We start from the raw sequence: 53,757 nt of genomic DNA, 5'->3' as shown, positions 1-53,757 counted from the left end.
CCCCCCCCCCCCCCCCCCCCTGTCCCCCCCCCCCCCCCCCCCGAGGCGGCTGCGGCGAGGCCGGGACGACCGATCGGCCATCCCGGCCTCGCCGAGCTCGGTATACCGGACCGCCCACCGTTATGCCGTCGGCCAGGACACGTCGTAGCGCTCCGCGGCACGGGCGACCCGCCACCCCTGATCCACGATCAGACGCGCCAGACGAAGACGTGCACGAGGAGTCAAAGCGGCGTTAGCGTGGGACACGAAGGTCCCCTGGTCGCCGGAGCGGTTCCTAGACAGCTCCACTCCACAACCGGAGGCCTTCGTCATCACGTCTGTCTACGTCGTGTCGTCACACGACCTCAACCAATCTCCCTGGCAGTACAGCTAGGCCTTGTCCAGCGCCGCCAGGAAGTCGTCCACCAGGTCGGCGGTGTCCTCGATGCCGGTCGAGACGCGGACCAGCCCGTCCCCGATGCCGGTGGCGGCGAGCTGCTCGGCGTCCACTATCCCCGCCCACATCGACCGCGGATGCACCACCAGGGTGCTGACGCTGCCCAGGCTGGCCGCCCGCTTGGCCAGCCGCAGCCCGGACAGCAGCGCCCCGGCCCCCGCCCGGCCCGCCGCCAGGTCGACGCTGAGCACCCCGCCGAATCCGGCCATCTGCCGGCGGGCCAGCTCGTGCTGGGGATGCGACGGTAGCCCCGGGTAGCGAACCCGGGCCACCGCCGGATGCCCCTCCAGGGCCCGGGCCAGCGCGAGGGCGTTGGTGTTGTGCCGCTCCACCCGCAGCGGCAGCGTACGGATACCGCGCAGCAGCAGCCAGGCGTCCACCGGGCCGAGGGTGCTGCCCGTGACGATCGCCGTCCGCCAGATCCGCTCGATCAGCTCGGCGGGGCCGACCACCACCCCCGCCGACACGTCGGAGTGGCCGCCGAGGAACTTGGTGCCGCTGTGCCAGACCAGGTCCGCCCCGGCGCTCGTCGGACGCTGGTTCACCGGTGTGGCGAAGGTGTTGTCGACCACCACCAGCGCGCCCGCCGCATGGGCCGACGCCACCACCGCGGTCAGGTCGGTCAGCTCCAGCAGCGGATTGCTCGGCGTCTCCACCAGCACCAGGCGGGTACGCGGGCGCAACGCCCGCCCGAACGCCTCGGCGTCGGTCTGGTCGACCTGGGTGCAGGAGACCCCGAAGCGCGCCAGCAGACCGGTGGCGAGCGAGGTGGTGCCGCCGTACGTGCTCCGCTGCACCACCACGTGGTCCCCGGCGGAGAGCAGGGCCAGCGCGACGGTGCTGATCGCCCCCATCCCCGAGGCGGTGACCAGGCCCGCCTGCGCCCCCTCCAGTTCGGCGACCACGGCGGCCACCTGGGCGTGGTTGGGGTTGCCGTACCGCGTGTAGAAGGTGCTGCCCCGGGGCTCGGTGGCGATCTCGGTGAACCGCTCGTCGGACTCGGCGCTGAAGGTCGCGCTCTGCACGATCGGCGGTGCTACCGCCGCACCAGGGATCAGGGCGTCGTCGCCGTGCACGGCGGTGGTGCCGAAGCCGGTCACCGGCACTCCTCTCGAATCAGCCGACCGGGACGGTCGAGGGTGGTCAGGCGTCCCGGGCCACCCGGTCGACCAGCGCGTCGTAGCTGCCCAGCGCCATGAACTCGGGCAGCGTCAGGTCGCTGCCGTGGCGCTGGCGCAGTACGGTGACCAGCCGCAGGGCGCGCAGCGAATCCCCGCCGGCGGCCAGGAAACCGGCCGACGGGTCGCGCGGTGCGGCCCCGAGCACCTCCTGCCAGGCCGCCGCCACCCGGGGCGCCCACCGGGCCCGCGGGTCGTCGGCCGCCGGCCCGCCGACGGCCACGGGCGGCAGCGGCGCGCTCGGGTCGGCCGCCAGCAGCCGGCGGAAGCCGTCGGCGTAGGCGTCCACCCGGTCCGCGGTGACGTGCCGGTGGTCGTACTGCACGGTGAGGGCGAGATCGCCGGTGCCGGCGTCGAGTTCGGCGTCGACGGCCAGGCTGAACGCGACGTCCACGGTGATGCCCCGGCTGTCCACGACGCGGCTACCCCCGTCGGCCGGCCCGTTCGGGAAGTGGGTCCAGTTGAAGAAGTGGTCGAACCGGAGGCCGCTCCCACCGGCGCGGGCGATTTCCGCGAGCGGGAAGCGGTGGTGCCCCATCAGCGCCCGCTCGGCCCGCCACACCTCGGCGGCCAGCTCGGTCAGGCACCGGGTGCCCAGCCGCAGGGTCACCGGCAGGGTGTTGAGGAACAGCCCGAGGGTGGCGTCGCTGCCGTCCCCCTCCGGGCGGCCGCCGACCACCAGTCCGCTCACCACGTCGTCCCGGCCGGACAGCTCGCCGATCAGCCTCAGGTGGACGGCGAGCAGCCAGGACTTGACCGGTACGCCGGCGGCCCGGGCCGCCTCGGTGACCGTGTCGGTCGTGCCGGCCCTGAGCGACACCCGCTGGGTGGTGGTGGTCCGCGGTGCCGGCCCGCCGAGCAGCAGCGGCGCCACCCTGCCGGTCCCCTCCAGCCAGAACCGCCGGGTCACCGGGTCGGCCAGGGCACGCCGCTCGGCCGTCACGTACTCGCGGAACGGCAGGCCGGGCCGGGCCGGGCGGGCCGCGCCGGCCCGTTCCCGGTCGTACCCGGCGAGCAGGTCGGTGAGGAACAGGTGCAGGCTCCAGCCGTCGAGGATGCCGTGGTACTCGGCGACGAGCAGGGTGAACGCGTCGGCGTCCTCCCGGACCGCGTGCAGCCGCAGCAGCGGCGGACGGGCCCAGTCGAAGGGACGCACCCGCTCCTGGGCGACGAGGTCGTCGATCCGCCCCCGACGGGTCTGCGGGTCGACGCCAGCCAGGTCGGTCACCGGCAGGTCGACCGGCACGTCGGCGTGCACGAGCTGCAACGGCTCGGAGTACGCGCCCAGCGCGAACCCGGTCCGCAGGACCGGGTGGGCGGCGACCAGACCGGCCAGCGCGCGGCGCAGCGCCGCCGCGTCCAGCGGCGCGGCGATCCGGTGCGCGGTGACGTTGTGGTACATCGCCGGGTCGCCGGTCAGCTCACCGTGGTAGACCATGCCCTGCTGGAGGGCGGTCATCGGGTACGCGTCGGCGAGCCCGGCCGGCAGCAGGTCGCGATCGGCGGCGGTGACCAGCGCGAACCGCCCGTCCTGCCCGGCCACCGCGACCGGGAGGGCGCCGTCGAGGGTGATCTCCCCGTGCGCGACGAGCTCCCGGATCGACTGGTACGTGAAGATGTCGGCCAGCCGGAAGGACAGCCCCCGCCGGTTCGCCGCGACCTGCATCTGGATGCTGCGGATGGAGTCGCCGCCGAGGGCGAAGAAGCTGTCGGTCACCCCGACGGACTCCACCCCGAGGATCTCCTGCCACGCCTCGACCAGGATCTCCTCGGCCCAGTTGGCGGGCGCCACCGCCGCGCCGCCGCGGGGCCGGTCGAGCCGGGGCGCGGGCAGCGCCGCCCGGTCCAGCTTGCCGTTGCCGGTCAGCGGCAGCTCGTCGAGGAGGACGACCGCGGCCGGGACCAGGTGCGCGGGGAGCCGGCCGGCCAGCCAGCCGGCCAGGCGTTCGTCGAGCGGACCGGCGGCCGGTCCGGCCGGCACGACCACCGCCGGGCGCGGATCGGCGGCGTACTCGGGACGTACCGCGTGCAGGGTGTGCCGGTCGGTGCCGGCGAGCAGGTCGTCCTGCCGGGTGACCACGTCGAAGCCGCGCTCGCCGAAGAACGCGACCAGCTCGGCCAGCCGGCCCTCGGTGTCGGTGCCGGCCGCGTCGTGCACCTCCATGGCGACCTGCGCGACCAGCGGCCAGTGCCGATCCGCCAGGCCGGCGAGCACGTCCGCCTCGGCGCGCTGCACGTCGATCTTCAGCAGGTCGATCCGCTTCGGGGCGAGCTCGTCGATGACCGCCGACAGCGGCCGGACCGGCACGGTGAGCTCCCGGCCGGCGAAGCGTTCCGCGAGCAGCTCGTCGACCCGGTCGAGCAGTACGTCCCGCTCGCCCGCCCCGGCGTCCCGCTCGTTGGCGAGGTACCGCTTGATCACCGACATCTCGGCGTCCGGGTCGGCGTACGCGGCGTGGCCGGACATCATCGAATAGCCCGGGTAGTAGGTGAAGGAGACCTCACCGGCGGCCCGGGACAGCCCGAACCCGTGCACCGTGGCGGGTACGCCGAACTCGGTGACATTGCGCCGCAGCAGGTCGGTCACCGACGGCACCGGTTCGAACGCGTGGATCGTCGCGTCCGGACAGACGCTGTGTACGAAGAGCGAGAACATGCCGATGTTCGCGCCCACGTCCAGCACGGTCGCCCCGGGCCGCAGCACGATGCCGTCGCGCAGGTAGACCCGCTGCACGAAGATCTCGTCGTACAGGTAGCGGGTCTCGTGCGGGTTGACCCCGGCGATCCGCTCGACGTCCACGGCGGCGACGGGGCCGCCCGGCCGGACGTAGGCGACGAGCCTGTCGCCCTGCCCGTCGTCGTCGCGGGCGACCACGGCGGCGTCGGCGACCTCCGGATGCGTGCGCAGGACCGCGGCGACCTCGCCGGGCTCCACCCGGAAGCCGTGGATCTTCACCTGGTCGTCGAGGCGGCCGAGGTAGCGCAGCCGCCGGTCGGCGTCGAAGCGGACCCGGTCGCCGGTGCGGTACACCCGTTCGGTGCGGCCGGCCGGCAGGGCCACGGAGACGAACCGCCGTGCGCTGGTCTCCGGGTCGCCCAGGTACCCGTCGGCGAGCTGCGGCCCGCTGACGCACAGCTCACCGGCCACGCCCGGCGGCACCGGCCGCAGTTGCTCGTCGAGCACCCAGACCGCGACGCCGGGCAGCGGCCGGCCGATGCTCGGGGCGTCCCCGGCGCGGATCTCCGCCGCGCTGGTGTCCACCGTGCACTCCGTCGGGCCGTACAGGTTGACCGTGCGGACGCCGGGCAGCGCCGCCACCGTCTCCCACAGGTTCGGCCCGACGGCCTCCCCGCCGAGCAGCAGCAGGCCGGGCAGCCGGGTGTCGCCCGCCCCGGCGAGCAGGATGCGCAGCTGAGAGGGGGTCAGGTCGAGCACGTCGACGCCGTGGTCGGCCAGCGCGGCCGCGAGGGCCGCCCCGTCCCGGCGGACCCCCTCGGGCACCAGGTAGAGGCTGCGGCCGTGCGCGAGCTGCACGAGCTGCTTCACCGAGGCGTCGAAGGTGAGCGGGGCGTTCACCGCCACCCGAAGCCCGGGGCGGCTGCCCGCGTACACGGCCCGTTCCAGGGCACCGGCCAGGTGCGCGGCGGCGCCGTGCGACACGCGCACCGGGCGGGGTGTGCCGGTGGAGCCGGACGTGAAGATCACGTACGCCGGGTCGGCCGGGGCCGGCACCGGGGCGGGCGGCCGGTCACCGGCCGCGACGAGGTCGTCGACCGTCACGGTCGCGGGCGCCCCGGCGCCGACGACGACCTGCGCACCGACCGCGCGGAGCTGGGCGGTGAGCCGCTGCGCCGGGGCGTCCGGGTCCAGCGGTACGAACACCGCCCCGGCCCGTAGCACGCCGAGGAACGCCACCACGGTGTCCCGGGACCGGGCGGCCAGCACCCCCACCGCGGCGCCGGACACCCCCCGCGCGGCCAGCGCCCCGGCCACCCGCGCGGCCCGCTCCCGCAGCTCGGCGACGGTGTACGCGCCGTCCGCGGCGACCACCGCCGGGGCGTTCGGGTCGGCGTCGGCGAGGCCCGCTTCGAGCAGGTCGACGAGGGTGCGCACCGGCGCCTCGGAGCCGATGTCCCCGGCCGCGTCGGCGAGCCAGCGGGCCTCCCCGTCGCCGAGCGCCTGGAGGGGGAGGCCCTCGGTGAGCGCGGCGGGCAGGGTCCGCAGGATCACCAGCAGCGCGTCGAGCAGCCACTGCCCGCCGACCACCCGCAGGGTGACCCGGTCGCCGTCGGTCAGCGCGGTCAGCTGCGGGCCGCCCGGTGACGGCGGGACGGCCACCTCCACCGTGGTGCCGCCGAGGCCGGCCACGGCGGCCGGGTCCGGCGCGGGCGACGCCGCGAACCCGGCGACCGCCGCGGACTGTTCGTCCACCGGGTCGACCAGGTGGAACGTGTCGTCCGCGGCGACCTCGGCGGCGCGGACGACGGCCAGCAGCTCGGCGGGGGCGGCGGGCAGCGGCAGGGCCAGCCGCAGCGGGCCGTGGCCGCCCAGCGGACCCACCACCTCGGCGGTGCCCGCGGCCTGGCGGCCGTCGCTCCACCGGGCCAGCACCAGGTCCGCCTCGTCGACCCCGTCCGGTTTCTCGGCCCGGCGGGACACCGCGAGCGCCCAGGCGGCGAGGAGCACCGTGCCCGGCTCGACCCCCGCGGCCCCGGCGATGCCGGCCAGCTCACCGGCGGGGACGGTCGCGGTGACCACCGCGCTCGGGTCGTCCCCGTGCGGGGTGACCAGCCGCGCGGACGGGGCGGTGGGCGAGGGGACCGGATTCTGCTCCCGCTCCTCGAGCTGCCACTCGGCGACGTCGAGGAACTGCAGCGCCTCCGCATCCTCCGGCAGCGGCTGGCCGGCGTAGGCCCGGGCCAGGTCGGCGAGGAGCAGCCGCAGGCTGGCCGGGTCGGCGATCAGCGGGGTGGCGGTCAGCTCCAGGGTGTCGTCGGTGAGGGTGACCGACAGCTCGCCCTGCCCGCCGACCACCACGATCCGGCTGTCGTCCACGTCCTGCAACGGCACCCGCAGGCCGGGGTGGTGCACCAGGGTCAGCCGCAGCGCCTCGTGCCGGGCCACCACCGTGTCGACGGCGGCCTGCAACCGCGCCCGGTCCAGCGGCCGACTCAGCCGTACCCGGGCCCGGACCAGGTCCTGCTTTCCGGACCAGGCCAGGCGCTGGATCGGCGACAGACGGTATCCGTTCACAGAGCACTCCGGTTGACGTAGAGATCGGACATGGCGACCAGGATCTGCCGGTCGCCGCTGAAGGGTTCCCGGCCGTGGGTGGCCAGGAAGTTGTCCACCACCAGCACGTCGCCGCGCTGCCAGGGCACCGAGACGGCGTGCTGCCGGTACAGCTCGCGGATGCCGGTGACCACCTCGTCGGGGATCGGTTCGCCGTCGCCGTAGTACGCGTTGCGGGGCAGCCCCTCCGGGCCGTACTCGCGCAGCAGCGCGCCGGACACCTCGGCCGGCATGTTCGAAACGTGGAACAGGTGGGCGTGGTTGAACCAGACCGTCTCACCGGTACGCGGGTGCGTGGCGACCGCCTGCCGCCGGGCGCGGGTGCGCAGCCCGTCGGAGCCCAGCCAGGTGAACTCGGTCGCGGAGGCGGCGCAGTACGCCTCCACCTCCGCCCGGTCGGTGGTCTGGAACGCCTCCTGCCAGGGCAGGTCCAGGTGCGCCCCGTAGTTGCGCACGTAGCAGACGCCGGCGCGGAGGAACCGTTCCCGCACCTCGGCGGGGATCAGCGGGGTGATGACCCGCTCGCTGGCCAGCGGGGTGGCCCCGCCGCTGCCGGTGGCCGGCTGCGCACACCAGAAGTAGAGGTGGGTGGGCCAGTTGTGCGAGTACGACATCTCGTGGTGCAGCGGGATCCACTGCTCGGCGTTGAACTCGGTGGACGTGAACACCCGGTCGGCGACCTCGTGGCGGGGGGCGGCCCGCTCCAGGTAGCCGAGCAGGTCGGGGCTGACCGCCCGGGCGGCCCGGCTGAAGTCGTCGGCGGTGCCCACCTCGAAGCCGCGGAAGAACACCGCGCCGTGGCGGTCCAGGTCCCGCAGCAGTTCCCCGCGCCGGCCGGCGAGCCAGCCGGCCAGGTCCAGGTCGGGGACGCCTGCCTCGACCAGCAGCACGAACTCCTCGTCCACCAGCACCCGCCGGGACACCGGGGAGGTGACCGTGGCGGTGCCGCGCCGACGCGGCGCCGGCCCGCTCACGACAGCTCTCCCGTCGGCACCGTGCCGGACCGGAGCGCCTCGGTCAGCTCGGGCGCGGCGACCGGGTCGGACATCGCGGTGAGGATCCGCCGCGGCGGGGTGAACGGGTCGCGGGCGTGCGCGGCCAGCATGTTCTCCACCAGCAGCACGTCGCCGCGCTGCCAGTCGAAGGAGCGGGTCTCGGCGGCGTACGCCGCGCGCAGCTCGGCCAGCACCTCGTCGGGGATGGGTGTGCCGTCCCCGTACGCGGTCTGGTAGGGCAGGTCCTCCTCGGCGAGGGCGGCCCGCAGGCCCGCGCTGACGTCGTCGGGCAGGGAGGTGACGTGGAAGAACAGCGCGTGGTTGAACCAGGTCCGCTCCCCGGTGACCGGGTGCCGGCGTACCGCCGGGCGGACCTGCCGGGTCCGCAGCTGCTGGTCGTCGACCCAGTCCACGTCGATCAGCGCCCGGGCGCAGTACGCCTCGACCTCCTCGCGCCGGTCGGTCTGGAACGCGGTCTGCCAGGAGAGGCTGATGCCGGGCAGGTAGTTGCGCCGGTAGAGCACCCCGCGCCGCTCGAACTCCTTGAGGGTTTCGGGGCGGAGCCGGGCGAGCACCCGGCGGCTGTCGGCGAGCGGCGTCCGACCGCCGGCGGCCGGCGCCACCTCGCAGTGGAAGACGATGCGTAGCGGCCACCGCACCGTGTACGACTGCTCGTTGTGCAGCACGATCGGCTGGTCGGCGGGGTGCTCGGTGGAGGTGTACACGCCTTCGGTGACCTTGCTGCGGGGCGAGGAGCGCTCGCCGTAGGAGAGCACGTCGTCGGCGAGCGCGGCCATCACGGTGCGGAAGTCGGCGGCGCCGGCCACGGCGAAACCGCGGAACAGCACGGCCCCGGCGCGGCGGGCCAGCTCGTCCACCTCGTCCCGGTGACCGGCCAGCCAGCCGGCCAGGTCGACGTCGGGCACGTTGGCCCGCACCAGCGCCGGCAGCGGGCCGCCGGGCCAGTCGGGGTGGACGTCCACCAGGTTCCGGTCGCGGCCGCGGCGGGGGACGGGCCGCGCGGCGCTCCGGGTCTGCTCTGTCATCTCTCACTCCCAGCGGTGTCGGCGCAGTCGGCCAGACTGCGCCGGGGGTCGGCGGCGGCGGTACGCAGCAGCGCGGTGAGGCGCCGGTGCCACGCGACCACCCCGTCGTGGTCGAACAGGTCGGTGCGGTACGTCCAGAGCGCCGCCAGCCCGTCCCGCCGCTCGTCGAGCCAGAGGGTCAGGTCGAGCCGGGCGGAGTCCGGGGTCAGCTCGACGCCGGTGAACTCGACGCCGGCCGCGTCCCGGTGCCGGGCCGGCGGGGCGTTCTGCACGCCGAAGGCGACCTGGACGAGGGGGTTGCGGTGCGGTCGGCGGGTGGGCCGGAGTCGATCCACCAGCAGGTCGAAGGGAACGTCCTGGTGGGCGGCGGCGAACAGGGTGGCCCGGCGGGACTCGTCGAGCAGCTCGGCGAAGCGACGGTCGGGTGCGGGGCGCAGCCGCAGCGGCAGGGTGTTGACGTAGCAGCCGACGCTCTGCTCGGCGGCGAGGCTGGTCCGCCCGGCGAAGGCGACGCCGATCAGCAGGTCGTCGCGGCCGGTGGCGGTGCCGAGCAGGGTGGCGAAGGCGGCCAGCCCGACCATGTGCAGGCTGACCCGCTCGGCCCGGGCCAGCTCGCGCACGGCCTCGGCCGTGGCGGGGTCCACGGTGGTGTGCAGCGCGGCGCCGGACGGTGCGGGCGCAATCGCACCGGTCCGCGCACCGGACGGCGGGCCGCCGCCGGCCCGAGTGCCGGCCGTCGTGGGGCCGCCCGGCCGTGTTCCGGTCGGCGGCTTTCCGCCGGCCCCGGCGGTGACCGGCGGCTTCGCACCGGGGGCGGCAGCGGCCGGGTCGAGCCGGCCGGGCAGCGGCGGGACGGCGGGCAGGTCGAGCAGGTCGGGAGCCCCGCGCAGCTGGTCCAGCAGGTCGGCCACCGCCTGCCGGCCCGTCGGCCCGGCCAGCCAGTCCCGCTGCGTCAGGGCGAGCGCCGCCGGGCCGACCGCGGGTCCGTCGGGTGCCGCCGCGTCGCCTTCGGTGTCGTACGCCCGGGCCAGGTCCCGCACGATCACGCCGAACGACCAGTCGTCGCAGACGATGTGGTGGACGACCAGCAGCAGCGCCTGCGCCCGCCCGGTGGTGTCCGGCAGCAGTTGGGCGCGCAGCAGCGGGCCGGCGGCCAGGTCCATCGGCGCCCGGGTGGCCTCGGCGGTGAGTCGGGCGAGCCGCTCGTCGAGTGGCGTGCCGGGCTCGGGTGGCGCGACGGCCGGCGCCGGGCCGGCCGCCGGACGCACGTGCTGCGCCGGGCCGTCCGGCCCGGACGGGAAGACGGTGCGCAGGGCCGGATGCCGCTCGACCACCCGGTGCAGGGCCCGGGCCAGCCGGTCCGGGTCCAGTGGCGCGGCGAACCGTACCGCGAAGGCGAGCAGGTAGCTGGTGTCGGCCGGGTCGAGCCGGTGCAGGAACCACAGCCGGGTCTGCGCGGCCGACAGCGGGGCGGGCCCGGCCGGTGTCGGGTCGGCCGGCGCCGCGACCGGCGCCGCGTCGGCGGCCAGCGCGTCGAGGTGGGCGGCGAGCGCGGCGACCGTCGGGTGGGCGAAGAGGTCGCCCGGTCGGACGGGCCGGCCGGTCGCGGCGGCCAGCCGGGTGGCGCAGCGGACCGCGAGCAGGGAGTCGCCGCCGAGGGCGAGGAAGTCGCTGTCGGCGCCGGCGACCGGCACGCCGAGCAGCTCGCCCCAGATCGCCGCCACGGTCGCGGTCGTGCCGGGCAGCGGCCCGGTCCCGGGGACGGCGTCGCCCAGGGCGGGCGCGGGCAGGGCGGACCGGTCCACCTTGCCGTTGGGCAGGGTGGGCAGCCGGTCCAGCCAGACCACGGTCGCGGGGACCAGCGGCGCGGGCAGCTCCGCCGCCAGCCGGGCCCGTACGTCGTCGCGGCGCTCGCCGACCAGGTAGCCGACCAGCAGCCGGTCCCCGCTGGGCCCGTCCCGCACGGCGGCGGTCGCCTCCCGGACGCCGGGCAGGGCGGCGAGGCGGGCGGACACCTCGCCCAGCTCGATCCGGTAGCCCCGCAGCTTCACCTGGTCGTCGAGCCGGCCGAGGTACGCCAACTGGCCGTCCGGCCGCAGCCGGACCCGGTCGCCGGTGCGGTACATCCGCTCGCCGGGCCGGAACGGGTCGGGCCGGAACCGGGCCCGGGTCTCCGCCGGCCGGTCGAGGTAGCCGCGGGCCAGGCCGGCCCCGGCCAGGTGGAGTTCGCCGGCCTCCCCGGGCGGCACCGGCCGCCCGTCGGGGCCGAGGACGTAGACCCGGGTCTGCGGTAACGGGCGACCGATCGGCGGGTCGCCGCTGTCCGGCGGCACCTCGGCCCAGGTGGAGTAGGTGGTGTCCTCGGACGGGCCGTAGAGGTTGCAGAGCCGGCGGACGTGCGGGCGGGACCAGACCCGCGCGGCCAGTGCGGCGGTGAGCGGCTCGCCGGCCAGGCAGACCGTACGCACGCTCGCCGGCAGGGCGTCCGCGGTGAGCAGCTCGCCCATCGCGGAGGGCACGGTGTTGACCAGGGTCACGGGCAGCCGGTCCGCCCCGGGGGCGGCGAGCGCCAGCACGTCGTCGACGAGCAGCACCCGGCCGCCCCAGCAGAGCGGGCCGAAGATTTCGAAGATTGACAGGTCGAAGCAGACGGAGGTGGCGGCGAGCATGCCGCCCAGTTCGGTGTCGTCGAAGGTCTGCCGGGTCCAGTGCATGAGCATCGACGCCGACCGGTGCTCGATGGCCACGCCCTTGGGTCGTCCCGTGGAGCCGGAGGTGTAGATGACGTACGCCAGGTCCGCCGGGGTCGCCGCCACCGCCGGGTCGCTGCCGTCCCCGCCCCGGTCGAGCCGGTCGACCGGCACGGCCGTGCCGGGGAACCGGTCGGCGAGGTCGGCGCGGGTCAGCACCAGTCGCACACCGGAGTCGGCGGTCATGAAAGCCACCCGCGCCGGCGGGTACGCCGGGTCCAGCGGGACGTAGCAGGCGCCGGCCTTGAGCACGGCGAGCAGGGCGACCACCAGCTCCGGGGTGCGCGGCAGGCAGACGCCGACGCGTTCCTCCCGGGTCACCCCGCGGGCGAGCAGGATCCGGGCCAGCCGGTTCGCCGCCTCGTCGAGCTCGCGGTAGGACAGCGCGCGGTCCGCGTGCCGTACCGCCTCCGCCTCCGGGGTTCGGGCGGCCTGCGCGGCCACCAGCCGGTGCAGGCAGTCCACGGTGGTGGCGCCGCCGGTCCCGCGCCGGCCGCTGGCCCGGCGGGTCGGACCGGCGGACCGGGTGGGGGCGCTCATCGGCGGGCACCTTCGCGGCGCAGCAGCGCGAGCTGCCGGTCGGCCTCCTCCTGCAGGCGGTTCTTGTCGGCGAGGATGATCCGGCCGGGGTCGTTGTCGGGCAGCTCGTCCTCCACGTTGCGGATCGGGGCGTAGGCGATGCCGGCGGCCGCGAGGGCGAGCGCGCAGAGCCCGGCCACGATCGCCGCGAGGGCCATGCCCCGGCCCGGCCCGGTGCCGACCACCGCGGCCAGCGGCCCGCCGGCGGACACCATCGGGGCGAAGACGTGCTCGGCGAGCGGGCCCGCGCTGAGGAACCCGGCCGGCACCATCAGCCAGGACAGCATCTGGCCCATCGACAGCACCCGGCCCTGGAGCTCCAGCCCCACCTTGGCCTGCACGATGGCCAGCCAGTGAGTGTTCACCAGGGCCGTGGCCAGGCCCATGCCGAACAGGCCGAGGGTGGGGAACAGCGGGCTCGGGTGCAGACCGACGGTGAGCAGTGACGCGCCGAGCAGTACGACGCTGCCCAGGATGCCGGTGGTACGCCGGGCCGTGCCGCCCCACACGCCCATCAGGACCGCGCCGACCAGCATCCCGACCCCGCTGGCGGCGAGCACCCGGCCGAGCACCGCCGGGTCCCCGAACGACAGGGTCAACGGGGTGACCAGGACCTCGACCAGGGCGAAGAAGTAGTTCAGCGACGCGACCAGGATGACCAGGGCGACCAGGCCGTGCCGGCGGACGATGAACCGCCAGCCGCCCAGGACCTCCTGCCGGAACGGCTCCTCGCGCTTGACGAACAGGGTGTCGGGGAAGCGGACCGACAGCGTCACGGCGACCGCGAGGGCGAAGGTGAGCAGGTCGATCACGACGATCCCGCGCAGCCCGACCGCGACCACCAGCGCGCCGCCGACCAGCGGCGCCAGCACGGTGCTCGTCGCCGTGCCGAGGGAGACGACGCCGTTGGCCCGCCCGTAGTACCGCTTCGGCACCAGTTGCGTGACGGCCGCCAGATAGGCGGGTTGCTGAAAGGCGGTCGCCACCGCGGTGACGGTGATGGCGGTGAACACGTGCCACAGCCGGAGCTGTCCCCACCACAGCAGGAGCGCGAGGCTCACCGTGCCGGTGGCGGCCAGGCAGTCCGCCAGGATCATGATCAGCCTTCGGTCCCACCGGTCCGCCAGCGCGCCGGCGACCGGGGAGAGGACCACGGCGGGCAGCAGGGCCAGGACGGTGGCCGTGGCGAACAGCGAGACCGACCCGGTCCGCTGGTAGACCCACAGGCTCATGCCGAAGCCGGTCAGTCCACTGCCGATGAGCGAGACGAGCTGGCCGATCGCGACCAGGTAGAACACCGTGAGGCTGGGCATCGCCCGGCGGGCGGTCGGGACGGCCGTACGCGTCTGCGGCTCCGGGCCGGCGGGTGCGGGCGGGGCCACCCCGGCCCCCGGGGGCACGTCGTCCCCCGGCGGGGACTCCGCGATCGGCGCGGCCGCCGGGTCGCAGCTCGCCAGGATGATGCGGGCCACCTCGTCCGGCTGGTGCTTGGCGAAGTAGTGGCCGGCGCCCTCGATGACCTCCAGTGACACCCGGTCGGAGAAGAACTCCCACTCCAGGTACCGCTCCTGGTACAGCTCCGTGGCCCGGTCGCCGCTGCCGACGACGCAGACGATCGGGGCGGACAGCTTGTCGGGCAGGCCGCCCGCGTAGGCGTCGGTGTAGTAGTCCTCGCCCATCGCGGCGTCGGCCAGGACCACGCGCATCACGAAGTCCTTCTCGCGCTCGTCGAAGACCTCGGTGAAGAAGCCCATCGCGCGCAGCGCCTCCAGCGTCCGCCGCTTCGACGTCCAGCGCTCCGTCGGGAACCATCGCCGCAGCCAGCTGAACAGCCGGCCGGGCAGTCGCGGGCCGGGGAAGTGGGCGCCGATGACCACCCCGGTCACCTCGACCCCGGCCGCCTCCAGCCGGCGGCCCAGCTCCACCGCCTCGGCGCCACCCATGCAGTGCCCGTACACCGCCACCGGGCCGGTGATCCCCTCGACGACCTCGGCCACGCAGCCGTCCACCAGCTCGTCCAGGCTCAGCAGGGGTTCGTCCGGGCGGTTCAGGTCGTGCCCGGGGCGCTCCAGGGCGTACAGGGCCACGCCCGGTGGGAGGGCATCGGCGAGCGGCTGGAAGGTGATCGCGCTGCCGGCGGCGAACGGTACGCAGACCAGCGTCAGCCGCGTCGGCGTCGCCGGTCGGGCGGGGGTCAGCTCGTGCAGCAGCCGTCCGGCGGAGCCCCCGGTCGCGTCCAGGTGCTCGGTCAACGACCGGATCGTCGGGTGGCGGAACAGGTCCAGGACGCTGATCGCCGGGTCGGTCCCCGACAGCGCCTTGATCGCCTTGAAGGAGTCGCCGCCGAGATCGAAGAAGTCGTCGTCGATGCCGACGCTGTCGTAGCCGAGCACCGCCGCCCACTGCTGCGCCAGGGCCCGGCGCAGCGGGGTGTCCGGGACTGCGGCGCCCGCCGCGGCCCGGCCGCGGCGGGGTGCCGGCAGCGCCGCGCGGTCCACCTTGCGGTTGGCGTTGAGCGGCATGCGGTCGAGCACCACGAAGGCCGACGGGATCATGTAGTCCGGCAGGTAGGTCCGGGCGAAAGTCCGCCACGGCCCCGGTTCGGCGTCGAAGTCGGCCGTCACGTCCGGGGTCGCTGCCCGGTCCCCGTCGGCGTCGCCGCCCGGTTCGGCCCCGGTGGCCAGCGTCAGGTAGGCCACGATCGCCTTCTCCGCCTCGTCCTCGCGGACCACCACGGCCGCGTCGCGTACCGACGGGTGGCGGCGCAGCACCGCCTCGATCTCGCCCAGTTCGATGCGGAATCCGCGCACCTTCACCTGCGAGTCGCTGCGGCCGACGAACTCGATCCGGCCGTCGGGCAGCCGCCGGCCGAGGTCGCCGGTGCGGTACAGCCGGTCGCCGCCGAACGGATCCGGCACGAACCGCTGCGCGGTCAGCGCGGGGTCGCCGTGGTAGTCACGGGCCAGGCCCGCGCCGCCGAGGTGGAGCTCGCCCACGACGCCGACCGGGGCGGGGGAGAGCTGCGGGTCGAGCACGTGGACGCGCATGTTGCCGATCGGGCGGCCGATGGTGAGGTGGGTGAAGCCGGGGTCGATGCGTTCCATCGTGGACCAGACGGCGGCCTCGGTCGGGCCGTACAGGTTCCACAACGCATCCACCCGCTCGGCCAGTTGCCGGGCCAGCGGCGCGGACACCGCCTCGCCGCCGCATACCGCCGTCAGGCCGGGCAGCCCCGTCCAGCCGGACTCGATCAGCAGCCGCCAGGTCGCCGGAGTGCCCTGGGCCAGGGTGACCCGCTCCGCCGCGAGCAGGTCGGCCAGCCGGGTCGCGTCGTAGGCGACGTCGCGCCCCACCAGCAGCATCCGGGCGCCGACCACCAGGGGCAGGAACAGCTCCGGTACGGACATGTCGAAGGCGAAGCTGGCCATCGCGAGCATGGTGCCGTCGCCGGTGAGGCCCGGCCGCTCGCGCATCGCGGCCAGGGTGTTGACCACCGCCCTGTGCGTCACCCGGACCCCCTTGGGGCGGCCCGTCGACCCGGACGTGTAGATCACGTACGCGAGGTGGTCCGGCCCGGCCAGCGGCGCGGGGTCGGTGTCCGGCTCCGCATCCGGCGTCGCCCCGCCGTACACCACCTCGCCGGCGAACCCGGTGAACCGGTCGGCGAGGTGCGACTCGGTCACCAGGACCCGGGCGCCGCTGTGCGCCAGCACGTACCGTTGTCGCTCGACCGGGTAGTCGGGGTCCACCGGAACGTACGCGCCGCCCGCCTTGAGCACGCCGATCAGGGTGACCGGCAGTTCCGCCGAGCGGTCGAGGCAGACCGCGACCGTGCTGTCCGGGCCGACACCGGCCCGGCGGAGGCGGTGGGCGAGCCGGTTGGCCCGGGCGTTCAGCTCGGCGTAGCTGAGCGTGGTCGCCCCGAACGTCACGGCGGGTCGATCCGGGTCGGCCGCCACCTGGTGTCCGATCAGCTCGACCAGGGTCGGCCCGGGACGGACCTGCGGGCCCCAGCCGGGTTCGGCGCCGGTGTCGTTCCACCCGGCGACGTCGGCCAGCTCGGCGGGAGTGAGGACGGCGACGTCCGCCAGCCGGACGTCGGGGTCGGCCACGGCGGCGGCGAGGAGCGTCTCCAGATGGCCCATCATCCGCTCGGCGGTCGCCGCGTCGAACAGGTCGGTGTTGTACTCCAGCCGGAACCGCAGCCCCTCGTCCACCTCGTACGCGTACAGCGCCAGGTCCTGCTGGGCGATGCCCGGCTCGACGGCGAACTGGACCATCCGCACGCCGGTCGCCCGCAGTTCCCGCCCGGGCACGTTCAGCATGTTGAACATCACCTGGAACAGCGGGTTGCGGCTGAGGTCGCGGGGGGCGTCGACCAGGTCCACCAGCCGTTCGAACGGCACCTCCTGGTGGTCGTACGCCCCCAGCGCGGTGCGCCGGACCTGCCCGAGCAGCTCCTCGAAGGTCCAGTCGCCGGCCAGCACGGTGCGCAGCGGCAGCATGTTGACGAAGAAGCCGACCATCGGCTCCAGCTCGGCGCGGACCCGCCCGGCGACCGGCGTGCCGACGCAGATGTCGTGCTGGCCGGTGTAGCGCCAGAGCAGGGCCTTCAGCGCGGCCAGCACCGTCATGGCGAGGGTGGCGCCGCGTTCCTGGCTGAACCGGCGCAGCTCGTCGGCGGTCCGCGGGGACAGCACCCGGGTGCGCACCGCGCCACGGAAGGTCTGCACGGGCGGCCGTGGCCGGTCGCTGGGCACCTCCAGGACGCTCGCCACCCCGGCCAGCTGCCGCCGCCAGTACCGCAGGTCGTCGCTGTCGGGGTCGGCCATCCGGCTGCGCTGCCAGCGCGCGTAGTCGCCGTACCGGACGGGCAGGTCGGGCAGCGGCGCGGGCCGTCCGGCGAGCGCGGCGTCGTAGAGCGTGGCCAGCTCGCTCGCGATGATGCCGAGGGACCAGCCGTCGGAGACGTTGTGATGCATGGTCAGCGACAGCACGTGCCGGTCGTCGGCGATGCGCAGCAGCACGGCCCGGAACAGCGGGCCGGTGGCCAGGTCGAACCCGCGCCGGACGTCGGCGGCCAGGGCCGCGTGCACCCATTGCGGCACCGCCTCGGCGACCGCCGACTCCACGATGCAGCGTGGACCCGTGCCGTCCCCGTCGGCCGGCGCGGACACCATCGGCAGGTCGACCGGGCCCGCCGGCAGCACCTGCTGGACCGGGTCGCCGCCGGGGCCGAGGGGGAAGACGGTACGCAGCGACTCGTGCCGGCGGACCAGCCCGGCGAGGGCCCCGCGCAGCGCGTCGACGTCGAGGGCGCCGTCCAGCAGCAGGGCCGTGCTGACGGTGTAGGCGTTCTGCTCGTACGCCTGGTCGAGGAACCACAGCCGGTGCTGGCCGGAGGAGAGCGGTGCCGGCCCGGCGCCCGGCTCGGCGCGGGGGATGGCCGGTTCGGGCGGCGCGGTGGCGGGCTGCTCGACGACGGCGACGGGTGCGGGGGTGGGTGCGGCGGCGCCCGCCGGCAGCGCCGCCGCGATCTGGGCGACGGTGGGCTGCGCGAAGACCGTCTCGAGTGCCAGCGCCACGCCGAGCCGGGCCCGCAACCGCACCACGAACTGGGTGGCGAGCAGCGAGTGCCCGCCGAGCTCGAAGAAGTTGTCGAGGGCGCCGATCGGCCGGATGCCGAGCAGCTCGCTCCAGAGCTGCGCCACGCACTCCTGAGCGGGCGTGGCCGGGGCGACGTAGGCGGTGCTGACAGCCGGCCGGTTGCCGGGGTCGGCGGGCACGGGCGCGTCCGGGGTGGCCGGGATGTCGGCCGGTGTGGTGGACGCGGGGCCCGCCGTGTCCGGCCGCCCGAGCGCGTCGACCCAGTACCGGTGCCGCTCGAACGGGTAGCCCGGCAGGGCCAGCCGGCGGCGCGGGCCGCCGTGCCACCGGGTCCAGTCGACCGGTACGCCGGACAGCCAGAGCCGGCCGACCGCGTCGGTCATCGTGGCGAGGTCGTCGGCGTCGGCGCGCGGGTGCCGCATCGCCGCCACCACCTGACCGGGCGGCAGGCCGGCCAGCCGCGCCAGGCCGCCGAGGGTGTGCCCGGGCCCCAGCTCGGCGAGGGCCACGTCCTGCTCGGCGAGCAGGGTGGCCGACTCGGCGAACCGGACCGGTTCCCGCAGGTGCCGCACCCAGTACTCCGGGTCGGTGACCTGTCCCGGGGCCACCGGGCCGCCGGTCAGGTTGCTCAGGTAGGGGCGCTCGGGCTCGGCGTAGGTGACCCGGCGGGCGTGTTCGGCGAACTCGTCGAGCACCGGATCGAGCAGGGCGGAGTGGTAGCCGCGACTGACCCGCAACGGCCGGCAGTCGACGCCGTCCCCGGTCAGCCGCCGGCGGAGCTCCTCGATCGCCTCCGGAGCGCCGGACAGCACGCACAGCTGCGGGGCGTTGACCGCCGCCAGCGACAGTCCCTCGGCCGCCAGCCCGGCCGCCGCCGTCTCGGACAGGCTCACCGCGAGCATCGCCCCGGCCGGGGTGCGCTCGACCAGCTCACCGCGCACGCGTACCAGGCGCAGCGCGTCTGCCAGGGAGAAGACCCCGGCGAGGCAGGCGGCGACGTACTCACCGAGGCTGTGCCCCACCATCAGGTCCGGGGTCACCCCCCGGCCGAGCAGCGACCGGGCGAGCGCGTACTCGGTGACGAACAGTGCGGGCTGGATCAGCGCGGGCCGGGCGAGCAGCCGTTCGGCCCGCTCGACTCCGTCGGGCGCCGGGCACAGCAGCGTGCGCAGGTCGAGCCCCAGGTCGTCGCGGAGCAGTTCGGCGCACTCGTCCACCACGGCCCGGTAGGCCGGCTCCGCGCGGTACAGGCCGGCGCCCATCGCCACGTGCTGGGCGCCGTGCCCGGGGAAGGCGAACACCAGCGGCCGCCGGCCGCCGGGTTGGGTGCCGGTGAACTGCCGCTGCGGCGAGTCGAGCGCGACCAGCGCATCCGCGCGGCCGGTCGCGACCAGGAACCGCCGGTGGGTCATCGGCGGGCGCCGGCCCAGGTTGGCCGCGACGTCCCCGAGGTCCAGGTCGGGGTGCGCGTCGAGGTGGTCGCGGAGCCCGCGGGTCTGGCGCTCCAGCGCCGCGGCGCCGCGGGCCGACACGACCAGCAGTTGCGGCCCGGTGGCCGGTTGCGTCGGCGGCGCGGCCGTGGTCCCCGGCGGCTCCTCCAGTACGACGTGGGCATTCGTGCCGCCCATGCCGAACGAGCTCACCCCCGCCCGGCGCGGGCCGTCGGCGGGCCACGGGCGGGCGGTGTCGTTGAGGTAGAAGGGACCGTCCGCGAAGTCGATGGCCGGGTTGGGCCGGCCGATGTTGATCGTCGGCGGCAGCGTACGGCTCCACAGCGCCATGACCGTCTTGATCAGCCCGGCGACCCCGGCCGCGGCATCGGTGTGCCCGATGTTGGCCTTGACCGAGCCGAGGGCGCAGAAGCCCCGGTCGTCCGTGCCGCTCCGGAACGCCTCGGTCAGCGCGGTCACCTCGATCGGGTCGCCGAGGGTCGTGCCCGTGCCGTGGGCCTCCAGGTAGCTCACCGATCGGGGGTCCACGCCGGCCGCGGCCAGCGCGCTGCTGACCACCTCGACCTGGCCGTCGACGCCCGGTGCGGTGTACCCGGTGCGACGTGCGCCGTCGTTGTTGACGGCGGAGCCGCGGATCACCGCGTAGATCGTGTCGCCGTCCGCGACCGCGTCCGCCAGCCGCTTGAGCGCGACGATGCCGACCCCGCTGGAGGCGATGCTGCCGCGCGCGTCCGCGCTGAACGGCCGGCAGTGCCCGTCCGGGGAGTACACCCCACCGTCGTGGTAGAGGTAGCCGCGCCGCTGCGCGGGGAAGAGGCTGACCCCGCCGGCCAGGACCAGGTCCGACTCGCCGGTCAGCAGGCTCTGCCGGCCGAAGTGCACGGCCACCAGTGAGGTCGAACAGGCCGTGGCGACGGTGACCGCGGGACCGGTCAGGTTGAGCTTGTAGGCGACCCGGCTGAGCAGGAAGTCCTTGTCGTTGCCGAGGGACAGCTGGTGCTCGCCGATGGTGCTCACGAGCTCCGGGTGGCTGCTCAGGTGGTCGAGGAGGTAGGTGCTGCGGCCCGAACCGGCGAACAGGCCGATCCGGCCGGGGTGGCCGGACGGGTCGTAGCCGGCGTGCTCCAGCGCGTGCCAGGCGCATTCGAGCAGCATCCGGTGCTGCGGGTCGAGGGTCTGCGCCTCGCGGGGCGTGAACCCGAAGAAGGCCGCGTCGAACTGGTCGACCCCGGGCAGGTAGGTGCCGGCCCGGACGTACGCCGGGTCGTCGAGCCGGGCCGGGTCCGCCCCGTCGGCCAGCATCTCCTCGACGCTGAATTCCTGCACCGACTCCACTCCGGTGCGGATGTTGTGCCAGTACTCGTCGACGGTCCGCGCGCCGGGGAAGCGGCAGGCCATGCCGACGACGGCGATCAGGCCGCCGGGCCGGCCGGTGTCGCCGGTCGCGGTCACGGACGGCCGGGCGGCGCGGGCCGGCGCGGGGCGCGCGGCGGACGGGGCGGCCGCCCCGGTGGTGGCGGTGGTCAGCAGCCCGGCCAGGGCTTCGACGGTGGGGTGCCGGAACAGGTCGGTGACGGTGACCACGTCGCCGAGCCGGGCGCGCAGCCGGTCGAGGACGGCAAGCAGGCGCATCGAGTGGCCGCCGAGGTCGAAGAAGTTGTCCCGTACCCCGACCCGGTCGACGCCGAGCACGTCCCGCCACACGTCCACGACGAGCCGCTCGAGGCGGACCCGCGCCGCGTCCCACGGCACCGGGTGCGGGGCGGCGGTGGCGGCCACCGGCCGGTGCGGCGTCGCCGGCCGGTCCGGCGGGGGCCCGGACGGCTGCCGCGGCATGTCCGCGTGGCCGGGGGCGGGCAGCGCGGCGGCGTCGACCTTCCCGTTGCCGGTCAGCGGCAGCGCGTCGAGGAGAACGAACGCGGCGGGGACCATGTAGGACGGCAGTTCGGCGGCGACGGCCGTCCGGAGGCTCGTGGCGTCGCGGCCGGACGCCGCCCCGCCCGCCACGTACGCGACGAGCTGCGGGTCGTCGGGGTCGTCCCGGCGCAGCTGCACCGTCACGTCGCGGTCCGGCAGGATCCGTCGGACGGCCGCCTCGATCTCGCCGCACTCCACCCGGTAGCCGCGCAGCTTGACCTGATTGTCGGTGCGGCCCAGGTATTCGAGGTTGCCGTCCGGGCGCATCCGCACCAGGTCGCCGGTGCGGTACAGGCGCGCGCCGGGGACGGCGGAGAACGGGTGCGGGACGAACCGTTCGGCGGTCAACCTCGGCTGGTGCAGGTAGCCGCGCGCCACGCCGGACCCGCCGACGTACAGCTCGCCGACCACACCCGCGGGGACCGGGTTGCGCCATCCGTCCAGCACGTACAGCTCGGTGTTGGCGATCGGCCGGCCGATCGGCACGGAGCCGTCGGCCGGCGTGGTCGGGTCGACCTCGTACGCGGCGCAGCCGACCACGGTCTCCGTCGGCCCGTACTCGTTGACCAGCGCGGTGGCCGGCGCGTGGGTCCGCCAGCGTGCCACCTGGTCGGCGCGCAGGTTCTCCCCGCCGATGACGAAGCACCGGGTGCGGTCGGCCAGCTCGGCGGGGCTGAGCTGGTGATTGACGAGGTCGAGCTGGGCCGGCGTGATCTTGACCAGCCCGAACGGTGTCCGCTGCCGGCGCAGCGCCTCGCCCAGCGCCTCCGGGCCGAGGTGTTCGCCGATCATCAGGACGGTTGCCCCACTGATCAGCGGGACCAGCAGGCTGGTGACGGTCAGGTCGAACCCGATCGAGGAGTGCAGCGGGACGGTGTCCCCGGGCCGCAGCCGGTAGGCCTGTGCCGCCCAGCGCAGGTAGTTGCTGGCGCCGTGGTGGGTGACCATGACGCCCTTGGGGCGTCCGGTGGATCCGGAGGTGTAGATGACGTACGCCAGGTCCGCCGGCGAGGGCATCGGCCGGCGTCGTGGCCGGCGTCGCGGGCCGCCACCCGGACCGCCGGCCGCGCGGCCGGGATCGGCCTCCGCGAGCGGGGTGGCCGGGTCCGGCACCGGCAGCGCCCGGCCATCGGGCACCAGATGCGCCAGCTCGGCGCAGGTCAGCACGACCGGGGTGGCCGCGTCGTCGAGCATGTACCGCAGCCGGGCCGGCGGGTTGGCCGGATCCATCGGTACGTAGGCCGCGCCGGTCCTCAGCACGGCGAGCACCGCCACGGCGAAGGGCACCGCGCGCGGCAGGAGCACTCCGACGAGGCTGCCGGTACCGACCCCGCGTCCGCGCAGCGTCTCCGCCAGCGCCTCAGCCCGCAGGTGCAGCTCCCGGTAGCTCAGCGCAGTGTCGCCGTCGGTCACCGCCACGCCGTCGGGGGTCCGGCGCGCCTGCCGCTCGATCAGCGCGTGCACCGGTTCGTCCGGCTCGGTGGGGGTGGTGGTGCGGTTCCAATCCCCGACGAGCTGCCGGTACTCGCCGGGGGTGAGCATCGCGGCCGAGCCGACCGGTGCGCCCGGGTCGGCCACCAGCGACCGCAGCAGCGTCTGGAGGTGTCCGGCGAGGCGAACCATGGTGTCCTCGTCGAACAGGTCGGTGCGGTACTCCAGCACGGTGCGCACTCCGTCGGCGTTCTCCCGCACCGAGATGGTGAGGTCGAACTTGGCGGTGCCGCAGGGTACCTCGACCGTGGTGACGTCCAGGCCGTCGAGGCGCGGGGGCGCCGTCTCGCGTCCGTACACGAACATCACCTGGAACAGTGGGGTGAAGCCGGGTTGACGGGCCGGGCGCAGCGACTCGACCAGTGTCCCGAAGGGCAGCTCCCCGTTGCCCAGGCCGTCGAGGACGGCGCCGCGCACCCGTCCGAGCAGGGTCTCGAACGACGGGTCGTCGTGCAGCCGGGCGCGGATGGCGACGGTGTTCAGTAGCAGCCCGACGAGTTGCTGCGTCTCGGGCCGCTGCCGGTTGGCCACCGGCGTGCCCACCACGATGTCGCGCTGTCCCGTCCAGCGCGACAGCAGCACCTGCACCGCGGCGAGCAGGACCATGTACGGGGAGACGCCCGTCCGCCGGCACAGCGCCATCAGCGCGTCCGTGGACAGATCCAGCGGGAGCGACAGGGTGGACCCGGCGCCGGACGGTGCGGTGGGCCGGGGCCCGCGAGTGGGCAGTTCGAGGACGGCGGGCGCGTTCGCGAGCTGCCCGTGCCAGTACTCGCGCTGGGCGGCCGCCTGCGCGCCGCCGAGCCAGTCGTGCTGCCACGCCGCGTGGGCGCGGTAGTCGACCTCGACCGGGCCGAGGACCGCCGGCCGTCCCGTACGGTGTGCGCGGTAGAGCCGTTCCCACTCGTCGTGCAGGACGCCGAGGGACCACTCGTCGAGGGCGACGTGGTGCAGGGTCAGCAGGAGCACGTGCTCCTCCGGCGCGCAGCGCAGCAGGCTGGCCCGCACCACCGGCCCGTGTTCCAGGTCCATCGGGATGCGCGCCTCGGCGCGCATCCGGGCCTGCAACTCCTGGTCACGCTGCCAGGTGGGCAGCCCGCTCAGGTCGTGCACCCGCAGCAGGCCCGGACGCGGCTCGTGGACCACCTGGACCAGGTGTTCGGCCGCGTCGTCCGCCGTGGACGGCCCGCCCGGGACGTCCGCGAGGGTGGTGCGCAGGGCGTCGTGGCGGGCCACCAGCGCGTCGAGCGCGGCCGACAGCGCCGCCACGTCCAGCGGCCCGTGCAGCCGGTACGCCAGCGGCACCAGGTAGGCGGCCGTCCCGGGTTCGAGCCGGCTCAGGTACCACATCTGGCGTTGCTCGTACGAGGCCGCGGCGGGGGCGCCCGCTGAGCCGTCGCGGCGTGCGACCGGTGTCACTCGCCGGGACCTCAGGACGTCGGTCATCGCGTCCGCCTCCTATGTGCAGGCGCCGGCCGGGGGGATTCCCCGCACGTCGGCCGGTGCCGTCAGTTGCTCGTGGTTCAGCCGCCGTCACCGGTCGATGACGGCTGGTCTGCCTGGGTCGGCGCGGCCTGGTGGAGCCCGGCCGCTGGTACGGTCCGGGGCGTCGTGAACACGACCGGCCGGCGGGGTGACCCCGCATGCCGGAACGTACCCGCGGCCGCCTTCCGGGGCTGCCGTTCATGCGACAGATCTAGATCACTCGATGCGACAGCCTGCTCACATCATGGCACCGGTGATCTTCGGCGGAATCCACGGATCGTGCCGGTCGTCGATGCGTTCGGCCGAAGGCATTGCACGTTCGTCTATTTCTCCGGCCGCAGATGTCATATCCGTGACCCGGTACGTGGTTGCCCTCCGGCGGACCGGCCCGGAGCGCCGCGACCGCCGGCCGCCCGAGGTCTCCGCGCCCCGGGGTGTAGCGGGAACGTTGCTGGCTACAGGGGTTGCATGGCGGAGCCTGGCGGGGTGCGCGGAGACGACACGGCGGGCCGGCCGGGCGACCGGGGCGGGGCGACCGGGGTAGGGCCCGGCGGGCGGGCGGAGCGGGGCGGGACCCGGGACGGGCGACCGAGCGCGGGTCGCGCCGTGCGCCGACTGGTGTCGATCCTGGCCGATCCCGAGCGGAGCGTGCCCAGGGACGCGCTTCGCGCCGCGGTGGTCCTGCCGGGTCTGTTGGCGTTCGGGCGATACGTGGTGGGCAATGAGTCCTTCGCCACGTTCGCCGTCTTCGGTGGGTTCGCCCTCCTGATCATGAGCGACTTCGGCGGTACCGGCGGGGAGCGGGCCCGTTCCTACCTGCTCGCCACCGCGGCCGGGGCGGTGCTGGTGGCCGTGGGCACCCTGGTCTCCCGGGGGTCGGTCGCCGTCCCCGCCGTGATGTTCCTGGTGGCGTTCGTGGCCACCTTCCTCGCCGTGGTGGTGGGCGGTCACGTCGGTGCGGCGCGGCTGGGCCTGCTGCTCGCGTTCGTCCTGGCCGTCACGCTGCCCGCCGCCGCGGCGCAGCTCCCGATGCGCCTGGCGGGGTGGTTGTTCGCCGGCCTCGCCGCGACCGCTGCCGGCCTGTTGCTGCTGCCCCACGCCGGCCCGGTGGCGCTGAACCGGGCTGCCGGTGCGGCGTGCCGCTCGGTGGCGAACCTGGTCGACGCGATGGCCCGTGATCCGGCCGATCCGGAGCTGCCCCGGTTGCGGGAGGCGGCGGGGCGGGCGACCGAAACGGCCCGTGGCCGGTACGCGGCCACGGCGGGCCGGTCGATCGGGTCCCGTCGCCGGCTGCGTGCCTACGCCGCTCTCCTCGGCGACCTCCAGTTGATCGTGGGGGTCGCCGGTCGTCCGCGGTACCGGCCGGAACATCTCGCCCGGCGGGGTACCGGGACCGAGGGCGCGTTGGTGGTGGCGGTGTCGGACGCCCTGCACCGCAGTGCCGCCGCCCTCGAGGGTGCCGAGGCGGCAGACGTCGGCGCGCTCGACCGGCGGCGGCGGGCGCACCGGCAGGCGCTGGAGCGCTGGACACGACGTTCACTGGTCCGCCCGGTGCCCGCCGAGCAGATCCTCGACGCCCTGGCCGTCGACCACACGCTGCGCGTGCTGGCGCACCTGTCGACGCGGGTCGGCGGGAACGCCGCCGTGGCGGCCGGGAGCGCCGTCGATGCCGAGGGGTTCCCGGTCGAGGGAAGCCTGGCCGACCGGCTGGCCCGCCGTCGCCGGCTGCGGTGGTTCACCTCGTCCGTGGCACCGGGCTCGACCGCGGTGCGGGACAGCCTGCGGGTCGCAGTGGGTCTGGCGGTGTCGGTGTGGCTCGCGGGGCGACTGGGTCTGCCGCACGCGTTCTGGGTGGTACTGGGCACGTTGCAGGTCCTGCGGACCAACGCCCTGGGGACCGCGCGGTCGGTGGCCCGGGCGATCGGGGGCAACCTGGTGGGCGTCGCCGCCGGTGCGGCCGTGGTGCTCGGGGCCACGGGCCGCCCGGCGCTGCTCTGGGCGGTCCTGCCGGCCGCGGTGTTCCTGTCCGCATACACCGCCGGCTCCCAACGCTTCCTGCTCAGCCAGGCCGCCTTCACGCTCGACCTGATGATCATTTTCAACCTGCTCGCGCCGGTGGGCTGGCGTCTGGGCCTGATCCGGCTGGCCGACGTGGGTGTCGGTGTGGCCGTCAGCGTCGCGCTCAGCCTGCTGATGTGGCCACACGGCGCGCGACGGCAGTTCGTGCGGAGCGCGGCCGCCTACCACCGCGCCGTCATCGGGCAGCTGCGGGACGCGTTCGACCGGCTGCTCGCCGGCGCGGCCACCGATCGACCGCAAGCGGCGGCCGCGCCACTGGGCAGCCGGACCCGAGCCGAGTTGGCGCTCGGCGACTACCTGTCCGAGCGCCCGAGCGGCGACCTCGACCCGCCGAGCGCGGTGGAGCTGCTGGCCGGCGCGAACTACCTGGCCATGGCGGCCCAGCTGCTGGAGAGAGCGGCCGTCGAGCACGGTTACCGGGCGGACCGGTGCCCGGACGCGGCCGGGACCGTCCGATCCGCGCAGCAGGCCCTGCTCGGCGACCTCGCGCGGTTGGCCGGCGAACTGGCCGGCGGCGCGACCGCGTCGGCCCGCTCCGCACTGCCGGATCTGGACGCGCCGGTGTGGGCCTGTCTGCGCGAGTGGCGCACCGACGACGAGGCCGGCGGGTCCGCGATGGCGCTCGTGGTGGCAGCCGAGTGGATTCGCAGCATCGACCACCTGAGCGAGGATCTGGCCGGGCCGGTCGCCCGGGCGGCCGCGGCGGCGGCCCGGCCGTGGTGGCGCTGACGGGCGGACGGTGCGCGTCGGCGGAGCCGGTGCCGGGTCGCGGGCCCGGACGGCGAACCGGGCTGCCGCCGGCCGAGGTGCGGTCGGCGACAGCCCGGTGGGCGCAGCTCGGTGGATCGGCGACTTCAGCCGCGGCCGTTGCTACGGCGTGCCGAGCCCGACGGCGATCGTCCTGGTCAGCGTCGCGTTGTCATCGTCTCCGTCCAGCGACCACATCATCGCGCCGGCCAGGCCGGTCCGGCGGATGTACCACGTCTTCTGCAGCACCACCGCCGGGTCGTCGTACGTCCAGAACGTCGTGCCGTCGAACAACCAGGCGTGCCCGCCGCGGAGGTCACGATGCACGGTGAAACCTTCGCCGGTCAGGGTCTTGAGCCGCCGGTAGTCCTCGTACCCGGCTTCGAAGGTGGCCGGCGCGGGCCCGGCTGCGGGCTGGAACAGCCCGTTCCCGCCCCCGGTCACACCGGTCCAGCCCCGCCCGTAGTACGGGATGCCGAGGACCAGCTTGCCGCGCGGCGCGCCGCGGGCGATCCAGCCGTCGATCGCCACCTCCGCGGAGAAGTCCGGGCTGTCCGGCGCCCCGGCCGGCACGCGCAGCGCCGACTGCTGATTGGTCACCGCGTCCCAGGCGCCGTGGAAGTCGTAGCCCTGCACCGTGGCGAAGTCCAGGTACCGGAAGATTTCGCGACCCTCGTAGCCGGCGTCCATGGCCGCCGGGTTGGCCGGTAGGAAGGCGGTCAGCGCGTAGTGCTTGCGGGCCTTGCGGCCGTAAGCGTCGAGTTGCCGGCGGAACTCGGCGAGCAGCTTGGTGAAGTTCTCCCGGTCCTCCGGACGGATCACGTTGTCCGAGTCGCCCGGCCAGTTCGGCCACTCCCAGTCCAGGTCGATGCCGTCGAAGACGCCGTCGGCGGCACCCGGGCCGCCGCTGCCGCCGTCCAGGACCGGCAGGTTTCCCTTGAGATAGAGGTCGATGCAGGAGGCGACGAACGCCTTGCGGGAGGAGTCCGTGCGGGCGGCGTTGGAGAAGTAGGTCGACCAGCTCCAGCCACCCAGCGAGATCAACACCTGCAGCCCGGGATGCGCGGCCTTGAGCTTGGCCAGCTGTCCGAAGTTGCCGTTGAGCGGCTCGCCCCAGGTGTCGGCGACGCCGTCGACGCTCTCGTCCGCCGGGACGGGGCGCTGGTAGTCGGCCCAGGCGTCGCCCTCACCCGGCCCACCGTCCACGTAGCAGCGGCCGTCCTCGCTGACGTTGCCGAAGGCGTAGTTGACGTGGGTGAGGCGGCTCGCCGCGCCGGAGGTGTCGAGCTTCTTCACCGGGAAGGCCCGGCCGTAGATGCCCCACTGGGTGAAGTAGCCGACCCGGTGGTAGCCGGCCGGCCGGCCGGGATGGTCGCCCGCGTTCGCCGCGGCCGGCGGGGCGACGGCGACCAGCGCGGTCGCCAGGGCGGCGAGGGCGGTGAGGCGGCGGCGGAATGTTCGCATCGGCACTCCCACGAGGACGGAGGGGAATTGGTTAAGGAACTTTCCTGATCGATGAAGCTAGGCCGGTCACCTCCCCCGGTCAAGGGTGCCGAGGGTTGATCTCACGGCAGCCGCGCCACCCCTTCCGCCGCCTGTCCGAGGCGCCGGCCAGCTGTCGGAAATGCGATCCGACCAGCCCGAACAGTCCTTGTTCGACGGTCGGTGCCCCGGCATGATGGGCAGGGACGGATGGGAGTCGCGGTGAGCCAGACCCATGCTGTTGCCACCCCGAGCGCCGCTCCGCCCGCGGCGAGGACCGCCCCGGCCATCGACCAGTGCCCGTCCACGTCGCCGCGGCCGGCCGCCGGTTCCGAGTTCGGCCGGGTCGCCTTCGAGCGGGCGTTCGCCGACCTGGCCCGACCCGTCCACGGAGGGGTCCGCGCCACCGTCGAGGCCGCCACCGGCATGGCCCTGGCCGGCGTGCGGGTGCACACCGGCCCGCGGGTGCGCACGGCGGCCCGGGCCGCCCGCGCCGCCGCGTTCACCCTCGGGCGGGACATCGGGATCGCGGTCGGGCCGGGGCAGGCGATCCCGGACGCGCTGCTCACCCACGAGCTGATCCACGCCGCGCAGCAGTCCGGCGACGGCGATGCCCCGCCGGCCGACGCGGAGGCGCAGGCGCACCACGCCGCGCGCGACCTCGACGCCCTCGGGCCGCTGCGCAGCACCCGCACGCGTTACGTCGCGTTCGCGGCCGAGGACTGGCTGCACAGCACCCCGGACATCCGGCACTACGGCTTCACGGAGCTGCTGGACGAGCTGCGTGCCGTCGACGAGTGGCTCGGTCGGCAGATCGTCGGCACGGAGGAGACCGACCGGATGATGGAGGCCAAGGCGGCCCTGGAGGCGGAGATCACCCGTCGACAGGCCGCCATGCGGGCCGCCGACCGGCCGCCACCGCGACGCCGGGGCCGCCGCCGGGCCGGCCCGGCGCAGCCCCAGCCGGAGCTGCCCGAGCAGACGGAGATGCCGCGCGTCCTGCGGGAACGCACCAGTGAGCAGCTCACCGACCCGGCCGAGATCCGGACCGAGGTGGATCGGATCACCGCCTGGTTGCAGCGCCCCGACCTGGGTCGGGACGACCGGTCGACCCTGCGGCAGGAACTCGCCGTCCTGGAGCCCGGCCTCGGCGCGGAGCTCGGCCGGGCCAGCGCCCAGCGGCAGCAGCAGCGACTGGCCCGCGCCCTGTCACCGGCGGCCGGCGCGGACCGGGCCGACGTGCTCGCGAACATCCGGCTGATCGAGTCGATCCGGCCCTACCAGGAGCAGCCGGGCATGGCGTACGTCATGCACGAGGGCGAGATGCTCGTCTTCTCACAGGAGCTCGCCGACCGGGTGCGCGGCGAGGTCACCACCGCGCTGCAGGAGGCGGTGCGTCGGGCGCGGGACATGAACGACAGCACCGAGTTCCGGATGAGCGAGCACCTCCGGCTCAACTACGAGGACCAGTACGTCGTCGGCTTCCTCGTCAGCGTGGTCAGCGGCGAGGAACCGGTCGACGTCCAGAACCGTATGCTCGGCCCGCTGATGGACTCCCAGGCCGCGCTGAGTCGCTACCGGGGCGCCCAGCGACGCGGCTCGCTCAGCGACATGGCCGACGCCGTCCTCACCGCCGTGGCGGAGGCCGACCGGGCGCAGACCATCGTGCTGGCGGGCATCGACCGGGCGATCTCGGCGGCCGGTTCGATCGTCACCGGGCTGACCATCACCCGGAACCTGGCGTTCGCGGTGGCGCTGTCCATCGGCGCGATCCTCGCCGCCCCGGTGGTCGCCGCCGGCGTCGCGGGGACCGGCGCCACCGGCGTCCTCGCCACCGGCATGACCGCGGCCGGCACCGGCGTCGTCGTCGGGGGCGAGGGCTTCGTGCTCGGCTTCGCCGGCGGGGCGGGCGGCGAGCTGGTCGCCGGCCACGGCGGCGAGGCGGCCCTGCGGACCGGGCTCAGCGAGGGGCGACGCGTCGGCGAGCAGGGCATCGCGATCGGGGTCGGTGGCGGGGCGACCCTGGGGCTGGCCCGCAACCTCGGCCTGGGCGCGGCCGGGCTGACCCGTGGCGGGCAGCTGTGGCGCGGCGCGCTCGCCGGGGGCGGCGGCAACGCGCTCGGGTCGATGACCGGCGCCGCACTGAGCGACGTGCCGGAAGGGGAGAGCCGGGCCGGGTACGTGCTGACTTCCGGCGCGTGGGGCCTCGGGCTCGGCGCGTTCGGCGGCGCGGCAGGTGCCGGTTCCCAGTGGTTGACCAATCCGGCCGCCCGGTTCGGTGTCGGCGTGGGCCTGCCCGGCGTCGCCGGCGCCGGCGCGACGTACGTCCAGTCGGGCGGCGACTGGAGCCAGACGGCGCAGTCCGGCGCGTTGGGGATCACCGTCGGCGCGCTGGCCAGCCGACAGCCGATCGGCGTCACCCCGGCCCAGCAGCGCGCGTTCCAGCTCGGCCGGGGGTTCATGCGCACCACCCGGACGTACGCGGGCGCGCTGATGCTCGGCCTGGCCGACGTCGGGCCGTCGCTGCGGATGGGGGAGTCGCCCGCCCCGACCTCGATCGTCGTGCGGGACGGCGCGGCCGGGTTCGTCCAGCGGGCCCCGACGCAGCAGCAGGCCGTGGTGCAGCAGCAGACCCAGGCCCCGACCCAGCAGGTGACCGCGTCGCAGCAGGTGACCACGTCGCAGCAGGTGACCGCGCCGCAGCAGGTGACCGCGCCGGTGCAGCAGGCGACGGCGGTCGCCGTCGCGCAGCAGGCCCAGCAGACCACGGTGACGATCACCGGGCAGACCCGCGCCGTCCAGGTCGCGAATCCCGCCCTCGTCGCCCGTTACGAGCAGCTCGCGACGGACCGGCTGCCGGCGATCGTGGCGCGGGTCGTGGCGGCCGAGCGGCCCACCGCACGGCGGGCCCGCCTCGCCCAGCTCCGCGTCGACTTCGACACCCTGCGCACCGAGGTGGGCGACGCCCCCACCCTGACCCCGCAGCAGCGGGCTCGGGCGGTCGCCATCCTGCGCGAGGCACGTGACCTCGCCCGCGCCGACTTCGGCGGCCTCCAGCGCAAGGTGATGCGACGGCTGCGGGCCGACCCGGCGCTGCAGGCGATCGAGACTCAGCTCGTCGCCGCCGGTGACGCCGAACTCAACCCGACCGGCACGCTACGGGTCAGGGTGGTCCGCCCGGACGGCACGAGCGTGTTCGAACCGCTGAACCTCGAACATCGGGTACGGCTGTCGGACAATCCCTGGCTGGCCAAGGACGGCGGGAACCTCATTCTGACCGATGCGCCGCAGAACCAGCAGTATCTGGAGGCGCTGCGGCGGCACGGGTCGGTCTGGCCGACCGACGACGTGGAGGCGTTCGTGGTCCGGCATCAACTCAACGACGAGGGCCTCGACTTCTCGCCCGACACCCGTTGACACCCTGAGCGGGCGGAGCGCCGCCACCGGCGGGGCTCCGTCGCCGGCCGGTGGGCCACCGATCCGGGGCAGACGAAAGGCGTCGACCTTGTCGACGCCTTCTCGTCCGTGCTGTCCAGCCATACGGGGTGTCGAACCCCTCATCCATGACACAAGGCCTCGGCTGTCCCTACCGCGGGTTGTCGTATGCCTGGACCTATGAGGATATTCCATCCCGTCACGGGACGCAACGGTCCAGCAGGAACGACCCCTGTTCGACGCGTACCCCGACCCCCAGCGGGTTGAGCACGTCGCTGACGTAGCGCAGCGACACCCGCTGGGTGGGCCCCTCGTCGCGCAGCACGACACCGGCCCGGAACGGACCGGAGGCGTCCAGGCCGCGCAGTTGCAGGAACGCGCCCAGCTGGCCGATGATCCGCACCGCGTCGACCACAGTGCCGTCGGTCTGGTCGCCCGTACGCTGCAACCGGGCGTGGTTGTCCACCATGGTGAGGCTGGTGAAGCCGCCCACGTGGAAGGCGTGCCGCTGGCGGCCCCAGAAGAACGGGACCGCGCAGGACACGGTGTTGTTGCTGATCACCACCTGGCCGAGCACCCGCCGGCCCCCGCCGGCCGCCCGCAGCGCCACGTGGACGCCCTGCAACGCCCCGGTCACCTCGTTGCCCTCGACCCGGACCAGGTTCGCCCGGTCGCCGGCCACCACGATGCCCTGCCCGACGGCGCGGGTGTCCTTCACCGCCGCCGCGAGGAACCGACCGCTGACCGATCCGACCGCCGCCTGGTGCGGTTCGGCGGCGCTCGCCGCGACGAAGCGGGCCAGCCCCTGGCGCAGCGAAGCGGCCGACGCCAGCCGTCGTGCCGAGGTGGCCTTCGCCCAGTCGGCGGCCAGCCGGCGCAGCGGGGTCGGGCCGTCCATCCGTACCGTGCGCTCGTCGACCAGCTCGACCGCCGCGCCGCGGGTGGCCTGCGGATCGACGGTCAGGTGGCCGGCGACGAACCGACCCAGCTCGCGCGCCACCAGGCGGGTCACCACCGTGGACGCCTTGCCCGCCGCCAGCACGACGGTGTTGTCCACCACCGTGCTCTCCGTCGCCGACGCGACGACGACGCCGGCCTGCTGGTCGCCGATCTCCAACCGGTTGCCGCGCACCTCCACCACGCCCGGACGCACGCCCTCCGGGTCGGGCGCCGCGTAGATGCCCGACTGCGCCCTCCCGGGCGAGTCCGGGCACCACACCTCGCAGTCGCGCACCCGCACCCCGTCGCAGCCCAGGAACGTCAGGGCGCCCAGCAGGTGCTCCTCGCCGGGCGGCGTGCCGGGGGGCAGGCCGGCCTCCACCCGCAGCCGGGTGACCTCGATGTCCGGGCAGCGGGTGGCGACCAGGACCGCCTCGTGCTTCTCGCCGGCCAGCACCGTCGCCGGTCCGACCCCGGTGATCACCACCCGCTGCTTGCCCTTGACGGTCAGCGGGGTGGCGACCCGGAACGTCCCGGCGGCCAGGCACAGCTCGCCGCCGGTGGCGGGCAACGCGTCCAGGGCAGCCTGCAGGTCGTCGCCCGGGAACGCGGTCACCGTGCAGGTGCCGCCGCGCAGCCCGGTCAGCGGCGGGAAGGCGGGCCGGCAGTCGGTGAGCACGGTCTTGTTCGTCAGATCCACCACGGCCAGCGGCGCGACGGCGTGCACCACGCCGTCGGGCGGGGCGTCGGTCAACGTCTCCACCGCGTCCGCGGCGCTGCCGCGTACCCGCACCCCCCACCAGTCGCCGACCTGGTAGGAGCCGGGGTGCGCGGTGAACGCGATGCCGACGTCGGCGCCGCCGAGGGTCAACGGGACCTCGCCGGCCGCGCCGACGACCTGGCCGTCCCAGCGCCGCAGGCAGGTGCCCGGCGGGTCGCCCGCCAACGGGCTGGCCGCGCCGAGGGTGACCGTGTCACCCCCGGCCGACGGCGCCACCGCCGCCACGGTGAACAGCGCGCCGTGGTTGCGCCGGTCGGCCCGCCGCGCCAGCGTCGACACCTCGACCAGGTCGCCGGGGGCGAACGTCACCGCGGGCGACGGGGCCAGGGTCACCGCCGTGCCGGCCACCTTCGCCGCCACCGCGTCGCTGCCGTTGACGTACGACCAGGCGAAGCGGGCCGTCTTCTCGGTGCCCGCGTCGAGCACCTCGATGCGCAGCAGCCCGTCGGGCAGCTTGCTGCGTGGGTCGTCCGGCGGGGCGCACGGATCGGCCGACACCGGCGCGGCGGTGCGCGACACGTCCAGCCGTCCCGTGGACACCGGCGCGAACGGGCCGGGCACCGTGCAGGCGGTGGACGTGGTGGCGGTGGCGCGTACCCGCCAGCCCACCCGGGTCCGAGTGGTGGTGTCGACCCCGGCGAGGGCCGGGTCGAGCAGACCGTCCGGGTCCTCGGCCGCCTGCACCTCTTCGACGAACGCGTCGAGATGGACGTTCACCAGGCCGGACGCGGGCAGCGCGGCGATCTCCGGCTGCGCCGCGTACGCCAGGTCGGTGGGGTTGCGGGCGAGCAGCCCGCCGATCCACATCGTCCCGGCGCGGACCGTCAGCGTGTCACCCACGAAGTCCACCTTGAAGGCGGTGCTGCCAGCCGGCACGCCGGCCGGGCCGATCGCGTCGCGGGCGAGCTGCCGGGCGTCCCGGGCGGGACCGCCGACGACCAGGTTCCAGTCGGTGTCCAGCAGCACCCGACCCTGCTGCATGAGCGCCGCGGTCCACCGGTCGGTGGCGCGCAACGGGACGCTGGTGACGTCTCCGGTCATGTCATTCCTCCGGGTGCGCGACGCTCAGGTGCGGATGCACGGTCAACGGGGTCATCTCGGGCAGGCGCTGCGCCAGCCGAACGGCCAGCGGGCCCCGCCGGACGTGGTGGTAGGCGCCGATCTCGCCGCCGTCGCTCGCGCCGGTGAGCAGCGGCGGCGACGGGCGTGCCGACGGGGCGTCGACCAGCGGCGCGTAGTAGCCGGCCGAGTCGAAGCCGATCCCGCCGAAGCGCGGCAACGGCCCGGTCAGGCAGTGGTAGGCCGGCGGGTGGGCCTGTGGCGAGTCGTGTTCGCCCAGGTGGCAGTAGCGCACGCAGCCGGTCGACGTGACGGTGGTGCGCAGCCCGCCGGTGAACAGGCAGTCGGTCACCCACACCTCGTCGGCGCCGACCGGCCCGACGAAGGTGACCCCGGTGGCGGCGAGGTCGGGCGGGAACCGGTCGGCGGCGGCGACCGCGGCGCGGGCGGGGTCGCCGCCCGGGTCCCCGCCGCACGGCATCAGCGCCGCGCCCCGCCCGTCCACGACGCAGTCGGTCAGCTGGATCGGGTACGCGGACAGGTCCGCGCGGACCGGGCCGAGCAGGCAGCGCGTCGCGGTCAGCCGGACCGTCCACGCCGTCGGGTCCACCTCGATCCCCTCCCCGGTTGTCGGGTCGCAGGTCATCCCGATCAGGTCGACGCCGGCCAGCTGCGGGCCGAGCCGCAGCGCACCCGCGAGCAGGAACCCGCAGAGCTCGACCTGCACGTCGGCCAGGTCCAGGGACAGGTCCCCGGTGACCACCGGGGTGCAGCCGGTCGGCGCGACGACCCGCCACCGGGTCAACGTCGGCGCACCGGTCACCGGGGCGGCCGGGGCGGCGAGCCGGTCGCTGGTGAGCAGCCGGATCTCCATCTGCGGGGCGTCGGGCTCGCCGGGGCCGCCGGTCGCCGCGGTGGCGGCGGCGAACGCCGCGCCCAGCGTGGGCACCACGATCTGCCCGGCCGGGTGCGGGCCCGCCAACGGGTCGACGACGATCACCACCTGCGCGTCGTCGCGCGTCTCGGCGGTGCTGGCCAGCGCGCCGAGCCGGCCCGGCACGGCCCGGTAGAACGTGGCGCGCAGGGTGCCCGGCACGTCCCCGGCCGGCTTCACCACCCCCCGGTACGGGTCGACCAGCACCGTCCCCGCCGGGGCGGCGGGCGACCCGACCGGCGGCAGCGCGGTCAGCCCGACCTTCGCCCAGGGCAGCGGCACGCCGTCCACGGTCAGCTCCAGCAGCGCCGGCCCGTCGCCGGTGAGCGGATGGTCGGCGGCGAGGGTCCACACCGGCCCGTAGCTCACCTCGCCGAGCGCGTCGATCAGCCGCCAGGTGGCGCGTACCGGCAGCTCACCGGGCGCGCGCGGGCGGCGCGGGACGGGTGGCCGGCCGGGCGGCCGTTCGTCCTCGGCGTCGCTGGCGATCTCCAGCGGCCGCGGCCGCAGGTACAGCGGCGCGCTCACCCCCAGCGGGTGCAGCGCGAACCGGCCGCCGCCCAGCGGCGCCACCTCCACCTGGTCGTAGCCGAGGACCTGCCAGGGGAAGACCTGCACGGTCGCCGCCGCCGGGTGGTACGACCCGCCAGGGGTGACCGACCGGCGGGCCGGGTCGAGCCCGGTGCCGGCCAGCAGGTGCTCGCCCCGGCGCAGGTCCAGCGAGGCGGTCCGCCGGACCGGGTGGCGCAGCTGCTGGCACCACACCGTCGCCGTCCAGCCCTCGCGCACCCGCGCCGACCAGCCCGTGACCACCTCGGCGAAATCCTCCAGGGCGGCCGGGGTGCCCTTGCGCCGGCGCAGCGCCGTCGCGTACGCGATCTCCCGCCGGTCGGCGTCGGGCGGCAACCCCAGCAGCGCGCCCAGGTACGGCAGGGCCCAGTCCGCGGCGCTGTCCGGGAAGGCGTCGTCGAGCACCCGGTCGACGTCCGCCGCGAGCAGCAGCCACTGCTCCTCCAGCGCGGTCAGCAGCGCGAGCAGCGGCGGGTCGGCGCCGTCCGGCCCGGCGGCCAGCAGCGCCGGCGGCACCATGCGCAGAAATCGCTCGCTCATTGCACCGTCACCGCCGTCACGCTCAGCAGCTCGTACCGTTCGGCCGGCGTGCGCCCGATCGCCGCCTCGGCGGCCGACGGCGCGCGGACGCCCGAGGTGACCGACAGCGCGACCACGCCGACCACCCCGGTGACCGCCTGCGCCACCGCCAGCACGTCGCTCGCGTCGACGGGTACGCCGAGGTCGCGTGGCCGGGGCGCGAGCGGGCCGGCCGGGTCGAGCAGCGCCGCGCGGACCGCCTCCCGCACCGTCGCCGGGTCGCGGCGCGGGTCGGCGCTCACCGTCAGCGTGGCGGTCAGCGCGCTCGGTACGCCCGCGCACGCGCACAGCCCCACCGAGGTGTCCCGGCGGGCATCCAGGTAGCCGGCGAGCGTGGCCAGTTCGGTGGCCAGCGGCGCGCGTACCCCGGTGTCGCCGAACCGCAGCGACGCCACGTGCAGGCCGATCCCGCCGCAGGGGCAGCCCGCCGGGCCCGCCCCCCGCCAGGCCACGCTGTGGCTCGTCCCGGGCACGCCGAGCGCCAGGTCGGCCAGGTCGTCCAGGGACACGGCGCGGTCCAGCGCGCGGACCCGGGCCGCGGCGGCCCGCCGCATCCGCAGCGGGTCCTCCTGGTCGGCGGCACCGGTGGTCCGGCCCACCCCGGCGATCTTCCGGAGGCCGCGCACGCTGCCCAGCAGGGTGTCGATCCGGGTGGCGTCGAGCTCGCCGACCAGGCCGCCGCCGACCCGCCAGGTCGCCGTCACCTCGCCGCGCGCCGCCTCGGCGCCGAAGCGGACCACGAGCCGGCCGTCGGCGGCGAGCCGGGTGGTGAACACCGGTGCCGCGGGGTCCCGCCCGTACAGGCTGTCGACCTCGTCGTACGCCACCCCGTCGACGCGGACGCTGAGACTGTCGGTGACCCGGCCCGACGGGTCGACGTCGGCGGTGACCGGGCCGGGAACGACGGTGCCACCGCCGGCCACCGTCAGCGGCCCGCGGTGCGTCTCGCCGTGCCGGACGGAAACCAGGTTGGCCGTCGCCGGGGCCTTCGCGGCCGTCCCGGTGAGCCCGGCGCCCAGGACGAGGAGCATGCCGCCCACGTCGCCGCTGGTGTCGCCGGCGTCCCGGGAACAGTCCGCCAGCTCCCAGCCGGCGGTGGTCCGCACGGCGATCCGGGTGGGCACCTCGGCGGGGCGGGGGTGCACCCGCAGGCGGGTCCCGCCGGGAGCCAGCGGCGGCAGCTCGTGGTGCTGGGCGACGACCCGCTGATCGACGAGCATGATCTCGATGTCGTCGTCCCGCTGTGCCGGCGGCAGCGGGTCGGTCAGCTCGATCCGGCCGACGTGGTGCCTCGTGCCGGGCGCGACCGACCAGTCCACCCCGTACACCGACTTGACCGTGGTGACGAACGCGCCGTACGCGTTGGCGACGAGGATGTTCATGCCCGGGCTGGCCGCGCCCGCGTCGGTCACCAGCAGGTGGCCGGAGCCCACCGCCGCGGCCTCGCCCGGGTAGCTGACGGCGGCCGTCGCGGCGGTGCCCGCGGAGTCGACGTAGGACAGCTTGCTGAGCCGGTGCGCCAGCGCCAGCTTCGCCCGGACCCGGTAGGCGGCGTAGGTGGTGCCGGCGGCCGGGGCCAGCAGCCCGGTGAGCACCCGGTCGGTGGTGACCAGGAACGCGCCCAGGTCGTCGGAGCGCTTCGTCACCGTCACCACGGCGCGCAGCGACAGGTTGCTGGCGTACAGGGTGTAGACGACGGACACCCAGCCGAGCCAGTCCCACCAGGTCGACGGCATCGGCACGTACCCCGAGGGCTTCTCGGCGACCAGCGCGACGCGGTCCCCGGCGGTGAAGCCGGGATCGGTGAGCAGCCGCAGCGCGCGGCCCGGCGGCGGCTGCGGCGCCGGCACGGCGGTGACGGTGAGGTCGGCCCAGTCGGCGCGCAGCTGCGTGTCCGTGACCACCTCGAAGGTCTGCGCCGGTGCCGTGGCGGTGCCCGGCGCCTGCACCCGGGTGCCGGCCGCGACCAGCGGGCTGGCGCCGGAGTCCGTCGTGCAGCGGATCCAGCCGCGCGCGGCGGCCCGCTGCGTCGGCCGATGGCCGAGCAGGTCGGTGGTACGCCGCAGGTCCGTCCAGTCCTGCGCGGTGCCCAGGTACCGCTCGCCCGCGGTCAGCTCGGTGTACGCGGCGACCGAGTCGGCGACCCGCGACCACAGCTCGGCGGCGGTGACCACGGCCGGGTCGCCCGCCACGTCCAGCCGCGCGCCCAGCGGGCCGGCGCCGTCCGCCCCGGTCACCCCCGCGATCCCGGCCAGCAGCGCGTCGCGGAAGTCGTGCCGGTCGGCGAGCCGACGGCGCAGCCGGGACAACCCGGGCGGCGGGTCCGGGCGGGGGGTCAGCTCACGGGGCTCCGGCGCGTTCATCGGCCCCCCTCCACGGACAGCTCGATCCGGCCCCGGTCCGGCGCGGCGGCGTCGTCGTCGCAGACCGCGATCTCGTCCGGGCCGACCACCAGCACCTCGTGGTAGGTCCCGGCCGGCTCGGGCAGCCGGCGTGCCTCCGTGACCCGCACCGCGTCCACCCCGGGCACCCCGGCGACGGCCGCGACGACCGTCGACACGTACACCGAGGTGCCGAGCGGGTGCGCGGCGGCGGAGAAGACCGCCCCCGGCCGGCCGGGGCGCAGCGCCGCCAGGATCCGCAGCCGGGCCAGCGCGGGATCGGCCCCCGGGGTCAGGCACACCGTCACCGCGACCAGCAGCCCGATCGGGGCCGCCGGCAGGGCGACCACCTCGGTGCCGGCCATCCGCACCGCGTCCATCACCTCGGCGACCGCCGCGTCGACCGACGGGTCGTCCCGGTCGGTCGCCGACTCCACCGCGACCAGCCCGACCGGCCAGGACCCGGACCACGACCGGCTCGCCGCCGCCCGGGCCACCCCGGGGACCTGCGTCGCGAACGGCGGCAGGTCGCTCGCCAGCACCGCCCGGCGGGGCACCGCCGCGTAGGCCTGCGGGGCGTCCCGGCGTACGTCGTCGAGCGGCACGGCGGCGGCGCCGCCCACGCCCGGCGTGAGGTTGCGCGCGGTGACCCCCGCGCCGGCCTCCGCCCAGACGCACGGCTGCCCGGCCGGGGAGGTGGTGCGCACCAGACGGGCCAGCGTGTTCGCCGCGATCAGCCCGTCCGGGCCGGCGCCGACCTCGTAGCGCACCGTCACCGTCGACTGCGTCGGTGGCACCACGCCCAGCACGCCGGTGCGGAACCGCAACCGGGGTGGGTGGTCGTCGTCGTGGTCGACCACCACGCTGAACCCCTCCGCGGTCGCCCGCAGCAGGTTGGTCACCCGGGTCGCCCCGACGGTGACCCCGCTGGGCAGCGCGACCCGGGTGTCCAGCCGCCACGGCCGGCCGCCCGGAGCGCAGGACAGGCCCGCCGGCCCGGCACGGACGAGCAGGTAGTCGGCGACCCGCTCGCGGTCCGGGTCCGGGCGACCGCCGGTGAGCGGGTCGAGCGGTGCGACCGCCGCCGGACCGTCGACCAGCAGGCCGTGGTGGGCGGGCAGCACGCCGAGCCGGGCTACGCCGACGCGAGGGGTGCCGCCCGACTGGTCCACGCTGACCGGCACCGGCCGGGCCAGCGCGTCGGCGGTGTCCCAGAACACCCGGACCAGCGGCAGGCCGGGGGAGAGCGGGTCGGTCATCTCGACCACGTGGGTCACCCGGACCACCTGCGCCGGGTACGAGGCGAGCGGGAGGCGGATCTGCCCGCCGCCACCGTCGTCCGGCGGCCAGTCGGCGACCCGGCGGGCCCAGTCCCGCTGCGCGCCGGGCGGGCCGGGCGCGACCACCTCGAAGGCGAGCAGCGAGCCCACCGGCAACCACGTTGCCAGCGGGGTGCCGTCGGCCGGCCGGGGGCGGACCAGCACCGCGCTGGTAGCGCCGACGGTCAGGGCCGCGTCCACCTCGGTCCAGTCGTGCAGCGGCACCTCGGCGTGTGACGCGAAGACGGTGACCGGCGCGTCGGTCTCCAGGGTGAAGTGCGCGGCGTCGGGCGACCGGTCCGGGTCGCCGGCCGCGTCGGTCGCGGTGTCCCCGGGCTGGACCACGAAGCTCGCGTCGGTCGGTCCGGCGTCCGGGTGGGCCCGCCGCACCTGGACGTACGTGGCGGCGCTGATCGCCGGGGGCACCGGATGGTCGACCAGCCGCGCGTGGCGGGTGACGTTGGCCCGGCGGCGGGCGGTACCCAGCCAGGTCTCCGTGGCGACCCGGTCCAGGCGGTAGTGCAGCAGGTCACCGAGGTGCGCCAGGAGTTCGAGGAGGGTGATCGTGACGTCGGCGGGGGAGTGGTCGGCGTTCGGCGCGAGCACGTCCAGCCGTTCCAGGAGCATCGCGCGCAGCCCCGCGTAGTCGCGGGCCAGGGTGTCGTAGTCGGGTGGGGTGAGCGGGGCGGGCTGCGCCGGGATCCGCACGCAGTCCGGCACGTCACCGCACTCCGGGCGGAGCCGTACGGGCAGGTGCCGGCGCAGCGGGTCGACCTGCAGGCCGAGCCCGGCCAGGCCCGTCGGGTCGACGCCCAGCCGGTATGGCGCGCGGCCGGGCAGCGCCGCGCCGAGAGCCTGCACCGGCAGGTCGACGTGCGCGGGCACCGGGTTGCCGTCCGGGTCGGTGCCCGCCGCGACGATCGTGCCCGGGCCGGTGACCGTGACCGCCGGGCGGCCCTGCAACGACCACAGCCCGGCGGCGGTCAACCCGGCCGGCGGGTCGTCGTAGAGCCAGACCGACACCGTGCGGGTGGTCCCCGAGGCGGTCGCGCTGGCCGCGCGCAACCCGATGACGCTGCCCCCGGCGAACAGCGCCTCCGGCCGCCGCAGCGCACTGGCCTGCGGCTGCTGCGGCTGGGTGTACGCGTCGTAGGTGGTCACAGCGCCGCCGCCGGCAGGGTGAGGGTGACCGTGCGGGTCTCGCCCGCCGGCCGGGGCCGGTAGACCACCTGCGCGGACAGCGTCGAGTCGGCGACGGTCACGGTCACGTCGACCACGTCGAGGCGGTCGCCGAGCGCGTCGCTGAGGCTGCCCCGGGCCCGCGCCCGCACGGTGCCGGCCAGGTCCGCCGACAGCGGCTCGAACAGCGTCGACGGGCCCAGCCCGGCGCCGAAACCGGGCCGGTGCAGCCGTTCGTTCGGCCCGGTCAGCAGGACCAGGCGGACCAGGTCGTCCAGGTGCTCCAGCGCGGAGCGGGTGGCCAGCCGGCGTCCGGCGCCGACGGCCCAGGGCTGGGCGGTGAACCGCTTCATGTCCCCTCCACCTTTGACTGGTTCGACCTGATCTGGAGCGTGCCCTGCGGCGCGGAAGCCGCGCTCAGGCACAGCCCCACGCTGCTGTCGAGCAGCACCGGGTCGCCGGCGGTGACCCGGGTGGCCGGGGACTGCCACCGCACGGTGGTGCAGGGGCTCGCCACGTTGCCGACCGTGAACGGGCAGCCGGTGATCGTCGTGCTGTCGGAGACGACGAGCACGGGCGCCCCGTCGGCCAGCACCCGGGACTGGCTCGCGGTGAAGCTCGCCGACCCGCCGTGCGGGCAGGTCGCCACGGTGGCGGTGGTGAGCAGGTGGCCGGGCACGTCACTTCACCACCAGCGCGCCGTCGTTGATGTCGACCTGCCCGTTCTGCATGACGATGGTCGCCCCCGACCCGTTGTCGATCCGCACGCCGTCGCCGTCGAGCGTGAGGACCGGACCCGCCGAGCAGGTGACGGTCAGCGCACCGTCGTCGTCGGACAGTTCGAGCCGGTGCCCGCCCGGGGTGAGCAGCACGACCGTGTTCGGCCCGGCGCCCTTCACCGGCTGGCCGGCGCTCCAGTTCGCGCCCGACCAGACCGGCTGCGCGGACAGGTCGCCGCGCGGCCACTGGACCAGCACGGCCGCGCCGACCGGGGGAACCAGTGCGAAGCCGCACCCGTCTCCCGCGTACGGCAGCGCGGGCAGGCACCAACCGGTCGGGCCGTCCAGCAACTCCGGGACGTTCACCTTGATCCGGCACTTCTGCTCCGGGTCGTCGTTGTCGTGCACCGTGGCCGGGAACAGCCCGACGCGGCCGGCGCTCACAGCGCCACCGCCGCGGCGAGGGCGGCCACGCCGCCGGCCGGGCCACTGCCCAGCGCGTTGCGGATCAGGCCCAGCGCCTGCGTGTGCCCGCCCGGGGTGATCGTGTGCCGCACCGACTTCACCAGCCACAGGCCGTCCAGCGTGGGCCCGAGCCCGGCGACCGCGACGGTGCGCCGGCCGCGCACCAGCGGCATGTCGGGTGCGGTCAGCGTGGTGGACAGTGACGCGCCGAACGCGCTGCGCTCGGCCATCGCCGTCGCGGTCGTCTGGGCGTCCAGCGCGCTGACGCCGGCCGCGGCGTGGGTACGGATCAGGGTGACCCCGCCCAGCGACCGCGGGCCCATCGCGTGCCCGGTGCCCGGGTCGCTCGCCACGTCGGTGTCGGTGGTGCCCGGCACGGTGCGGGTCAGGTGCACCTCCTGACCGGCGAGCAGCTGAACGGACGCGGTGGCCCGGCCGCCCAGTTCGCCGTAGCCCAGCCGCAACGTGGTCTGCGCCGCCGCGGTCGGGTCGATCCGCTGGAACACCCCGGTGACCACCCCGCCGATCGACTCGACGCGCAGGTCGAACCCGTTGCGCCCGGCCAGGCCGCGCAGGAACGCCCAGTCGGTGCCGTCCTGCTGCGGCGAGTAGGTGGCCGAGTCGGTCCCGGCCGGGGTGGCGTCGACCTGAGCGGCGAGCCCGTGCTCGGTGAACAGCGTCCGAGCGATCGTCGCGTCGGTGGTGTCCTGCCACAACCGCTGCACGTCGCGGCGGTCCAGCTCGACGCTGCGGTCCATGCCCTCCACGGTCAGCGTGGACAGCCCACCCGGGGTGAAGCTCCAGTTCGCGCTGACACTGCGCGCGTCGATCTCGTAGCTGGTCCCGCCGCGGCTCAGCCGTACGGTGAACGGGGTGGCCGGCGCGACCAGCGCGTCCAGCGAGCTGCGCCACGCGCTGTGGTTGTCGGTGTCCATCGCGACGGTGACGCTGGCCTTGTCCGGGCCGCCGAGCGACTCCTCGACGCTGACGCTCTGCACCAGCTCCAGCTGGTGCGCGGTCAGCGGCGCGCCGTCGACCGTGATCACGGTGCGTGTCTCAGGCATCGGGCACCGCCAGCATCGTCCCCGGCTCCTCCAGGGTGAGCGCGTCGGCGGCCGGGTTGGCGTCGGCGATCACCCACCACCGGGTGCTGTCGTTCAGCGCCGCCGCCGCGAGCAGGTCGAGCCGGTCACCGGCCCGGGCCGGGTAGACCACGTCGGCCCGCGGCGCGACGCTGATCCGGGGCGTCGACATCCGCCGCGTCGTGCCGTCGTCCTGCGGCACGTCCAGATGCGGCTGGTCCGCGTACCGGCCGGTCACAGCATCAGCTCCACGCCCTGGGCGATGCCGACGGTGGCGCTCGCGGTACGGACCGCCTGGTAGGCCGTCGCCAGCACGTTCGCCAGCTTCATCTCCTCGCTGAGGTCCCGGGCCCGCAGCACGGTCAGCGACAGGTCCACGGTGGCCTGCACGGGCTGCAGCAACGCGTCGAAGCCGGTCTCGTGGATGGTGCAGGTGTCCACCCGGACCGGGACGATGCGCTCCAGGCTCCAGGCGAGCACCACCAGCGGCAGCGACGGCGCCGGCACCGGCGGGGCGCCGGCACCGCCCCCGCCGAGCGCGCCGGCGACCGCCCCGACCAGGGCCGCCAACCCGCCGCCGCCCGGCTCCAGCAGCCCCTCGATGGTCGCCAGCATCGGTCCGATACCGAGCGCCCCGGTGATCGGCTTGTCGATCGCGTCCAGCGCGTCCAGCTCGATCTTCAAGGTGTACGACTCCACCGGCGGCCCGCCCACCCGCAGCCCCGACCCGCCGGACGTACCGGACTGCACCCGCAGCACCCGGGTCACCTCGGCCGGGCTGTACTGGAACGGCACCAGGCTCGGCACCATCCCCGCCACCGGGTCGGAGAAGGACAGCAGCATCCCGCGCATCAGCATGGCCGGCTCCTCGATTCCTGGTCGTGGCCCGTCGCGTGGTCGGCGACCGCCCGCGCGACGGCCGCCTCCGGCCCGTCCGGCCAGGCCCGACCGGCCAGCGCCGCCGCGATGGCGGCGCGCAGCAGGCCCGGCTCGGGCGGCTGGTCGACGGTCACCTGGATGTCGGTCACGGGTGCCTCCGGGCGGTCGGTGGACGGCGGCTCTTCTCCAACTCGCGGCGCACCGCCGCGTGCAGGTGCTCGGCGCGTACCTCGGTGCCCGCGGCGAGGGCGCTGACCGTGGCGGCCAGCGCGGCGGCCCGGATGGTGGCCCCGGACAGCTCCTCGCGGGCGACCGTCGCGATGTCCACGTCGGGCAGGTGTCGGCGCCAGATCAGTTCCCGCTCGCCGTGGTCGGGCAGGTCGAACCGGACGGCGAGGCGGATCCGCCGGGCGAACGCGTCGTCCAGCGCGGACGGACGGTTGCTGGTCAGCACGACCACCCCGGTGTGCGCCTCGATGCGCTGCAACAGATGGTCGATCTCCAGGTTGGCGTAGCGGTCCCGGGCGTCGGTGACCTCGCCCCGCTTGCCGAACAGCCCGTCCGCCTCGTCGAACAGCAGCACGGCGCCGGCCGTCGCCGCGTCGCGCAGCACGGTGTCCAGGTTGCGTTGCGTCTCCCCGAGCCACTTGGTCACCACCCGGGCCAGGTCGACGACCCACAGATCCCGGTCGATCGCTGCGGCGACCGCCTCGGCCGCGGCCGTCTTGCCGGTGCCGGACGGCCCGTGGAACAGCGCGATGACGGCCCGCCCCCGCCGGTCGGTCAACCCCAGCCGGTCGTGCGCGGCGGGGGAGTGGCGCGCGTGCGCGATCAGGTCCCGCACCGCGGCCAGGGTCGCCGGGGGCAGGACCAGGTCGTCGAGGGTGGTTGTCGCCGGCAGCCGGCGGGCGAACCCGCCCGGGTCGTGGCGGGGCTGGGTCCGCAGCGCGGCGGCCACGTCCCGGGCCGTCGCCGCCCGGCCGTCCACGACCGCCGCCGCCCGGGCCCGGCCCACCACGGCGGCGATCGCCGGCTCGGCGAGCGGCAGCCGACCGACCAGGTCGGCCAACTCGTCCGGGGTCGCGGTGACGCCCGCCTGCCGCAGCGCGCGCCGCCAGGCGTGTTCGGCGGCGGCCGGCGTCGGCGCGGCCAGCTCGACGACGTGCCAGCCGGACGGGCCCGGCTCGTTCGCGGCGCCGACGGCGAACACCGTCCCGTCCGGCGGCGCGTCCCCCGGATCGAGGAGGACGGCCGGCAGCTCGTGCCCGAGGCGCAGCAACAGCCGGGCGACCGCGGGCGGCCGTACCTCGGGGGCCGGCGCGAGGCCGAGCCGCGCGGCCACGGCGTCGCGCAGCGGCGTCCGGTCGTCGGCGACCTCGCAGCGGGCGAGCACCGGGACGCCCGCGTCGAGGAGCGCGGCGATCCGCGTGGCTGCGGCGGCCACCCGCGGCGCGACCCCCGCCGGGGCCGGTGGTGCGGGGCGCTGGCCGGCGATCGCCGCGACGGTGGTGGTGGGCAGCCGGACCGGGGTGTCGGGGTCGACCGGCGCGTCCAGCAGGCCGCCACGGACCAGCGGGTGGTCGGCGCCGACGGTCAGCGGCACGATCACCCCCACCCCGGCGAGGACGTGCCCGAGCAGGCCGAGGCTCGGCCGGCGGCGGCCGGCGTCGTCGTGCACGCAGCCGCAGACGATGGCCACCTGCGGCTCGACCGCCGCCCACCAGGCGATCGCCAGCACCGCTTCGGCGCCGCTGTCGATGCCGGTGACCCGGACCAGTTCGGCGAACTCGCCCTCGGCCGGCAGCGGCAGCAGCGCGACGCGGGGGCGCGGGTCGACGACGCCGACGGCGGCGACCGCGCGGGTGGCGTCGTCGAGCGTCGGGTCGGCCCACGCCTCGCGGTAGCGGCGCAGCACGTCGGCGGCGCCGGCCACGAAGAGGTGCCGCCAGGCGAGCAGGCGTGGGTCGGCCAGCGCCGAGGGGATCCCCCGGGCCGGCGCCTCGACCGTCGCGGTGCTCACGGCGCCACCGCCAGCTCCGTCGCCGGTCCGGCGACTGTGCCGCAGCGCAGGCTCACCGGAACCGTCGCGCCGGCCGAGCCGGCCGGCAGGGCGGGCACGACGACCTCGATCGAGGTCGCCGACAACCTGCTGTACGGCACCGCTCGCCCGCCGAAGAACGCCTGACCGCCGTCGGTGGCGTGCCGCACCGACAGCGTCGCCGTCGCGCCGGTGGCCAGCGGCGCGGCGGCGGACACCACGACCGGCGCCACGGTCACCGTCGCCTGCCCGCTGCCGGCCGCCAGCCCGTTGACGAGGTTGGTGACCGTGACGGGCCGGGCGCCGGGCACGATCTCCCCGTTGGGCAGGTGCAGGCTGAGGCCGTCCGGCGTCGGGGTGGCGGTGAGCCGCCACGGCCCGGTGCTGTGCGTGGTGGCCGGGTCGGGACGCCCGTCGGTGGGGTCGTCCGGGTCGCCGGGCAGCCGGCCCAGCGTCACCTCACGCAGATCGGTCATGCCGTGCGCCCGCACGGTGAGGGCCTGGTCGAACCAGGCCACCGCGGGGCGGACGTCGTCGACGACGGGCGCGGGTGACGGCGACACGCCTACCTGGCGGGCCCGCACCGGCGGCCCGGGCACGTACGCCGCCTGCGCCGGCACGGTGACCAGGCTGACCTGGTAGCCGATCGACAGCCGCAGCGCGTGCGAGCCGGTGTTCCACAGCGCGGTGATGGTCTCCATCGGCACCTGCTCGATGGTGATCCGCAGGGGTTCGACCATGCCCTCCAGCGCGGCCGCGACGTCGGTGACGGAGCGGTCGGGGCCGGTCGCGACCGGGGTGTCCGCGCCGAAGATCCCGTTCTCGTGCAGCGCCGACATGAGCGCGGAGAGGGCGGCGTGCACCACGTCGTCCTCGGTGCCGCCCTCGCTCAGCTCACCGGCGTCGGCGGTCAGCAGATAGTGCAGGGTCAGGGCGAGCGGCGGCCGGCCGCGCCGGGTCCGCCAGCCGTGCTGCGGCGATTCCATGTTCGCGTACGCGGGCGCCGGCTCGAGCCGGTAGAGGAACCAGTTGAGCCGGGGCCCGTCGACAGGCCGGTCGAGCGGGCCGATGCTGACCCCGACCGGCGTGGCCAGTCCCTTCAGCGCCTCCGTGGTCAACACCCGGAGCACCTCGTCCACTCCGGCCAGTACGGGCGGGCCGGGGCTGAACAGGGTCACCAGCCACCCCCTCGCCGGGCGGTGACGCCCCCTTCGAGCGCGCGGCAGCCGCTGAACGGGTCGGTCTCGGCCGGCGGCGGAGCGACCTGGATCTCGATGCGTCCGATCTGGACGGGTGGCACCGGCGCGGGCTGGGCCGTCGGATGCGGTTGCGGACCACCGACCGCCCGAGGCGCGGGGTCCGTCGCCGCGGCGCCCGGGCCGGGTGTCGCCGGGGCCGGCGGGGGCGCGGCCGGCTCGGGCCACGCCGCCGCGAGGTCGGGGGTACGGGCCGGCGCGGCGGGCGGGGGGGTCGGTGCGGCGTCCGTCCCCGGTGGGTTCTCCCACCCGGCGGACCCGGCGCGGCCGGCGGAGCGGACGTCGGGTCCGGTCGGCGGTGCGGGTGGGGCCGCCCCGACGGCCACGACGGCGGCACCGACGCCCGGGCTGGGCGGGGTCCGCGGCGCGTCACCGGAACCGGAGGGTCGGGTGGTCGTGCCCGGCGTGGGCAGCGGGGCCGGTGCGGCCGGCAGGGGCCGTCGTGGCGGGGGCGTCGGGGCCGGCGCGGCGGGGTGCGGCGCGGCGGGGCGCGGCGACGCCGGTGGCACCGGTTCGGTGCGGCCGCGACCCGGCGGCTCGGCCGGCGGGTGCGTCGGGCGGCCGGCAGCCGGCGGTCCGGCCGGCGGGTCCCCGCGGTGGCTGTCGACCGGCAGCGCCACCCGGGGCGGGCGGGGGAGCGGCGGCGCCGCCACGGCCGGCGGCGTGGCCCCGACCTCTTCCAGGTGGGCGGCGAGCGGCGAGCCGACGGTGACCGGGGGGCGGGTGGCGCGGGCGGCCAGCCGCGCGACGGCCGGCGGGACGCTCACGGCGTCGTCCCCGCGACCAGCGCGGCCAGCCTGCGCCGGCGCTCGTCCGGCAGCGACTCGATCACCGCGAGGGGCCAGCCGTACCGGGAGGCGAGCAGGTGCACCTCCCGGTCGATGTCGAACCGCAGGCCGCTGAGGGCGCGCAGCACCAGCGCGACCACGTCGACGTCCGCCTCCAGCGGAGCCCCGCAGTCGCAGCACGACGAGCGCAGCGGCCCGCACAGCGACCCCTCGACCCGGGCCAGGTCGTCGAGTGTGGCGCCCTCGCCGACCCGGCACAGCGCGAGCAGCCGGTGCGGGTCGCCCCCGGCGGCGAGCAGGTCCGCGTAGCTGGGCTCCCGTACGCCGACTCCGGGTCGGCGCCACGCGCTGCGCTCGTGGTGCTCGCCGACGGCGGCCCGGCCCAGCGGCAGGGTGGTCAGCGCGCCGCAGGCCGGGCAGGCGACGGTGAGTTCGAGCGGCCGGCCCGTCGCCCGCTCGTGCACGGCGAGCAGCAGCCGGTCGGCGGTGCCGGCCGGCAGGTACGCCGGGTCGGGCTCGGGTACCGCGGCGCGCAGCACCGCGACGGCCTGGGCGAGGAGGCCGTCGCCGTCGTCGAGCGCGGCGACCAGCCGCGCCAGACCGGGTGCCGCCGCCATGACCGGGCCCCGCCTCAGACACTCTGTTCGGTGGGCTCGGTGACCGAGGTGTCGCGCTCCCAACCCTCCAGCTCCAGCTTGATGCTCTGGATGGCGACCACCGCCGTGGCGGCGTCCAGCGCGGGCAGCGCCTGGTACTCGGAGACCCAGCAGCGGAACAGCTTGTAGCTGAGCACCTTCTGGTTCGCCTCGTTGAACACGTCGACGATGAGGTCCTTGCGGAAGTCGGGCAACGAGATGCCCGGCTGGTGCAGGCTGGCCACCTTGTTCGCCCACGCCTCGAAGGCGAGGTCGTGGGTGACGCCGCGCTCCAGGGTCACCGCGTCGTACGTGGTCAGTCCCGGGCTCTTGCGGTCGTGGCCGGGGTCGCCGCCGACCCGGTGGGTCACCGGCGCCGTCGACCGCTTCAGCGGGGACATCTTCGACAGCCCCGCCACGTACACGCCGTCCCAGCGCACCCGGAACATGTGGCTCTTGTACGGGTCGAAGCGCGTGGGGTTCACGCTGAACTCGGCCATCTCACTCTCCCGCCTGGCTCAGCTGGGTGATGGTGATGATCACGAACTCGGCGGGTTTGAGCGGGGCGAACCCGACCACGACGTTGACCCGGCCGTTGTCGATCTCGGTCTGCGGGTTGACCGACGAGTCGCAGATGACGAAGAAGCTGTCCGACTCGGCGTGCTTCTCCGACTGCTGGAACGCGCCCTGCCGGAACAGCCCGCGCATGAAGCCCCCCACCGCCAGGCGCAGCTGCGCCCACAGGTCCGGGTCGTTCGGTTCGAAGACCGCGAACTGGGTGCCCAGGTAGAGGCTGGCCGAGATGTAGTCGGTGAGCCGCCGAACCGGGACGTACTTGGAGTCGCTGGAGAGCACGTCGCTGCCGGCGAGGGTCCGCGCGCCCCACACCACCATGCCGGCGCCGGGGAAGGTGCGCAGCACGTTGAGCCCGAGCGGGTTCAGCGCGCCGGAGACGTCGTCGTTGGTCGGCGCGGTGAGCCCGACGGCGCCGGCGATGCCGGCCTCCAGCCCGGCCGGGGCCTTCCACACCCCGCGCGACGCGTCGGTGCGGGCCATGATCCCGGCGACCGCGCCGCTGGGGCCCCACCCGTCCGCGCCGCCGTCGGGGGTGACCAGCCGGGGCCAGTAGACCGCACCGTGCGCGCCCTGCGCCCGTAGCAGGTTCGCGGCGGTCTTCAGCTGCGCCGGGTTCAGTCCGGGCGCGGGGTCGATCACCAGGAAGGCGTTCTGCCGGCGGCAGTAGTCCAGCGCGGTGTTGATCGCGGCCGTGTCCGCGGTTGTCACGCCGGGCAGGCAGAGCAGGTTGAACCGGGGGAAGTCCAACGTGTCCAGGGCGAGCAGGCCCTGACCGGTGGTGGCCGACACGATCTCGTTCGCGCCGACGGTCGCCCCGTCGGAGCCGCTGGCGAGGGGGGCCGGCGCGGCGACGGCCGGCCGGTACGGCGCGCTGCCACTCACCTCGACGCCGCCGCGGGCCACGCCCAGGCCGAAGTCGGCCGTCGCGTCGTTCAGCCCGCTCAGCCCGACCACGACCGCGCTGTCCAGGTCGCTGGTCTTGCTGGTCAGCACGAGCTTGCCGCCGGACACGCTGGCGGTCACCGGCCAGACCGAACCGGGCGCGTTGATGTGCTCGCGGACCTGGGCGAGGGTGTGTGAGACGGGCGGGTCCTCGGCCGGGAAGAGGACGTAGTCGTTCGCCGGGCCCTGGTCGACCGACAGGCGCAGCGTCTTGCCGGTCACCGTGACGTTCGCGGGGCTCAGCGCCCCGGTGGAGGTGCCGGCCGAGGGCGCCGGGGTGGGCGTGCCGGTGACCTCGGCGGTGACCAGCGTGCTGGCGTTGAGCACCGTCACCACGTACCGGGTGCTGGCGGGGGACATCGACAGTTCCCGCCAGACCTCCTTCGTGGTGACCGTCGCCGGCCCGCCGCCGACGCCCGGCGTCCACTCGGTGAGCTCCAGGTTGAACCGGTCCGACGGGAAGTCGTCGGCGGCCTTCACCTCCGCGAACAGGCCCGTCTGCCCGGTCGTCCCGGCGCCGCTGCCGTTCGCGTACGCCCCGCGGGAGCGGGCCGTGAGGGTCACCGTCACCCCGTTCACCGCGGGCAGCGCCAGCGTGCCCGCGGCCGCGCCCGCGCCGAGCGCCCGGACCACGACGGCCTGCGCGCCGCCGTTGACGAAGAACTGCCCGACGGCGTGGCCCATCGGGTGAGCGGTGTCCATCACGTCGCCGAACTGCCGCAGGTAGTCGGCGAAGCTGGACAGCGGCACCGGGGTGTCGCCGGGGCCCTTGCGGGCGGCGCCGACGAACGCGGTCAACGACGTCGACACACCGGTGATCGCGTGGCTGCCCGACGGACGTTCGAGGACGTACACGCCGGGGTATGTGGTCTGCACGCTCATGTGCGGATTCTCGCCGGCGTCCGTCGCCGACCCGTCTCCCGCGCGTTGTCCGCGCGTCTCCCCGGTGTCGCCGCGGGGCCCGGCGGCAGCCGGGCGTGGCCGGGCCGGGTGGCGGGTCGGCCGCCGGACGGGCCCGGCGGATCGCCCACGCGGCGCGGCGGTGGATCGGCTGGTCGGGCGGCGGTCCGGCCGCCGCGGGCAGCGGGGAGTTCGGCGCCACGGGCGCCGTGGGGGCGGGCGGTCAGCCGACCGGCTGGGGCAGCATCCCCTGGAGCTGACGGCTGGGCCGCAGCCGCAGCTCGACCCACAACAGATCGCGGAACCGGCCGTACTGCCGGACCGCCTCGGACGTGTTGCCCTCGGCGAGGTGAGCGGCGATCACGATCCGCTGGGCGCTCTCCCGCAACGGGTCGAGGCCGACGGCGGCGAGCGCGGCGACCAACGCGGTCGCCGTGCGGCCGGCCCTGAGGTCGTTGCGCGCGAGCGCCTCCAGCGTGTGCAGGCGTACCTGGCGCAGCGACTCGCGTTGCCCGTCCAGCCAGTCGTACGACCACTCCGGCAGCAGGTCGCCCTCCAGGAGGCGCACCGCCCGCCGGTCGACCCTCGGCTCGCTGTCGGTGACCGCCTCGGAGAGCCGGTAGATCTCGTGCAGGTCCACCTCGGTGCCGCGGGCCAGTCCGATGTGCTGGTTTTCCTGCTCCAGCAGCCCGGAGACGTGCCGGTTGAGCCGCCACAACGCCTGCCGCAGGGACGCGTGCGCGTCCCGCTCGCTGCGTTCCGGCCAGAGTGTCCCGGCCAGCGTGGTCCGCGGGCGGGGCCGGTCGGTGACGGCGAGGCAGCCGATCAACCGTTGGCTGCCCTCCGGCAGCGCCACGAACCGTCCGTCGACCAGTACGCGGAAGCGGTGCAGCACCTCGACGCGCATGTGCCGGGCCTGAGTTGTCGACCTACCCTTCACCGGCCCTCCCGCCAGGGTCGCCTCCGAACGCCGCGCAGCGGGGGACACGGTCACGTCCTGGCGCGACCAGCAGGGTTGCTCGGACCACCACCCGATCTGAGCGACTGCGCCGCGATCTTCTCCCAGGCATCTTGACAGGCCCGGGAACAGGCCGGCGACGGTGTGTAAGAAAGCCGATGCAAGCCGTCCGGCGCCCCGTCCCGGGGCTGCGGCGTGGCCGGCCTCCCGTGCTCGGCGGAGGCGTCCGACTGTCGGTGGGCCCGGTTAACCTCCGCCGGTGACTGATACCGATCTCACTGGCTCGTCGCGGACGCCGACCGTCGAGGAGGAGGACCGCCTCTGGGCGTTGGTGGAGCAGGCGTGGGCCCGGCTGGGTCCGCAGCCGGCGGTGCTGCGCCGCGCCCTGCTGGAGCGGGACCCCGGGCACGACGGGGACGACGACGAGCGGTACGCCATCGACAACTGGTTGGATCCGTTCCTCGACGCCCTGCGTGACCTGTGCGCCGGGCTGCCCGGTCCGGAACTGGTGGACCTCGACCGGGTCGTCGAGCGGAAGCTGTACGACATCGACCGCGCCGACATCCACGAGGTCACGGACGGGTCCGACGACGGCTTCCTGTACGCCCGTGGGTTCATCGTCGCGATGGGGCGGGACTTCTACCAGACGGTCCGGGCGAATCCGGCGCTCGCCGTGCTCGACGCCGACTGCGAAAAACTCTGTTACTTCTTCGCGCACCTGCATCAGGAACGATTCGGCGCCTGGCCGGAGACCGGGTCCGGGATCAGTCGGGAGTCCGTCAGCAACCCGGCGGGTTGGCCGATGAG

The 53,757-nt window shown here is 75.6% G+C and carries 28 protein-coding genes and 1 pseudogene; 3 read left to right on the top strand and 26 right to left on the bottom strand.

Translation table 11 applies throughout. The features are described from left to right. The 7 genes and pseudogenes from ACL02O_RS18625 to ACL02O_RS18595 all read right to left on the bottom strand — a co-directional run. Positions 1–246: pseudogene (locus tag ACL02O_RS18625) on the bottom strand (helix-turn-helix domain-containing protein); the annotation flags it as partial. Positions 247–369: 123 nt separating this feature from the next. Then, complete coding sequence (locus tag ACL02O_RS18620) at positions 370–1,536, bottom strand: trans-sulfuration enzyme family protein (protein WP_412819360.1); 1,167 nt, start codon at positions 1,534–1,536, stop codon at positions 370–372. Between the two features lie 43 nt (positions 1,537–1,579). Further along, the gene (locus ACL02O_RS18615; RefSeq protein WP_412819359.1) at positions 1,580–6,868 is read right to left on the bottom strand and encodes an amino acid adenylation domain-containing protein; all 5,289 of its coding nucleotides are present in this window, start codon (positions 6,866–6,868) and stop codon (positions 1,580–1,582) included. After that, the gene (locus tag ACL02O_RS18610) at positions 6,865–7,881 is read right to left on the bottom strand and encodes a TauD/TfdA family dioxygenase (protein ID WP_412819358.1); all 1,017 of its coding nucleotides are present in this window, start codon (positions 7,879–7,881) and stop codon (positions 6,865–6,867) included. The genes ACL02O_RS18615 and ACL02O_RS18610 overlap by 4 nt, the downstream gene beginning before the upstream one ends. Next, entirely contained in the window at positions 7,878–8,948 is a 1,071-nt protein-coding gene (locus ACL02O_RS18605; RefSeq protein ID WP_412819357.1) for a TauD/TfdA family dioxygenase, read from the bottom strand. Before ACL02O_RS18605 ends, ACL02O_RS18610 begins: the two co-directional genes overlap by 4 nt. Continuing rightward, positions 8,945–12,238, bottom strand: coding sequence for an amino acid adenylation domain-containing protein (locus ACL02O_RS18600; protein WP_412819356.1), 3,294 nt, complete (start codon positions 12,236–12,238; stop codon positions 8,945–8,947). Before ACL02O_RS18600 ends, ACL02O_RS18605 begins: the two co-directional genes overlap by 4 nt. Continuing rightward, positions 12,235–24,162 carry an amino acid adenylation domain-containing protein gene (locus tag ACL02O_RS18595; RefSeq protein WP_412819355.1) on the bottom strand — a complete coding sequence of 3,976 codons (11,928 nt, stop codon included), beginning with the start codon at positions 24,160–24,162 and terminating at the stop codon, positions 12,235–12,237. Before ACL02O_RS18595 ends, ACL02O_RS18600 begins: the two co-directional genes overlap by 4 nt. 672 nt (positions 24,163–24,834) lie before the next feature. Here ACL02O_RS18595 and ACL02O_RS18590 point away from each other — a divergent pair. Next, positions 24,835–27,036: an FUSC family protein gene (locus ACL02O_RS18590; RefSeq protein WP_412819354.1), complete on the top strand. Its 2,202-nt coding sequence runs from the start codon at positions 24,835–24,837 to the stop codon at positions 27,034–27,036. A gap of 141 nt (positions 27,037–27,177) precedes the next feature. Here the strand turns inward: ACL02O_RS18590 and ACL02O_RS18585 are convergent, their stop codons facing one another. Next, a complete protein-coding gene (locus tag ACL02O_RS18585) occupies positions 27,178–28,518 on the bottom strand; it encodes a glycoside hydrolase family 18 protein (protein WP_412819353.1) in 1,341 nt (446 codons plus the stop codon). A 240-nt stretch (positions 28,519–28,758) separates the two neighbouring features. On the opposite strand from ACL02O_RS18585, the gene ACL02O_RS18580 reads away from it, so the two are divergent. Next, positions 28,759–31,953 carry an eCIS core domain-containing protein gene (locus ACL02O_RS18580; RefSeq protein ID WP_412819352.1) on the top strand — a complete coding sequence of 1,065 codons (3,195 nt, stop codon included), beginning with the start codon at positions 28,759–28,761 and terminating at the stop codon, positions 31,951–31,953. A 217-nt stretch (positions 31,954–32,170) separates the two neighbouring features. Here the strand turns inward: ACL02O_RS18580 and ACL02O_RS18575 are convergent, their stop codons facing one another. From ACL02O_RS18575 to ACL02O_RS18490, 18 genes are all read right to left on the bottom strand, one after another. Beyond that, positions 32,171–34,732, bottom strand: a complete 2,562-nt coding sequence (locus ACL02O_RS18575; protein WP_412819351.1) for a DUF6519 domain-containing protein — start codon at positions 34,730–34,732, stop codon at positions 32,171–32,173. Between the two features lies 1 nt (position 34,733). Further along, complete coding sequence (locus ACL02O_RS18570) at positions 34,734–36,794, bottom strand: hypothetical protein (protein ID WP_412819350.1); 2,061 nt, start codon at positions 36,792–36,794, stop codon at positions 34,734–34,736. Next, the gene (locus tag ACL02O_RS18565) at positions 36,791–39,196 is read right to left on the bottom strand and encodes a hypothetical protein (RefSeq protein WP_412819349.1); all 2,406 of its coding nucleotides are present in this window, start codon (positions 39,194–39,196) and stop codon (positions 36,791–36,793) included. Before ACL02O_RS18565 ends, ACL02O_RS18570 begins: the two co-directional genes overlap by 4 nt. Then, positions 39,193–41,694, bottom strand: a complete 2,502-nt coding sequence (locus tag ACL02O_RS18560) for a baseplate J/gp47 family protein (protein WP_412819348.1) — start codon at positions 41,692–41,694, stop codon at positions 39,193–39,195. The genes ACL02O_RS18565 and ACL02O_RS18560 overlap by 4 nt, the downstream gene beginning before the upstream one ends. After that, positions 41,691–42,065 carry a hypothetical protein gene (locus ACL02O_RS18555; protein ID WP_412819347.1) on the bottom strand — a complete coding sequence of 125 codons (375 nt, stop codon included), beginning with the start codon at positions 42,063–42,065 and terminating at the stop codon, positions 41,691–41,693. The genes ACL02O_RS18560 and ACL02O_RS18555 overlap by 4 nt, the downstream gene beginning before the upstream one ends. Further along, positions 42,062–42,391, bottom strand: a complete 330-nt coding sequence (locus ACL02O_RS18550; RefSeq protein WP_412819346.1) for a hypothetical protein — start codon at positions 42,389–42,391, stop codon at positions 42,062–42,064. The genes ACL02O_RS18555 and ACL02O_RS18550 overlap by 4 nt, the downstream gene beginning before the upstream one ends. A gap of 1 nt (position 42,392) precedes the next feature. Next, positions 42,393–42,875 (bottom strand): phage baseplate assembly protein V, encoded by a 483-nt coding sequence (locus ACL02O_RS18545; protein ID WP_412819345.1) that lies wholly within the window; start codon positions 42,873–42,875, stop codon positions 42,393–42,395. Beyond that, complete coding sequence (locus tag ACL02O_RS18540) at positions 42,872–43,960, bottom strand: phage late control D family protein (protein ID WP_412819344.1); 1,089 nt, start codon at positions 43,958–43,960, stop codon at positions 42,872–42,874. The genes ACL02O_RS18545 and ACL02O_RS18540 overlap by 4 nt, the downstream gene beginning before the upstream one ends. Beyond that, entirely contained in the window at positions 43,953–44,216 is a 264-nt protein-coding gene (locus ACL02O_RS18535) for a hypothetical protein (protein ID WP_412819343.1), read from the bottom strand. The genes ACL02O_RS18540 and ACL02O_RS18535 overlap by 8 nt, the downstream gene beginning before the upstream one ends. Next, a complete protein-coding gene (locus ACL02O_RS18530) occupies positions 44,213–44,836 on the bottom strand; it encodes a hypothetical protein (RefSeq protein WP_412819342.1) in 624 nt (207 codons plus the stop codon). The genes ACL02O_RS18535 and ACL02O_RS18530 overlap by 4 nt, the downstream gene beginning before the upstream one ends. Beyond that, on the bottom strand, positions 44,830–45,006 hold the full coding sequence (locus ACL02O_RS18525; RefSeq protein WP_412819341.1) for a hypothetical protein: 177 nt from the start codon (positions 45,004–45,006) through the stop codon (positions 44,830–44,832). Before ACL02O_RS18525 ends, ACL02O_RS18530 begins: the two co-directional genes overlap by 7 nt. After that, positions 45,003–46,877 (bottom strand): ATP-binding protein, encoded by a 1,875-nt coding sequence (locus tag ACL02O_RS18520; RefSeq protein ID WP_412819340.1) that lies wholly within the window; start codon positions 46,875–46,877, stop codon positions 45,003–45,005. Before ACL02O_RS18520 ends, ACL02O_RS18525 begins: the two co-directional genes overlap by 4 nt. Beyond that, positions 46,874–48,073 carry a Pvc16 family protein gene (locus ACL02O_RS18515; protein WP_412819339.1) on the bottom strand — a complete coding sequence of 400 codons (1,200 nt, stop codon included), beginning with the start codon at positions 48,071–48,073 and terminating at the stop codon, positions 46,874–46,876. Before ACL02O_RS18515 ends, ACL02O_RS18520 begins: the two co-directional genes overlap by 4 nt. Continuing rightward, positions 48,070–48,918, bottom strand: coding sequence for a hypothetical protein (locus ACL02O_RS18510; protein ID WP_412819338.1), 849 nt, complete (start codon positions 48,916–48,918; stop codon positions 48,070–48,072). The genes ACL02O_RS18515 and ACL02O_RS18510 overlap by 4 nt, the downstream gene beginning before the upstream one ends. After that, positions 48,915–49,556 (bottom strand): hypothetical protein, encoded by a 642-nt coding sequence (locus ACL02O_RS18505; RefSeq protein WP_412819337.1) that lies wholly within the window; start codon positions 49,554–49,556, stop codon positions 48,915–48,917. Before ACL02O_RS18505 ends, ACL02O_RS18510 begins: the two co-directional genes overlap by 4 nt. A gap of 14 nt (positions 49,557–49,570) precedes the next feature. Then, positions 49,571–50,074, bottom strand: a complete 504-nt coding sequence (locus ACL02O_RS18500; protein WP_412819336.1) for a phage tail protein — start codon at positions 50,072–50,074, stop codon at positions 49,571–49,573. A 1-nt stretch (position 50,075) separates the two neighbouring features. Then, a complete protein-coding gene (locus tag ACL02O_RS18495) occupies positions 50,076–51,974 on the bottom strand; it encodes a phage tail sheath subtilisin-like domain-containing protein (RefSeq protein ID WP_412819335.1) in 1,899 nt (632 codons plus the stop codon). 241 nt (positions 51,975–52,215) lie between these two features. Next, positions 52,216–52,899: an AfsR/SARP family transcriptional regulator gene (locus tag ACL02O_RS18490; protein WP_412819334.1), complete on the bottom strand. Its 684-nt coding sequence runs from the start codon at positions 52,897–52,899 to the stop codon at positions 52,216–52,218. Between the two features lie 310 nt (positions 52,900–53,209). Between ACL02O_RS18490 and ACL02O_RS18485 the strand changes: the two genes are divergently transcribed. Continuing rightward, on the top strand, positions 53,210–53,757 hold a 548-nt coding region (locus tag ACL02O_RS18485), incomplete at its 3' end, for a DUF4240 domain-containing protein (RefSeq protein ID WP_412819333.1).

Source organism: Micromonospora mangrovicola (assembly GCF_047200535.1).
Taxonomy (GTDB): domain Bacteria; phylum Actinomycetota; class Actinomycetes; order Mycobacteriales; family Micromonosporaceae; genus Micromonospora.
Note: the sequence above shows the minus strand (reverse complement) of the source record. Positions and strands in the feature narration are given on the sequence as shown.

Bases quoted from the DNA above. Each gene is read 5' to 3' on its own strand.
- ACL02O_RS18505 (WP_412819337.1), bottom strand. From the start codon at position 49,556: ATGGCGGCGGCACCCGGTCTGGCGCGGCTGGTCGCCGCGCTCGACGAC.
- ACL02O_RS18500 (WP_412819336.1), bottom strand. From the start codon at position 50,074: ATGGCCGAGTTCAGCGTGAACCCCACGCGCTTCGACCCGTACAAGAGC.
- ACL02O_RS18570 (WP_412819350.1), bottom strand. From the start codon at position 36,794: ATGAGCGAGCGATTTCTGCGCATGGTGCCGCCGGCGCTGCTGGCCGCC.
- ACL02O_RS18575 (WP_412819351.1), bottom strand. From the start codon at position 34,732: ATGACCGGAGACGTCACCAGCGTCCCGTTGCGCGCCACCGACCGGTGG.
- ACL02O_RS18540 (WP_412819344.1), bottom strand. From the start codon at position 43,960: ATGCCTGAGACACGCACCGTGATCACGGTCGACGGCGCGCCGCTGACC.
- ACL02O_RS18585 (WP_412819353.1), bottom strand. From the start codon at position 28,518: ATGCGAACATTCCGCCGCCGCCTCACCGCCCTCGCCGCCCTGGCGACC.
- ACL02O_RS18600 (WP_412819356.1), bottom strand. From the start codon at position 12,238: ATGAGCGCCCCCACCCGGTCCGCCGGTCCGACCCGCCGGGCCAGCGGC.
- ACL02O_RS18555 (WP_412819347.1), bottom strand. From the start codon at position 42,065: ATGAAGCGGTTCACCGCCCAGCCCTGGGCCGTCGGCGCCGGACGCCGG.
- ACL02O_RS18490 (WP_412819334.1), bottom strand. From the start codon at position 52,899: ATGCGCGTCGAGGTGCTGCACCGCTTCCGCGTACTGGTCGACGGACGG.
- ACL02O_RS18530 (WP_412819342.1), bottom strand. From the start codon at position 44,836: ATGCTGATGCGCGGGATGCTGCTGTCCTTCTCCGACCCGGTGGCGGGG.
- ACL02O_RS18495 (WP_412819335.1), bottom strand. From the start codon at position 51,974: ATGAGCGTGCAGACCACATACCCCGGCGTGTACGTCCTCGAACGTCCG.
- ACL02O_RS18565 (WP_412819349.1), bottom strand. From the start codon at position 39,196: ATGAACGCGCCGGAGCCCCGTGAGCTGACCCCCCGCCCGGACCCGCCG.
- ACL02O_RS18605 (WP_412819357.1), bottom strand. From the start codon at position 8,948: ATGACAGAGCAGACCCGGAGCGCCGCGCGGCCCGTCCCCCGCCGCGGC.